Source organism: Escherichia sp. 20412-1 (assembly GCF_003027595.1).
GTDB lineage: Bacteria > Pseudomonadota > Gammaproteobacteria > Enterobacterales > Enterobacteriaceae > Escherichia > Escherichia marmotae.
The window spans coordinates 1-57181 of record NZ_PYQM01000023.1; the positions used below are offsets into that span (position 1 = coordinate 1).

Below are 57181 nucleotides of genomic sequence, written 5' to 3' on the forward strand. Positions count from 1 at the left end.
GACAACTTGTGAAATTACCGACAAGAAGGGAAAGGGCCTTCCCGAGAGTGGTAAAGGAGAGGCCCTGGAAATACCCCACAGCCCCGAAAAAGAGCCAGTCAGTTGCTTAACTGACTGGCATTACACCTCCTGAGGAGGTGGTCTTTTACATTCTGCTGGCAGATTCGTGTCGATGCGATGCTGACGCATCGTATCCACCCTACAGAATTTATTTAAACTACAATCCATTCCGGAAACATTTATTGCCGCTGTTGTTTATATATTCTGCCGCTTCGTTATTCATCATTCCATATATATATCTGGCTAACATTTATCAATGTGATAGATTCCTCTCCCGCATTTATTGGAATGCGTAGCAACTTATTCTAAATATTCTTATATAAGCATCTGTGATAATGAAAACGCATAGAAACATCAATTTATTATTGATGTTGGTATTACTCGTGGCTGTCGGTCAGATGGCACAAACTATTTATATTCCAGCTATTGCCGATATGGCGCGCGATCTCAACGTCCGTGAAGGGGCGGTGCAGAGCGTAATGGGCGCGTATCTGCTGACCTACGGTGTCTCACAACTGTTTTATGGCCCAATTTCCGACCGTGTGGGTCGCCGCCCGGTGATCCTCGTCGGAATGTCCATTTTTATGTTAGCAACGCTGGTGGCGGTCACCACCTCCAGCCTGACGGTATTAATTACTGCCAGCGCAATGCAGGGAATGGGAACCGGTGTCGGTGGTGTGATGGCGCGTACATTACCGCGTGATCTGTATGAACGGACACAGCTACGTCACGCTAATAGCATGTTAAATATGGGTATTCTCGTCAGCCCTTTGCTTGCGCCATTAATTGGCGGTCTGCTGAATACCATGTGGAACTGGCGGGCCTGTTACCTGTTTTTGCTGGTGCTCTGTGCCGGTGTGACGTTCAGTATGGCGCGCTGGATGCCGGAAACGCGCCCTGTCGATGCGCCACGCACGCGCCTACTGACCAGTTATAAAACTCTTTTCGGTAACGGCGGTTTTAACTGCTATTTACTGATGCTTATTGGCGGTCTGGCAGGAATTGCCGCTTTCGAAGCCTGTTCTGGTGTGTTGATGGGCGCAGTATTAGGGCTGAGCAGTATGACGGTCAGTATTTTATTTATTCTGCCAATCCCGGCGGCATTTTTCGGCGCATGGTTTGCCGGACGCCCGAATAAACGGTTCTCTTCGTTAATGTGGCAGTCAGTTATCTGTTGCCTGCTGGCAGGACTGATGATGTGGATCCCTGGCTGGTTTGGCGTGATGAATGTCTGGACACTACTCGTTCCCGCCGCGCTGTTCTTTTTTGGTGCCGGAATGCTATTTCCGCTGGCCACCAGCGGCGCGATGGAGCCGTTTCCATTCCTGGCAGGTACTGCTGGCGCACTGGTTGGCGGCCTGCAAAACATTGGTTCCGGCGTACTGGCGTCGCTCTCTGCGATGCTGCCGCAAACCGGCCAGGGAAGTCTGGGGCTGTTGATGACCTTAATGGGGTTATTGATTGTGCTTTGCTGGCTGCCGCTGGCAACGCGGATATCACACCAGGGGCAGGCCGTTTAAGCTCACATCACCGCAGCATCGTCATCAACTCCATGGGAGAACGATGCTGCTTTATCAAGTCGCGCATCACCCGCATGTACGGTGCCGAGTGGGAATAAAAAGCTTGATAGCCAGCACAAAGCACGTCGTCCGGCTGATCATCCCATGCTTGTGGGCAAAGACGATGCCAGTCACATCCCTGACAGCCTCGCCGGGGTTGCAGTTTTTCGCTCCTGCACCATTTTTGCAGGGTGGCGTCGAAAAGCTCAATTGATATACGACTGATATCTGCCCGCACCCAACACTCGAACAGGGCAATTAAAAATTGCCCCCACAGCTCCTCTGTCATCGAAGCTGCCGTCAGCTCGCCCCGGTCATCAAATACAATGTGGGGAATAAGTTGCACGGAGCGGATGCCTCGCTGTTTGAAATTTTGATAAAAATCGGCAGGTTGCAGAGCGTCTTTATACTCTATAACCAATTTGTGCCTGTCCTCTTCAGCATTTCTAACCTGACTTCCTGTCATGTGATTCTCTCAATTAATACGATAATTTGATGTATATGCGTTACAGCAAACAGTATTGCAAGAGATAACACCGCGAGGGAGATCATAAATTTGTCACGGATTACGTAAAATTGGGAAAAATCGCTATTAGTGACATCCATTAAATTGCGATTGCGGGTATAGCGCCAGAGGATCAATGCCACAAAGGAAAGGATGCCAATAGAAATCCAGAACAATGTGCCTGACTGATGCCAGTTGTGTTTGATTGCCAACGCCATCAACGCACCGTAACCCAGCATGGTGCGAAACCATGCCAGCGATGTGCGTTCCGGCTGAAGACCCGGGTCGGCAATCCGTCTGGCTTTGCGGCTATCCGGCATACAGTACCAGTCCCATAACGATCACCGCCACAATCATCAATATTAAGCTAATGATTAATAAGCTGTTGGTGTAGGGTAAATCTTCTTTCAGACGCATCGCCTTTTCGTTACGTAGCCAGCGCAGGTAACCATACATCGCTAACCCGCCGGAAAACAGACACAACAACAATGCCAGCAGTTCGCGAATGACCGGCGTGGCGAAATCCGGTGCAAGCTGATCCAGTCCAACACCTGCCGCCAGAAAACCCAGCGCAGTTCGGATCCACGCCAGAAAGGTACGCTCATTAGCCAGAGAAAAACGGTAATCGGGCGCTTCTCCGAGTCGGGAAATTTTCACTATGGCTCCTTAGTCGTTTCGCAATAGCGATGTCTTATTCGTCTATTTTTAGGAATGTCGTCCGGCGCTTTCCTGATATGCTTGCCATCCGCTACAAGGAGGTCAGATGGGTATCATAGCGCAAAATAAAATCAGTTCACTGGGTATGCTGTTCGGTGCTATCGCTTTAATAATGGGCATTATCCACTTTTCATTCGGCCCTTTTTCCACGCCGCCGCCAACGCTGGAAAGCGTTATTGCAGAAAAAACGGCGGAAATTAAAAGAGGTCTTCTCGCCGGAATAAAAGGCGAAAAAATCACCACAACGCAGAAAAAAGAGGACGTTGATGTCGATAAAATCCTCGATCACGGCGGTATCGCCCTGGCCATTGCCGCGCTACTCTGCGCGTTTGTTGCCGGTATGCGTAAAGAAAATCGCTGGAGCATTCGCGGTGCACTGTTTTTTGGTAGCGGGACGCTGGCTTTCCATACCTTGCTTTTTGGTATCGGCATCATCTGTGGAATTGTGCTGATATTCCTGATCTTTTCTTTCCTGACCGGTGGTTCACTGGTTTAAGTAACTCAGTAATGTTCAGAAACGCCTGTGAATACCGGGTGGAGTACCATTTACGGCGACTCCACCCGGAAAAGGGTTAACCTATGCCCCAGAAAAGCACCGCAAGTAACTGTGGTGTGATGATGCGCAGAAACATGACTAATGGATACACCGTGGCGTAAGAGAGAGCCGCTGCACCACTGGTTGGATGAAGATTATTGGCAAACGCCAGCGCCGGTGGATCGGTCATTGAACCCGCCAACATCCCACACATAGTGAGATAATTCATTTTGGCTAACATCCGCGCCAGAATGCCGGCTGTGATCAGCGGAATCGCGGTAATCAATGCACCATAGCCTATCCAACTTAGCCCTTCGCCATTAACCAATGTATGGATAAAATCGCCGCCGGATTTCAGACCAACAACTGAAAGGAACAGTACGATACCCAGTTCGCGCAGTGCCAGGTTGGCACTTGGCGGCATAAACCAGTACAGCTTACCGATACTGCCGATACGTCCAAGGATCAGCGCCATAATCAGCGGACCACCCGCCAGCCCCAGCTTCAACGCCGCCGGGAATCCTGGCACGAACACCGGAATGGAGCCTAACAACACGCCAAGACCGATACCAATAAACACGGGTAACATCTGAACCTGTTGCAGTTTTTGCTGCGCATTACCTAATACATTGGCAACGGCATCAATAGCCGACGGGCGTCCAACCAGGTTGAGGATATCGCCAAATTGCAGGCTAATATCGCCACTGGCGACCAGTTCAACCCCGGCACGATTCAGTCGCGAAATGACGACATCATAGCGCTCCTTAAAATGCAGGTCGCGAATACGCTTGCCGAGCACATTTTCATTGGTGACCACCACGCGTTCGACACGCAAATCGGTGCCTTTCGTCGACAGCGAAGTATCCACTTCCTGACCAATCACCAGTTGTGCATTATGTAAATCCGCAGGCTGCCCCACCAGATGCAGTAAATCTCCCAACTGAATAATGGTCTCTGGCGAAGGTACTTTTAGGGTTTCTTCTCGTTTCAATCGCGAGCAGATAACTTTATCGCCATTGAGAATCGGCACATCTTTAATGGCTAAATTATGCAAATTAGGATTCTCAACACGGATATTAATCGTCCTGATTAGCGCACCGCCGTTGGTTCGTGTCGACTCGTGCTGCAGGGCTTCCGTCTCAACATTGACGCGAAAAATAACCCGCAGTATCCACATGGTGAACAAAATCCCGCAAATGCCGAATGGATACGCCATCGCATAGCTCATCCCCATCTGATCAACCATCTCCATCGGTGTGCCGAGGTCGCGTAAGATCTGCTGACCTGCGCCCAGCGCTGGCGTATTGGTGACCGCGCCGGAGAAAATCCCCAGCACCACGGGAAGTGGGATATCGAACAATTTATGCAGGATGGCGGTGACCAGGCCACCGATGATGACAACCAAAACGGCAAACAAATTAAGGCGTAATCCGGAGACACGCAACGAGGCAAAGAATCCCGGCCCCACTTGAATGCCGATAGTGTAAACGAACAGGATCAGACCAAATTCCTGGATAACATGCAGCATGTCGCTACTTAATGTCATCCCAGCCTGTGAAACAAAATGGCCGACGATGATCCCACCGAACAGTACGCCGCCAATGCCCAATCCAACGCCGCGAAACTTGACGTTGCCGATAAACAAACCGACGACCGCCACCAAAGCCAGAATACTGACTGTTAATGCTATATCACTCATCGTCCATTTCTCTTGAGATAACATTTTAATTGCTATGGATTATGGCTGAATCGGTGAAGCAGATTTGCCTTATGGCGCACATTATCACGGGAAAGAGAGTGCAGGAACATCTTAAATTGGCGAAAATTAACACATTGTTGAAGATGGTAAATAAAAAAAGCCCCACCAGGCTGGCGGGGCAAAAAGAATAGCTAATTAGCTATTTAACGCGGGACGTTCGCTGATAGCGATACGCTGCGCTGCGATGGGTTCAGGCTCATTACGAATTAAATCAATATGCAGCAAACCATTTACGAAGGTTGCACCAGAGACTTCCATATTTTCTGCCAGCGTAAAACTCAGGCTAAAAGGCTGATTCATAAGACCTTGATGCAGCCATTTTTTCTCTTCTTTGGGCTGCTCCGGCGTGCCTTTTACGCTCAGGCGAGTACCTTCCAGTTGAATATCTAAATCTTCCTGACGGAAGCCCGCCAGCGCAAGAGTAATGCGGTAGTGGTTATCGTCGCTTTTCTCAATGTTGTACGGCGGGAAGCTCTGGCTTTCACCGGCGTTTTGCAGTGCGTTGGCCAGTTTGTCAAAACCGATCCATTGACGCATCAGTGGGGATAAATCGAAGTTACGCATAGTCATTTCTCCTTCTAAGAAGCGAGTAAGTACCTGCAAATCCGAGGATTCGCATATGCTCCCTGACGGCGAGCATGAAGTTGCCAGGCCGCGCCAGGCGGCCTTAGAGAATTAGTTGATTTCGATACGGCGCGGTTTTTTCGCTTCCGGAATCACGCGTTCGAGATCGATATACAGCAGACCGTTCACCAGGTTAGCGCCACGAACATGAATGTTTTCTGCTAACTGGAATTTGCGTTCGAAGTTGCGTTCAGCGATGCCCTGGTACAGATAGGTGCGCTCTTTTTGTTCGTCGGCGTGAGCACCTTTCACCACCAGCAGATTGTCCTGGGCAGTAATTTCCAGTTCACTCTCAGCAAAACCAGCTACAGCGATAGCAATGCGATAATGGTTTTCGTCTACCAGTTCAACGTTATACGGAGGGTAGCCACCATTACTCTGGCTCTGGTTGTTTTCTAAGTGGTTAAACAAACGGTCAAATCCAATTGCAGAACGATAAAGCGGGGATAAATCAAAGTTACGCATAATCAATAGCTCCTGAAATCAGCGAGAATGTAAGACCTTCCACAATGGACAGGTCGGATAGCCAGAACACCCATCAGGCGCGTTCTCATCGGCTACGGTATAAAAATGGGTCTGGATATGCACTTTTCAAGTCTTTCCAACGGACTTTTTTTTGCAGTTTATGGTCTATTGCATAGACTGAGGGGCAGCACGAAACGTTAAAGTGCGATAGCCGCCACAGTGCGACATGATGATGATGTTATTTTCAGCAAGGGATCGCTATAACACATCATGCCAACACCAACGATCAACTGATGAATTTATTATGATAAGAAATGTGTTGTTAGCACTCTTAATGTGCAGCGGGATGGCGTTAATGACAGGATGTTCCAGCGTGATGTCCCATACAGGGGGCAAAGAGGGAACATACCCTGGCACCCGTGCCAGCGCCACCATGATTGGTGACAATGAAACCAACTGGGGCACTAAGTCACTGGTGATTCTTGATATGCCGTTTACCGCTGTTATGGACACGCTTTTACTGCCGTGGGATGCATTCCGCAAAGACAGTTCAGTGCGCTCACGCGTGGAAAAAAGTGAAGCCGACGCGCAGGCCATCAATGCCGTCATTCCACCAGCCAGAATGCCAACGAACTGAATTAGTGGCCAGTTTCGGTGACCCACAACTGGCCAGCTTCCATCCACGCCAGCCATTGACCATCTGGCGAGAAGACCACGGCGTCTGCCGAAGGTTGGTTGGCGTGATTTTCGGTTAAATACTCAACTTCACCGCTTTGCGCATGTGCACAGGCAATACGATTATCCAGCACAAAACCCAGCCATTCTCCTGACGGATGCCAGTTAAACGCTGACTGAATATCCGTTTTGTTATCGGTTAACTGGCGCGGTTCGCCGCCCTGTGGGGAGATAAGCCACAATTGCACAATACCGTTATCGTCACGCATTAAAAACGCGATTTGCGTCCCCTGTGGGTTACAACGCACCCAATGGCGTGGAACGTTGACTAACCCTGGGTAAGTACGATGGTGAGTAAAGGTTAAACGTCGCTGCACGACACCACGCGGCGGCGCTGGCAGGGTTGATTCCGTGCCGCTTAACGGCTTCTCACCAGCCGCTTTCCAGCCGTTTTCATTTTGTGGCAGCTCTACAATAAACAGCTCCGGTACTTTCTCGCCGTTCAGCGAAAGTGTGTCGCCAATAAATGCCAGCGCGTGGTTTCCGACCCATCCCTCTTCATAAGCGCGATTGATTTCATCACTGCCCGGCTGCGGCGTGGGCGTGGTTTTACTTACCAGCACGCACCAGTGGCTGCCGCTGTATTCGCGCGGATGCTGTTTGTGTACGTTAACCGGGCCAAACGGTGCCGCAACCCCGACGTTTCGCAAATCCAGCGCCGGGCGGCATTCATGTAGTACATGGTCGTTATAGGTAAAACTCACCATTTCACCGTTCGGGCTAAAGACATGTACATGACTGCCGCCACGTAGCGCCCCAGGAGTGTACGGAACGGTAATATCCATGGCATCGAGATTGCTCATCTTTCCGCCTTCAACAATCACGCCGCGGCGGTGATGGAAATCGTAATGCCATGTTTCATCAGGATTTTCTGGGCCGTGGATGAAGACATATTTCTCCAGCTTCGGATGAACGGTCACCACGCCAACGTGTGCACCCTGTGACGCCTGGTAAATAACTTCAACCTCGCCGGTATGGATATTCACACGCTCAATTGTCTCGCCGGTAAACGACGCGCCAGAAGGCCGCACGTCAAATACCAGCCACTGGCTATCGGGTGTCCAGGTGTTGGTATTGGTGAGCAGGTGGTTTCGTGAAGCGTTGGTGAGTTGTTTCATGGCGTGATCCTGATACAAAACGGTTTCCGTCATCATACTTCACAAGGACTTCACTTTCAGACAATAGTCTTTTGCCATCGTGATGAATGTGAGTAAAAAGATGGAACATTTTGACGTAGCGATTATCGGCCTCGGCCCGGCGGGTTCCGCACTGGCGCGGCAGTTAGCAGGAAAAATGCAGGTGATTGCACTGGATAAAAAGCACCAGTGCGGTACAGAAGGTTTCAGCAAACCTTGCGGTGGTCTGCTGGCACCGGACGCGCAGCGTTCTTTTATTCGCGACGGGCTAACGCTCCCTGTCGATGTGATCGCCAACCCACAGATTTTCAGCGTCAAAACCGTCGACGTCACAGCATCGCTCAAGCGTAACTACCAGCGAAGCTATATCAATATTAATCGTCATGCCTTCGACTTGTGGATGAAATCGCTGATCCCTACCAGCGTTGAGGTTTACCACGACAGCCTGTGCCGGAAAATCTGGCGTGAGGATGATAAATGGCATGTTATTTTTCGCGCCGATGGCTGGGAGCAACACATTACTGCCCGCTATCTGGTCGGTGCTGATGGTGCAAACTCGATGGTGCGGCGACATCTCTACCCGGATCATCAGATTCGTAAATATGTCGCTATCCAGCAGTGGTTCACAGAGAAACATCCGACGCCGTTCTACTCCTGTATCTTTGATAATGCGATAACTGACTGTTACTCATGGAGTATCAGCAAAGACGGTTATTTTATTTTTGGCGGTGCCTATCCGATGAAAGACGGCCAGGCGCGTTTTGCGGCGCTGAAAGAGAAAATGAACGCCTTTCAGTTCCAGTTTGGCAAAGCGGTGAAAAGTGAAAAATGCACCGTGTTGTTTCCCTCACGCTGGCAGGATTTTGTCTGCGGTAAGGACAATGCTTTTCTTATTGGCGAAGCGGCGGGATTTATCAGTGCCAGCTCGCTGGAGGGGATTAGCTATGCGCTGGATAGCGCGGAAATACTGCGTTCGGTGCTACTGAAGCAGCCGGAGAAAATCAATGCCGCTTACTGGCACGCCACCCGCAAACTGCGTTTAAAACTCTACGGCAAGATCCTGAAAAGCCGATGCCTGACCGCACCGGCCTTAAGAAAGTGGATTATGCGCAGTGGCATTGCACATATTCCACAGTTGAGAGATTACCCAACGCGCTTCACATCGCCTACCAGCAGGATGTAAGAGAGCGCGCCAATCAACGCGACGGCGGAGATATAAACCAGTGCAGGTGCAAAACCGTAACTCTGCGCCAGGTAACCCACCACCAGCGGAACGGTGATACCCCCCAAACCACCGGCGAAGTTAAACACCCCGCCGGTTAAACCAATCAGGCGCATCGGTGCCAAAGAAGAGACCAGCGACCAGGTAATCGAAGCAAAACCGTTACCGAAGAATGCCAGCGCCATCAGACACATAATCATCATCGGGTCATTGGTATAGTTAGCACCCATAATGCAGGTGGAGATCAACAAGCCGCAGATTATTGGTGTTTTACGCGCAAAGCCCAGCGAAAAGCCCTTCCGCACCAGCAGATCCGCTACCCATCCTGAGAGCAGTACACCGACAAACGCAGCGAGAAATGGCACCGTGGTCATAAAGCCCGCTTTCAACGCCGTTATCCCTTTTTCCTGGGTTAAATAGTTCGGGAACCAGGTTAAGAAGAACCACAGCGTAGACGCCACCGCAAATTGCCCGAGATAGACGCCGATCAGTTTACGATGGAACACCAGTTTCCAGTCTTTTGCCGTTAACGGCTGACGCGCCTCTTTTTTCACCGGCGCATCGCCATCCACCAGACCGCCACCATCACGAATGTAATCCAGCTCAGCTTTGCTGATGCCTTTGGTCAGGCGCGGCGGCTGGTAAACTTTAAACCAAATCAGCGACCAGATAATGCCGATACCGCCGGTGACAATGAACACCCAGTGCCAGCTCAACATCTCCTGAATCCAGATCAGCAGCGGAGTCAGAAACGCCAGACCGACAAACTGACCAGAGGTATAAAAACCAACGGCAGAAGCACGTTCATGTTCCGGGAACCAACTGGTCACCATACGGTTATTGGTCGGGAAAGCGGGCGCTTCGAAAATACCGGTTATCGCCCGCAGACCAATTAATGACATTAAGCCCGTGGCAAATCCCTGGAATAATGTCGCCACCGACCAGCCAAATATCGCAATAAAATAAGTCACACGTGAACCCACGCGATCTAAAAACCAACCGCCGGGGATCTGACATAAGGTATAAAGCCAGGCGAAGGCCGAAAATACATAGCCCATTTCGGCTTTAGTAATACCGAACTCTTCCTGAATATGGGCGGAAGCCACGGCCAGGTTGGCGCGATCGACATAACAAATCACTACCGTAATAAAAATCATCACCAACGTCAGATAACGCCGACGCCCCGGCTTTGCTGCATTTACGGGAATATCCATAGCGAGCTATCTCCTGATTTTGGGCATAGCGAGGCCGCTCACCATGCCCTGTAAGTTACAGAGGGTTATATTTTTGTATTGCTGTTTTAGTGCCCGATGAGGGGCTTACGTGGCAGGAATTACCACTCTGCTACGCTGTTATCTTCATGACGCCAGAGCGGATTACGCCAGTCCGGGGCATTTTTACTGAACTCAATGACTTTGGCTTCGTCGATTTCCACGCCTAAGCCCGGTTTCGTTAGCGGTTTAAAGAAGCCGCCGACCATGCTGAAGTCCTCTTTGTTTTTCACAAAGTCGAGTAACTCCGCGCCTTTGTTGTAATGAATGCCCATACTTTGTTCCTGAAGTACGGCGTTATAGGAGACAAAGTCGATATGCAGGCAAGCAGCCAGTGCAATGGGGCCGAGCGGACAGTGCGGCGCAAGAGTCACGTCATAGGCTTCCGCCATTCCGGCAATTTTGTAGCATTCGGTAATACCGCCCGCGTGGGAGAGATCCGGTTGCAGGATCGAAATTCCCCCCGCCTCCAGCACGCGTTTAAAATCGAAGCGCGAGAACATGCGCTCCCCCGCTGCCAGAGGAATGTGAGTTTGCGCCGCCAGTTTGGGGTAGTATTCGGCTTGTTCCGCCAGCACCGGCTCTTCAATAAATAGCGGGCGATACGGTTCCAGTTCTTTAATCAGCACTTTCGCCATCGGCGCGCTGACGCGACCGTGAAAATCAAGGCCAAACTCAATCTGATTACCAAAGGCTTCACGAATTTGTGCCACGGTGTTGACCGCCGCATCTACCGCGCGGGAGTTATCAATCAGACCCAGTTCTTCACAACCGTTCAGTTTGAAAGTATCGAAGCCGATTTCACGCAGGGTTTTAATGCCGTCGATAACATCCGCCGGACGATCGCCGCCGACCCAACTGTAGGCTTTGATTTTGTCGCGGACCAGGCCACCCATTAGTTGCCAGACGGGCGCATTCAGCACTTTGCCTTTGATATCCCATAACGCCTGGTCGATCCCGGCGATGGCGCTCATCAGAATGGGGCCGCCACGATAAAAACCGGCGCGATACATCACTTGCCATAAGTCGTTGATGCGCGATGGATCCTGACCAATCAGATAGTCACCCAGCTCGTGAACTGCCGCTTCCACCGTGCGGGCGCGGCCCTCGATCACCGGTTCGCCCCAACCGACCACGCCTTCATCGGTTTCAATTTTCAGGAACATCCAGCGGGGAGGTAAACGATACGTGGTAATTTTGGTAATTTTCATTGCACTGCCTCTCGATACGCCTTAACAAATGCTGCTGCCTGCTGCGCGGTACGTTCCACGGACTGTCCGGCGCGATAGAGATCGCTACCTAAGCCCGCTCCAGCACAACCAGCGTCTATCCACTGCGCCAGGTTTTCTGGCGTCACGCCGCCAACGGCAAAGACCGCGATGTCCTGCGGTAATACCGCTTTTAATGCTTTGATGTATTGCGGGCCAAAAGCCGATGACGGAAATATTTTCAGTGCCTGCGCGCCTGCTTCGAGCGCGCTAAAGGCTTCGGTCGCCGTCGCACAACCGGGGCAAACGGTCATGCCGTAACCCACCGCACGACGAATGACCTCACTATGGATATTGGGCGTAACGATGAGCTGGCAGCCCATCCTGGCGAGCGTATCAACCTGCTCAGGTTTCAGTACCGTACCTGCGCCAATCAACGCTTTGTCGCCGTATGCTTCAACGACTGCGGGAATGCTTTGCTCCCATTGGGGAGAATTCAGCGGGATTTCAACCGCGTCGAACCCGGCGTCAATCACCGCGCCAACATGCGCCAGCGCCTCGTCAGGCGTAATGCCGCGCAAAATGGCGATCAGTGGGAGTTTAGTTTGCCACTGCATGAGCAATGCTCCTTATACCAGCCAGAAATGCCGTGTCGCCCGCCACCGCCGTTACGTCGCAACCCATAGCCTGAAAGGCTTGTTGGTAACGCACGGTCAGCGATGTTCCGGCGACAAGGGTGATAGCCTGTTGATGAGCCACGTCGTCGCGCATACTGCCGACCTCAGCACCAATCAACAAACCAGAGAGAAATTCGCTGACCTGTTCGCGGGGAAGCGTTCCCAGCACATGCGAGGCGCGAACTTCAAAAAGTTGCGGCAATACGGCGGGAGCATTAAGGCCGCGTTCAAGACCGGCCGCGAAGGCATCGGCAGAGTTTTCCTGCGGCGGCAAACCAGCCCCAATCAATGACTGATTTAGCAGTAAATGGTGCAATTCACCGGTCATCACGGTGCGAAAATCGTTGATTTGCTGGCTATCGGCTTGCACCCATTTGCAATGCGTACCGGGCATAACATAAAGAGAGGAAGGAGCAAGAGCACGCGCGCCAAGCAATTGTGTTTCTTCGCCGCGCATCACATTGTGGTTATCATCATGAGAGACGCATAATCCGGGAATAATCCAGATATTGTCGCCAACAGACGTTAACTGTTCACCAATAGATGAGAAACAGGCAGGAACGGATAAATAAGGAGCGACTTTCCAGCCAACATTGCTGCCGACCATTCCTGCCATCACCACTGGCGTATTCTCTTCACGCCAGCCTGCTATCACTTCTGCTAACACCGCAGCCGGAGATTTTCCGTTCAGGCGCGTGACGCCTGCTTCTGATTGCCTGCTGTCCAGGCAGTTGTCGCTCTGATAAAGCCAGGCGCGCAGATTGGTCGATCCCCAGTCAATTGCGATGTAGCGAGCTGTCATGTGATTTCCTTTAATCTTCGTGTCGAGCTGGCGATCATGGTAAGCGCCGCCTGCTCTGCCGCATCGCCGTCCTGATGCCGTATCGCATCGAACAGCGCCTTATGTTCCTGAAGCGTTTGCGGCATGTTGGCCTCATCGCCCATCCAGGTTCGTTCAAAAACTGCCCGCTGCAGTGAACTAATCGCGATGCTAAGTTGCTGTAACACCGGGTTATGTACCGACTGAAGTACCGCCTCGTGGTAGCGAATATCAGCTTCGTTAAATGCCTCGCGATCCTGATTGTTAGCAATCATCTCGTTCAGCGCCGATTCAATCTGCGCCAGATCGCTGGAGGTCGCGCGCTCTGCCGCCCAACGGGCAATCGCCGGTTCCACCAGATTTCGCACTTCGCTCATTGCACTGATAAGCCGTGGGTCGTAGTCGTTTTCCAACACCCATTGCAGTACGTCAGTGTCGAGGTAATTCCACTGATTACGCGGTGCCACAAATGCGCCGCGATAACGCTTCATTTCAATCAGCCGCTTCGCCATCAGCGAGCGGAACACTTCACGAATGATGTTGCGCGAGGTTTCAAACTCCTCACAGAGTTCCGCCTCAGCCGGAAGCGGCGAGCCAGGTACATATTTACCGTGAACGATCTGTTTACCCAGTGTAATGACAATGCGATCGGTTTTATTGAGAGTCATGGAGAGTCCTTGTGCTCTGTATGTTCTGCTCTACTTTACCCCGATCGATGCATAACGCGGCAACTTTGTAGTACCAGCATGATGATATTCGCGTTTACTGTGCGTGTAATGTAGTACAAACACGTATTGTTGTACTACAATTTAGATCACAAAAAGAACAATACATAAGAAAATGGCATCCATCAGGCACAAATCTGAAAAGGGTTGTCAGGGAGTAAACAGGCGGGGAAATAAAGGTATGCTTCCAACGGCTTAGCATTCTTGTTTAAAGGATTAATCATGCAATTGAATTTTCAGGGATTTATTAAAGCAGCCTGTTTATGTTCTTTAGCATTCGCGTTGACCGGATGTCTAACCGCTGGACTGGTTTTCAATACCGCAAGCTCTCCACATGCCCAGCAATGGCGCTCAGACACGATTAAGGGTCTATCGCTGGCAGAGGATAGTAACGGTACGAAAGGCTATGTTTTTGTTGGAGAGTCGCTGGACTACCTGTTGACCAACGGCGGCGATGAGGTGGTTAAAATGCTGAACGACCCGGTAATTCATGGCGAAAGAATCACCGTTTCCGATAACGCGAAATTTATTTTAAGCAGCGGTGATACGAATTTTTCTGGTGCCATAACGCTCTATTACGACTGGGATAATGAGGAAGATAAAGCACTGGCGACACAATATGGCTTTGTGTGTGATACCCAGCGTTGTACATGGATGCTGGACGGCCTGAAAGGCTCTATCCACCAGAAAAATAAAAAAGCGGATTACTCAAACGTGATGGTTTTCCATCAACCCTTTACAGTGGGATTTTATAAGTACAAAACAACAGATGGCGTCCCGCGCGGCCTCGCTAACGCGTTGCTGCCAGTCACTCTTACGCTGGATATAGTAACATCACCACTCCAGTTCCTGATTTTATGCACGACCAGAAATTGTTAATCGCTGCGGGCAAACGCGTTTATGCAGTTTGCCCGCCCACTGATTAATTCAGCACATACTTTTCAATAGCAAACGCCACGCCATCTTCAAGGTTGGATTTGGTGACAAAGTTCGCCACTTCTTTCACCGAAGGAATAGCGTTATCCATCGCCACACCGACGCCTGCGAACTCAATCATTGCGATGTCGTTTTCCTGATCACCAATCGCCATAATTTCTTCCGGTTTAATGCCCAGCACATCCGCCAGCGATTTCACACCGGTACCTTTATTGACGCGTTTGTCGAGGATTTCGAGGAAGTACGGCGCGCTTTTCAGTACGGTATATTTCTCTTTCACTTCCTGCGGAATACGCGCGATGGCCTGGTCGAGGATGGCGGGTTCATCAATCATCATCACTTTCAGGAGCTGTATATTGGGGTCCATTTTTTCCGCTTCGCAGAATACCAGCGGAATGGTGGCCACAAACGACTCATGTACCGTGTAATAGCTGATATCACGGTTAGCGGTGTACAGCGTGGTGCGGTCCAGCGCGTGGAAATGGGAACCGACTTCGCGAGAGAGTTTTTCCAGGAAACGATAGTCGTCATAGCTCAATGCTGTTTGCGCCACGGTGCTGCCATCAGCGGCCTTCTGCACCAGTGCGCCGTTATAAGTAATACAGTAGTCGCCCGGCTGTTCCATATGCAGCTCTTTCAGGTAGCTGTGAACACCTGCATAAGGACGACCTGTCGTCAGCACGACATTCACCCCGCGGGCGCGAGCTGCGGCAATCGCATTTTTAACGGCGGGTGAAATGGTGTGATCGGGCAGCAGAAGGGTGCCATCCATATCGATAGCAATGAGTTTGATAGCCATGAGTTCCCCAGGTAGATTGATTCCTGACCCATGCTAACGCGATTCCGCTCAAAAATCAGTACAACACCCGAGGGAAAAGGGGGATGCAACGCGCCTTGCGTGCTCCCCTTTTGCTTAGCGGAAGAGTTTCCCTTTCAGCAACTCCATGCCTGCGGAAAGCAGATCGTTATTGGCTTGCGGTGAAACTTCGCCCTGCGGAGATAGCGCATCAATAATCTTCGGCAATTGTTCCGCCAGCATGTTGGAAGCAGCACTGGTATCTACGCCGAGTTTTTGCCCGAGATCGGCTACTGCATTCGTACCCAGTGCCGATTCCAGTTGTTCGCCGCTAACCGGTTGATTGCCCTGTTGATTACTCAACCAGGTTGAGAGAATGGCACCTAAGCCGCCACTTTGCAGTTTCTCCAGCAGCACCTGGATGCCGCCCTGCTCTTCAACCCAGCTCAGAATGGCCTGATATTTCCCCGCATCGCCTTTCAGAAAGGCACCGACAACTTCATCGAAAAGTCCCATGATAATCACCTGTAAAGCGTTACGTGTTGACTCAGAAAGTATAGTTCTGCGGGATGATAGTTGCGGATTACAGGAGTAAAAAGGGCGGAGATCATCTCCGCCCTTTTCTTATAGCTTCTTGCCGGATGCGGCGTAACCGCCTTATCCGGCCTACAAAATCATGAAAATTCAATATATTGCATGAGTATTGTAGGCCTGATAAGCGTAGCGCATCAGGCACGCTCGCATTGCTAATGCCATTAAATATCGATATTCGCCGCTTTCAGAGCGTTCTCTTCGATAAACGCACGACGCGGTTCAACGGCATCACCCATCAGAGTTGTGAACAACTGGTCGGCAGCAATCGCATCTTTAACGGTAACGCGCAGCATACGACGGCTTTCCGGATCCATAGTGGTTTCCCACAACTGCTCCGGGTTCATTTCGCCCAGACCTTTATAACGCTGGATGGAGAGGCCACGACGGGACTCTTTCACCAGCCAGTCCAGCGCCTGCTCGAAGCTGGCTACCGGCTGACGACGCTCACCACGTTCGATAAACGCATCTTCTTCCAGCAAGCCACGCAGTTTCTCGCCCAGCGTGCAGATACGACGATATTCGCCACCGGTGATGAACTCGTGATCCAGCGGGTAGTCAGTATCCACGCCGTGGGTACGCACGCGAACAATCGGCTCGAACAGGTTTTTCTCGGCATTGGTGTGGACATCAAACTTCCACTGGCTGCCATGCTGCTCTTTATCGTTCAGTTCTGTCACCAGCGCATTCACCCAACGGGTAACAACCTGCTCGTCAGAGAGATCCGCTTCCGTCAGCGTCGGCTGATAGATAAGCTCTTTCAGCATCGCCTTCGGATAACGACGTTCCATACGAACGATCATTTTCTGCGCCGCATTGTACTCAGACACCAGCTTTTCTAACGCTTCGCCAGCTAAAGCTGGTGCACTGGCGTTGGTATGCAAAGAAGCACCATCCAGCGCGATGGAGATTTGGTACTGATCCATCGCCTCATCGTCTTTAATGTACTGTTCCTGCTTGCCTTTCTTCACTTTGTACAGCGGCGGCTGGGCAATGTAGACGTGACCGCGTTCAATGATTTCCGGCATCTGACGATAGAAGAAGGTCAACAGCAACGTACGAATGTGCGAGCCGTCGACGTCCGCATCGGTCATGATGATAATGCTGTGATAACGCAGTTTGTCCGGGTTGTACTCGTCACGACCGATACCGCAGCCAAGCGCGGTGATGAGCGTTGCCACTTCCTGGGAAGCCAGCATCTTATCGAAACGGGCTTTCTCGACGTTGAGGATTTTACCCTTCAACGGCAGAATCGCCTGGTTTTTGCGGTTACGCCCCTGCTTCGCAGAGCCGCCCGCGGAGTCCCCTTCCACAAGGTACAGTTCAGAAAGCGCCGGATCGCGTTCCTGGCAGTCCGCCAGTTTGCCCGGCAGGCCGGCTAAGTCCAGTGCACCTTTACGACGCGTCATTTCACGCGCACGACGTGCCGCTTCACGGGCGCGGGCAGCATCGATAATTTTACCAACCACGATTTTCGCATCGGTTGGGTTTTCCAGCAGGTATTCTGCCAGCAGTTCGTTCATCTGCTGTTCTACCGCCGATTTCACCTCAGAAGAAACCAGTTTGTCTTTAGTCTGGGAGGAGAATTTCGGATCTGGTACTTTCACGGACACAACCGCAATCAGGCCTTCACGCGCATCGTCGCCGGTGGCGCTGACTTTGGCTTTTTTGCTGTAACCTTCTTTGTCCATGTAGGCGTTCAGAGTACGGGTCATCGCCGCACGGAAGCCCGCCAGGTGAGTACCGCCATCACGCTGCGGAATGTTGTTGGTAAAGCAGTAGATGTTTTCCTGGAAGCCATCGTTCCACTGCAATGCCACTTCAACGCCGATACCGTCTTTTTCGGTGGAGAAGTAGAAGATGTTCGGGTGGATCGGCGTTTTGTTCTTGTTCAGATACTCAACGAACGCCTTGATACCGCCTTCATAGTGGAAGTGGTCTTCTTTGCCGTCACGTTTGTCTTTCAGGCGAATGGAAACGCCGGAGTTAAGGAAGGATAACTCTCGCAGGCGTTTCGCCAGAATTTCATATTCAAACTCGGTTACATTGGTGAAGGTTTCGAGGCTCGGCCAGAAACGTACCATAGTGCCGGTTTTATCGGTATCGCCGGTAACCGCCAGCGGTGCCTGCGGTACACCGTGCACGTAGATCTGACGGTGAATTTTACCTTCACGCTGGATAACCAGCTCCAGTTTTTGCGACAGGGCGTTTACTACCGAAACACCAACGCCGTGCAGACCGCCGGACACTTTATAGGAGTTATCGTCAAATTTACCGCCTGCGTGCAGCACGGTCATGATCACTTCTGCCGCCGATACACCCTCTTCCGGGTGAATACCGGTCGGAATGCCACGCCCGTCATCCTGTACAGAGACGGAATTATCAGCATGAATAGTGACGATAATTTCTTTACAGTGACCCGCGAGCGCTTCGTCGATAGCGTTATCTACCACCTCGAATACCATGTGGTGCAGACCGGTGCCGTCATCCGTGTCGCCGATATACATACCAGGGCGCTTACGCACCGCATCCAGCCCTTTCAGGACTTTGATACTGGAGGAGTCATAAGAATTCGACATCAACGTTTCTCGCTCATTTATACTTGGGTTAATCCGTTATTTTACCCTTTTCCACGGTAAACATCTTCGAATTTTCGTCCGACATGTCTATAACGTGTTCAGCACTGATCGCGCTGACAAAGACCTGTGATCGCGTCGCTTTTAAGCGGCTGGCAAGCAGCCCGCGACGCTCATCATCAAGCTCAGAGGCAAAATCATCTATCAGGTAGAGACACCGCCGCCCGCTTTCACGGGTGAGGAACTCTCCTTGCGCCAGACGTAAGGCGCACATCAGCAGCTTAAGCTGCCCACGCGATAAGGTATCTTCCACCGGCGCACCGTCGGCGCGAATGCGTAAGTCCGCTTTATGCGGGCCGTGCGCAGTGTAGGTTAGCTGGCGATCGCGTTCAAAATTACGTTCCAGCACCTCAGCGTACTCTGTCTCTTTCTCCCAGCCGCGCTGGAAAGAGAAAGTCAGAGAAAACTCAGGGAGAAATTGCTTACAGGTATCGGCCATATCGGCGGCGATACCGGCGCTGTACTGGGCGCGCCAGGCGCTGATTTGCTCCGCCAGCGGGATCAGTTCTTTATCCCACGGGCGGAGCTGTTCGTAACGTGACACCTGCCTCAGCGCCGCATTACGCTGCTTGAGCAATCGCTTGAGATTGCTCCAGGCGGTGAAAAATCCGGGTTCGTTGTGAAAGCATCCCCAGTCGAGGAATGCTCTTCTGTATTTGGGGCCACCGTTGAGTAAAGTAAACCCCTCAGGCGTTATCAACTGCATCGGCATCAGGTGCGCCAGTTCCGCAACTTTATGCCCGTCAGTACCGTCAATACGGACTTTACTGTCGCCCTGTTTGTCTTTGGTTAAGCCAATCGCCGTCTCGCGCTCTGCGCCCTGTAAACGCCCGTGAAGAACAAACGCCTCCTGCTCGTGGCGAATGACGCGACCAATCTGCAAACTGCGAAACGCCCGGCCGTGGCCGAGCGTATAGATAGCTTCCAGCACGCTGGTTTTGCCACTGCCGTTGGCACCCACCAGAAAGTTAAAGCCGGGAGATAAAGCGAGATCCGCGGTTTCGATATTGCGGAAATCGCGGATCAACAAGCGGGTGAGGGACATTACAGTCTCATTGGCATGACAACATAAGCCGCACTCTGGCTGGCCGCATCTTCAATCTGCACGCTGGAAACTGAATCGGTCAGCATCATGCGCACGTTTTCACATTTCAGCGCGTTCAGAACATCCAGCACATAGCTGACGTTAAAGCCGATTTCCATCTCCGCGCCGCTGTAGGTGACGTCGAGGATCTCTTCCGCTTCTTCCTGTTCCGGGTTGTTGGCGGTGATCTTCAGTTGATTTTCACTGACATACAGACGCACGCCACGGAATTTCTCGTTAGAGAGAATTGCCGCACGAGCAAACGCCTGCTTGAGCAGATCGCAGCCTGCTTCCAGATGTTTGTCCGGGTTCTTCGGCAGAACGCGACGGTAATCCGGGAATCGACCATCCACCAGTTTGGAGGTAAAAATAAAGTCACCTACGTGGGCGCGAATGTTGTTGCTGCCAATCTGCACGCGCAGCGGATTGTCGCCGCCGTCGAGCATACGCATCAGTTCAATCACGCCTTTACGCGGCACGATCACCGAATGGCTCGGCAAAGACTGACCAATTGGCATTGAACAGACCGCCAGGCGGTGGCCGTCAGTCGCCACGGTGCGCAGTTCTTCACCTTCGGTTTCGAACAGCATACCATTTAAGTAATAGCGAACGTCCTGATGCGCCATCGAAAACTGGGTCGCTTCAATCAGACGTTTCATCGTTGCCTGCGGCAGGGTAAATTCAACTTCGCTCTGCCAGTCATCAAGATTCGGGAAATCCGCCGCTGGCAGAGTAGAAAGCGAAAAACGGCTGCGCCCGGAGCGCACCAGCATCCGCTCACCTTCCAGTTGCACAGCAATTTCCGCGCCTTCAGGCAGACCACGGCAGATATCAAAGAATTTGCGCGCCGGAACGGTCGTCGCCCCTGGTTCGTGCGGCTGAATCAGCGCAACACGAGCCACCATTTCCATCTCGAGATCAGTACCGGTCAGCGACAACGTACCGTCAGCAACCTGTAACAGCAGATTACCGAGAATCGGTAGCGTAGGACGACCACCTAACGGACCGCTCACCTGTTGTAGCGGTTTTAATAAATGCTCACGTTCTACGGTAAATTTCATAGGTTTACGATGACAATGTTCTGATTAAATTTGAAAAATCTTCTTTGATATCATGGCTCTCTTCACGCAACTGCTCGATCTTACGGCAGGCATGAAGCACCGTTGTATGGTCACGACCGCCAAACGCATCACCGATCTCCGGCAGACTGTGGTTAGTCAGCTCTTTCGCCAACGCCATCGCCATCTGGCGCGGACGTGCCACCGAGCGAGATCGACGCTTGGAAAGGAGATCTGCGACTTTGATCTTGTAGTACTCCGCCACCGTCTTCTGAATATTGTCGATGGTGACCAGTTTTTCCTGCAATGCCAGCAAATCGCGCAACGCTTCGCGCACGAAGTCAATGGTGATCGCCCGTCCGGTAAAGTTGGCGTTAGCAATAACACGGTTCAGCGCCCCTTCCAGCTCACGCACATTAGAGCGTAGACGCTTGGCGATAAAGAATGCCACTTCACCCGGCAGACGAATGTCATTTTCGTCTGCCTTTTTCATCAGGATCGCCACACGGGTTTCCAGCTCTGGCGGTTCGATCGCCACAGTCAACCCCCAGCCGAAGCGGGATTTCAAACGATCCTCAACGCCGTTGATCTCTTTCGGATAACGATCCGAAGTAAGAATGATCTGTTGATTACCTTCCAGCAAGGCGTTAAAGGTGTGGAAAAACTCTTCCTGGGATCGTTCTTTATTAGCAAAAAACTGAATATCGTCGATCAGCAGCGCGTCAACAGAACGGTAGTAGCGTTTAAAGTCTTCGATCGCGTTGTTTTGCAGGGCTTTTACCATGTCCTGAACAAAGCGTTCGGAGTGCATATAAACCACTTTGGCATTCGGCTTGCGCGCCATAATGCCATTGCCCACCGCATGTAGCAGGTGAGTTTTACCCAGCCCCGTGCCGCCATAAAGGAACAGCGGGTTATAGGCACCGCCAGGGTTGTCTGCCACCTGACGAGCCGCCGCGCGCGCCAGTTGGTTAGATTTACCTTCGACGAAGTTATCAAATGTATGTTTAACGTTAACGTTGGAACGATAGGTCGGTTCTGCCGGAGCCGGAACGTTATCCCAACCTGAGCGCGTAGAAGGCGCAGCACGTTGCGGTTGCACCTGAGCAGCCTGAGCCGGTGCAACTGTATTGCTGGCAGGGACTTTCAGCGTTTGTGTCACGGGCTTTGTGCCCACTTCAAAACGCAACTGTGGGGCATCCGCTCCGCAGAAACTGGTTAGCAGTCCATTGATATTATTGAGGTACTTGTCCCGTACCCAATCGAGGACAAAACGGTTTGGCGCGTACAAGGCCAGCGTGTTATCGCTCAGTTCCGCCTGCAATGGGCGTATCCACATACTGAATTCTGTGGCTGGTAACTCATCCTGCAATCGGGCAAGACATTGCTGCCAAAGCGAAAGTGACACGGCGGACTCCACTCGAACAAAAGTCGATTATGACTAAGGCTGAAACATTCATGATTGTTGACGCACGTCGAAAAGACCCTGCATAAGGGTGACGCACGAACCGCTGTCTGCGGTTATATGCCCGATCAAGATCCTGCAAAACGATCGGGACCGCGGATCATAGCCTAAACTGCGCAAGAGATCTTCTGTTTCTCACAGATTTTCCCGATTTATCCACAGGATGATCCAGAACCCGCTAAGTGTAAACGATCCAGACACCCGGCGGGCACGATTTAAGCCGCATATTGGAAAATTTAATGACCATAGACAAAATTAGGCTTAATCGATCTAATAAAGATCCTGGACGATCCTTGCGCTTTATCCGGTAGCCCGTATAATCCTCCACCCGGCGCGTAATGCTGGTTTTCACCGGTATATAGTTGTACTTTTTCCCTGTGAAAAGGTGCGGAAAAGCGCGGTAAATAAGGAAAGAGAATTGACTCCGGAGTGTACAATTATTACAATCCGGCCTCTTTAATCACCCATGGCTTCGGTGTCCATCGTTCGGTTTTCGGGCGGATATCCAATAAAGCCATTGAATTTATTCAAGTTTAGGTAGAAATCGCCATGAAACGCACTTTTCAACCGTCTGTACTGAAGCGCAACCGTTCTCACGGCTTCCGTGCTCGTATGGCTACTAAAAATGGTCGTCAGGTACTGGCACGTCGTCGTGCTAAAGGCCGTGCTCGTCTGACCGTTTCTAAGTAATAAAGCTAACCCCTGAGTGGTTAAGCTCGCATTTCCCAGGGAGTTACGCTTGTTAACTCCCAGTCAATTCACATTCGTCTTCCAGCAGCCACAACGGGCTGGCACGCCGCAAATCACCATCCTCGGCCGCCTGAATTCGCTGGGGCATCCCCGTATCGGTCTTACAGTCGCCAAGAAAAACGTTCGACGAGCGCATGAACGCAATCGGATTAAACGTCTGACGCGTGAAAGCTTCCGTCTACGCCAACATGAACTCCCGGCTATGGATTTCGTGGTGGTGGCGAAAAAAGGGGTTGCCGACCTCGATAACCGTGCTCTCTCGGAAGCGTTGGAAAAATTATGGCGCCGCCACTGTCGCCTGGCTCGCGGGTCCTGATAGCCCTCATTCGGGTCTACCAACGCCTGATTAGTCCGCTACTCGGGCCGCATTGTCGTTTCACTCCAACTTGTTCAAGCTACGGAATTGAGGCATTGCGCAGGTTTGGAGTGATAAAAGGCAGTTGGTTGACGGTGAAACGCGTATTAAAATGCCACCCTTTACACCCTGGTGGTGACGATCCCGTCCCGCCCGGACCATTTGATACCAGAGAACACTAACGATGGATTCGCAACGCAATCTTTTAGTCATCGCTTTGCTGTTCGTGTCTTTCATGATCTGGCAAGCCTGGGAGCAGGATAAAAACCCGCAACCTCAGGCTCAACAGACCACGCAGACAACGACCACCGCAGCGGGTAGCGCCGCCGACCAGGGCGTACCGGCCAGTGGCCAGGGGAAACTGATTTCGGTAAAAACCGACGTGCTTGATCTGACCATCAACACCCGTGGTGGTGATGTTGAGCAGGCTCTGCTGCCGGCTTACCCGAAAGAGCTGAACTCTACCCAGCCGTTCCAGTTGCTGGAAACCTCACCGCAGTTTATTTATCAGGCACAGAGCGGTCTGACCGGTCGTGATGGCCCGGATAATCCGGCTAACGGCCCGCGTCCACTGTATAACGTCGAAAAAGACGCTTATGTGCTGGCCGAAGGTCAAAACGAACTGCAGGTGCCGATGACGTATACCGACGCAGCAGGCAACACGTTTACTAAAACGTTTGTCCTGAAACGTGGTGATTACGCTGTCAACGTCAACTACAACGTGCAGAACGCTGGCGAAAAACCGCTGGAGATCTCCACCTTTGGTCAGTTGAAGCAATCCATCACTCTGCCACCGCATCTCGACACCGGAAGCAGCAACTTCGCACTGCACACTTTCCGTGGCGCGGCGTACTCCACGCCTGACGAAAAATACGAGAAATACAAGTTCGATACTATTGCCGACAACGAAAACCTGAACATCTCTTCGAAAGGTGGTTGGGTCGCGATGCTGCAACAGTATTTCGCGACGGCATGGATCCCGCATAACGACGGCACCAACAACTTCTATACCGCTAATCTGAGTAACGGCATCGCCGCTATCGGCTATAAGTCTCAGCCGGTACTGGTTCAGCCTGGTCAGACTGGCGCGATGAACAGCACCCTGTGGGTTGGCCCGGAAATCCAGGACAAAATGGCGGCAGTTGCTCCGCATCTGGATCTGACCGTTGATTACGGTTGGTTGTGGTTCATCTCTCAGCCGCTGTTCAAATTGCTGAAATGGATCCATAGCTTTGTGGGTAACTGGGGCTTCTCCATTATCATCATCACCTTTATCGTTCGTGGCATCATGTACCCGCTGACCAAAGCGCAGTACACCTCCATGGCGAAGATGCGTATGCTGCAGCCTAAGATTCAGGCCATGCGTGAGCGTCTGGGCGATGACAAACAGCGTATCAGCCAGGAAATGATGGCGCTGTACAAAGCTGAGAAGGTTAACCCGCTGGGCGGCTGCTTCCCGCTGCTGATCCAGATGCCAATCTTCCTGGCGTTGTACTACATGCTGATGGGTTCCGTTGAACTGCGTCAGGCACCGTTTGCACTGTGGATCCATGACCTGTCTGCACAGGACCCATACTACATCCTGCCGATCCTGATGGGCGTAACGATGTTCTTCATTCAGAAGATGTCACCGACCACCGTGACCGACCCGATGCAGCAGAAGATCATGACCTTTATGCCGGTCATCTTCACCGTGTTCTTCCTGTGGTTCCCGTCAGGTCTGGTGCTGTACTATATCGTCAGCAACCTGGTAACCATTATCCAGCAGCAGTTGATTTACCGTGGTCTGGAAAAACGTGGCCTGCATAGCCGCGAGAAGAAAAAATCCTGATTCGGTGAGTTTTCGCTAAAATAAGGGCGGTCAGTTGACCGCCTTTTTTCTTTTCGTAGGGCGGATAAGCACAGCGCATCCGCCAAACAAAGCAACAGGAACATCATGAGCGATAATGACACTATCGTAGCCCAGGCCACGCCTCCAGGACGTGGCGGTGTGGGTATCCTGCGCATCTCCGGCCTCAAAGCGCGCGAGGTTGCCGAAACCGTGCTGGGTAAGTTACCCAAACCGCGCTACGCCGATTATCTTCCGTTTAAAGACGCCGACGGCAGCGTGCTGGATCAGGGCATCGCGCTATGGTTCCCCGGCCCGAACTCGTTCACCGGCGAAGATGTGCTGGAGCTGCAAGGTCATGGCGGTCCGGTGATCCTCGACCTGCTGTTAAAACGTATCCTGACCATTCCAGGCCTGCGGATTGCCCGCCCAGGTGAGTTTTCAGAGCGCGCATTTCTCAACGATAAACTTGATTTAGCCCAGGCCGAAGCGATTGCGGATCTTATCGACGCCAGCTCCGAACAGGCGGCTCGCTCGGCGCTTAACTCACTGCAAGGCGCATTCTCTGCACGAGTTAATCATCTGGTAGAAGCCCTCACCCACTTGCGCATTTACGTCGAAGCGGCGATTGATTTCCCCGATGAAGAGATCGATTTCCTCTCCGACGGCAAAATTGAAGCCCAGCTTAATGACGTGATTGCCGATCTCGACGCGGTACGCGCCGAAGCACGTCAGGGCAGCCTGCTGCGTGAAGGCATGAAAGTGGTGATTGCCGGGCGTCCTAACGCCGGTAAATCGAGCCTGCTAAACGCTCTGGCGGGCCGTGAAGCCGCTATCGTTACCGATATCGCCGGAACCACGCGTGACGTACTGCGTGAGCATATCCACATTGATGGGATGCCGCTGCATATCATCGATACCGCCGGGTTACGCGAAGCCAGCGACGAAGTCGAACGCATTGGTATCGAGCGCGCATGGCAGGAAATTGAACAGGCCGACCGCGTGCTGTTTATGGTCGATGGCACCACGACAGACGCCGTAGATCCGGCAGAAATCTGGCCGGAATTTATTGCCCGTCTGCCTGCCAAACTGCCGATCACCGTGGTGCGCAATAAAGCCGATATTACTGGCGAAACGCTGGGGATGAGTGAAGTTAACGGCCATGCATTGATTCGCCTCTCAGCACGCACTGGCGAAGGTGTGGACGTTCTGCGTAACCATCTCAAACAGAGCATGGGCTTTGATACCAATATGGAAGGTGGTTTCCTGGCGCGTCGCCGTCACTTACAGGCGCTGGAGCAAGCGGCGGAGCATCTGCAGCAGGGTAAAGCGCAACTGCTGGGCGCATGGGCGGGTGAATTACTGGCGGAAGAACTGCGTCTGGCGCAGCAGAACTTAAGCGAGATCACAGGAGAGTTTACTTCTGACGATCTGCTGGGACGGATTTTCTCCAGCTTCTGTATTGGTAAGTAACCCGCAATTACGAAGCCGCATTCTGATTGTCAGATGCGGCTTCGCTTTCTTGTTGGCACTCTTATTATTAATCAACCCTTTTTATAAAAATTAAACTTCTCACATAATTTATTCTCTTAAAAAGAGCATTTAATATTGCTTCACGACCGTTTGTGATTCGATTCACATTTAAACAATTTCAGAATAGACAAAAATCTTGAGTATTATACTGTAGCGTCGTGTCTTTCGAGGATAAGTGCATTATGAATACCTTACATATATGTGTGACCTCAAAGTGGTTTAATATTGACAACAAGATTGTCGATCACCGCCCTTAATTTTCCCTTCTGTCGCCATCACCAGAGTCAAACCGATTAGATTCAATGTGATCTATGAGTTTGCTATATCTTTATTTTCCTTTTTATCTACGTTATTTCCGTCTTAATTGCTTTATTAAGCTAATAATTGTAGATGTATATATTTTGGAAATTAATAGATATTGCAAATGTAATATTCACAGGGATCATTGCAATTAAAATAAATGAAGGATTATGTAATGGAAAACTTTAAACATCTCCCTGAACCGTTCCGCATTCGTGTTATTGAACCCGTAAAACGTACTACCCGCGCTTATCGTGAAGAAGCGATTATTAAATCCGGTATGAACCCGTTTCTGCTGGATAGCGAAGATGTGTTTATCGATTTACTGACCGACAGCGGCACCGGAGCGGTGACGCAGAGTATGCAGGCAGCGATGATGCGCGGCGACGAAGCCTACAGCGGCAGTCGTAGCTACTATGCATTAGCTGAGTCAGTAAAAAATATCTTTGGTTATCAATACACCATTCCAACGCACCAGGGCCGAGGTGCAGAGCAAATCTATATTCCGGTACTGATTAAAAAGCGTGAGCAGGAAAAAGGCCTGGATCGCAGCAAAATGGTGGCGTTCTCTAACTATTTCTTCGACACCACTCAGGGCCATAGCCAGATTAACGGCTGTACCGTACGCAACGTCTATATCAAAGAAGCCTTCGATACTGGCGTGCGTTATGACTTTAAAGGTAACTTTGACCTTGAAGGATTAGAACGCGGTATTGAAGAAGTTGGCCCGAATAATGTGCCATATATCGTCGCGACCATCACCAGTAACTCCGCAGGCGGCCAGCCGGTTTCACTGGCGAACATGAAAGCGATGTACAGCATTGCGAAGAAATATGACATTCCAGTGGTAATGGACTCCGCACGCTTTGCCGAAAACGCCTATTTTATCAAACAGCGCGAAGCGGAATATAAAGACTGGACTATCGAGCAGATCACCCGTGAAACCTACAAATATGCCGATATGCTGGCGATGTCCGCCAAGAAAGATGCGATGGTGCCAATGGGTGGCCTGCTGTGCGTGAAAGATGACAGCTTCTTCGATGTCTACACCGAGTGCAGAACTCTTTGCGTAGTGCAGGAAGGTTTCCCGACCTACGGCGGTCTGGAAGGCGGCGCAATGGAACGTCTGGCTGTAGGTCTGTATGACGGCATGAATCTGGATTGGCTGGCCTATCGTATTGCGCAGGTGCAGTATCTGGTCGATGGCCTGGAAGAGATTGGCGTAGTGTGTCAGCAGGCGGGCGGTCACGCGGCATTCGTGGATGCCGGTAAACTGTTGCCGCATATCCCTGCAGACCAGTTTCCGGCACAGGCGCTGGCCTGCGAGCTGTATAAAGTCGCGGGGATTCGTGCGGTAGAAATTGGGTCTTTCCTGTTAGGTCGCGATCCGAAAACCGGTAAACAATTACCATGTCCGGCTGAGCTGCTGCGTTTAACCATTCCACGCGCAACTTATACGCAAACACATATGGACTTCATTATTGAAGCCTTCAAACATGTGAAAGAGAACGCGGCAAATATTAAAGGGTTAACCTTTACATACGAACCCAAAGTATTACGTCACTTCACCGCAAAACTGAAAGAAGTTTAATTAATATACTCAGAGTGGCTATAAGGATGTTAGCCACTCTTATTCTCTACATCCTCAATAACAAAAATAGCCTTCCTCTAAAGGTGGCATCATGACTGAACAATCAGAAAAAAAACACTCTGCATTTTGGGGTGTCATGGTTATAGCGGGTACAGTAATTGGTGGAGGTATGTTTGCTTTACCTGTTGATCTAGCTGGTGCCTGGTTTTTTTGGGGCGCATTTATCCTCATCATTGCCTGGTTTTCAATGCTACATTCTGGGTTATTGTTATTAGAAGCAAATTTAAATTATCCCGTCGGCTCCAGTTTTAATACCATCACCAAAGATTTAATCGGTAACACCTGGAACATTATTAGTGGTATTACGGTTGCTTTCGTTCTCTATATTCTCACCTACGCCTATATCTCCGCTAACGGCGCAATCATTAGCGAAACGATATCGATGAATTTCGGCTATCACGCTAATCCTCGCATTGTTGGGATCTGCACGGCCATTTTCGTCGCCAGCGTACTGTGGATAAGTTCGTTAGCCGCCAGTCGTATTACCTCGTTGTTTCTCGGCCTGAAAATTATCTCCTTTGTGATTGTGTTTGGTTCTTTCTTCTTCCAGGTCGATTATTCCATTCTGCGCGATGCCACCAGCACGACTTCGGGGACGTCTTACTTCCCGTATATCTTTATGGCTTTGCCGGTATGCCTGGCGTCATTTGGTTTCCACGGCAATATTCCCAGCCTGATTATTTGCTATGGCAAACGCAAAGATAAGCTAATCAAAAGCGTGATCTTCGGTTCGCTGCTGGCGTTGGTGATTTATCTCTTCTGGCTGTATTGCACAATGGGGAATATTCCGCGAGAAAGCTTTAAGGCGATTATCTCTTCGGGCGGCAATGTTGATTCGCTGGTAAAATCGTTCCTCGGCACCAAACAGCATGGCATTATCGAGTTTTGCCTGCTGGTGTTCTCAAACTTAGCTGTTGCCAGTTCATTCTTTGGCGTCACGCTGGGGCTGTTCGATTATCTGGCGGATCTGTTTAAGATTGATAACTCCCACGCCGGACGTTGCAAAACCGTGCTGTTAACCTTCCTGCCACCCGCTTTGTTGTATCTGGTCTTCCCTAATGGCTTTATTTACGGGATCGGCGGTGCCGGGTTGTGCGCCACCATCTGGGCGGTGATTATCCCCGCGGTACTGGCTATCAAAGCCCGCAAGAAATTTCCCAACCAGATATTCACAGTTTGGGGCGGTAATCTTATTCCGGCGATTGTTATTCTCTTTGGCATAACCGTGATTTTGTGCTGGTTTGGTAACGTCTTTAATGTGTTACCCAAATTTGGTTAAGCACTTCAAAAAGCCAGCGGTCATTCGCTGGCTTTTTGCCTGTCAGGAAATCACTCATGTCCAAATGGCAACTCGCCTGATTCTCTTTCACCACGTATGCTTTGCGTCACCTTACCGTCAGGACGCTAGCCCATGTCCCGTTTTTTGATTTGTAGTTTTGCTCTGGTTTTACTTTATCCCGCAGGTATTGATATGTATCTGGTCGGCTTGCCACGCATTGCCGCCGATCTCAATGCCAGCGAAGCGCAGTTGCATATAGCTTTCTCGGTTTATCTGGCGGGGATGGCGGCAGCAATGCTGTTTGCCGGTAAAGTGGCCGATCGTTCAGGAAGAAAACCTGTCGCCATTCCCGGCGCGGCGCTATTTATTATCGCCTCTGTGCTCTGTTCACTGTCTGAAACCAGCACGCTATTTCTTGTCGGACGCTTTATGCAAGGGCTGGGCGCTGGCTGCTGTTATGTCGTCGCATTCGCGATTTTACGCGACACGCTGGATGATCGACGCAGAGCAAAAGTGCTGTCATTGCTCAATGGTATTACCTGCATCATTCCGGTGTTAGCTCCGGTACTCGGGCACCTGATTATGCTCAAATTTCCGTGGCAGAGCCTGTTCTGGACAATGGCGATGATGGGCATCACTGTACTCATGTTGTCTTTGTTTATTTTAAAAGAAACACGCCCTGCTGCACCTGCTGCTTCGGACAGACCACGAGAGAATACCGAGTCGCTGCTTAATCGTTTTTTCCTTAGCCGTGTGCTTATCACCACTCTCAGCGTTTCCGTGATTCTTACCTTCGTGAATACGTCGCCTGTATTGATGATGGAAATTATGGGCTTCGAACGTGGTGAATACGCCACCATTATGGCGTTAACCGCAGGCGTCAGCATGACCGTTTCGTTTTCCACGCCGTTTGCATTGGGAATTTTTAAGCCGCGCACACTGATGATCACCTCGCAAATGTTATTCCTGGCGGCGGGTATCATCCTTGCAGTTTCGCCTTCCCATGCGGTTTTGCTGTTTGGCATCACGCTGATTTGCGCCGGTTTCTCAGTGGGCTTCGGCGTGGCAATGAGCCAGGCATTAGGCCCATTTTCATTACGCGCAGGCGTGGCCAGCTCGACGTTAGGCATTGCACAGGTTTGTGGCTCGTCACTGTGGATTTGGCTGGCAGCAGTAATTGGCATCAGCGCCTGGAATATGCTGATCGGGATTCTGATTGCCTGTAGCATAGTAAGCCTGTTGCTGATTATGCTCGTCGCACCTGGACGCCCTGTTGCCGCTCATGAAGAAATCCATCACCACGCTTGATCTCAATTTACTGCTCTGCCTGCAATTACTGATGCAGGAGCGCAGCGTGACCAAAGCGGCGAAGCGGATGAACGTAACACCTTCGGCAGTGAGTAAATCGCTGGCAAAGCTTCGGACATGGTTTGATGATCCGCTCTTTGTGAACTCCCCGTTGGGTCTGACGCCCACACCGCTGATGGTCAGCATGGAGCAAAATCTGGCGGAGTGGATGCAAATGAGTAATCAACTGCTGGACAAACCGCATCATGAAACGCCGCGCGGCCTGAAATTTGAGCTGGCGGCGGAGTCGCCGCTGATGATGATCATGTTTAATGCGCTATCGAAACAGATCTACCAGCGTTACCCCCAGGCGACTATTAAATTACGTAACTGGGATTACGATTCGCTGGATGCCATTACTCGTGGTGAAGTGGATATCGGTTTTTCCGGGCGTGAAAGTCATCCACGCTCCCGGGAACTGCTAAGTTCACTGCCGTTATCCATTGATTATGAAGTGCTATTTAGCGATTTACCCTGCGTCTGGCTGCGTAAAGATCATCCGGTGCTGAATGAAGCGTGGAACCTGGACTCGTTTCTGCGTTATCCGCATATCAGCATTTGCTGGGAACAGAGCGATACCTGGGCGCTGGACAATGTATTGCAAGAATCAGGACGCGAACGCACGATTGCTATGAGTCTACCGGAATTTGAGCAGGCGCTATTTATGGCGGCGCAGCCTGACAATCTGCTACTGGCGACCGCGCCACGCTACTGTCAGTACTACAACCAGCTCCACCAGCTTCCGCTGGTTGCTCTCCCTCTCCCGTTTGATGAAATCCAGCAAAAAAAGCTGGAAGTACCGTTTACTCTGCTGTGGCACAAACGGAATAGCCATAACCCGAAGATTGTCTGGTTACGAGAAACCATTAAAAATCTTTACGCCTCGATGGCATAATCAAGTTGTATGAAATACGACCATATCTCGCGTTAAAATGTAAAATATATGTAATAAGTTTATCCGAATCGAACTTTTCGCCGCTTTAGTCTGTCCATAGTTCCAGTAAATGATTACTCTTGTATTCATAATGGACCATTAAGCATGGAGCGAAAAATGGCGACTCACTTTGCCCGAGGAACGTTAACGGAAGGACATCTGATATCTGTTCGCCTACCCTCGCAGTGTCATCAAGAAACCCAAAATATTCCCCCTCATCGTCAAAGCCGTTTCCTGGCGTCCAGAGGTTTACTCGCAGAACTGATGTTCATGCTGTATGGCATTAGTGAATTGCCGGAAATCGTCACCCAGGCTAAAGGAAAGCCAGTTTTCCGCGATAAAAGTTTGCCATCATTTTCAATATCCTATGCCGGAAATATCGTCGGTGTGGCGTTAACAACCGAAGGCGAATGCGGCCTCGATATGGAACTCCAGCGCGCGACACGCGGGTTTCATAGCCCCCATGCACCCGATAACCCTATTTTTTCCAGCAATGAATCGTTATGGATCAGCAAACAGAACGATCCTAACGAAGCACGAGCGCAACTCATTACTTTGCGTCGAAGCGTGCTAAAACTTACCGGCGATGTACTGAATGACGACCCGCGCGATCTGCAATTGATGCCCATTGCGGGACGCCTGAAATGTGCCCATCTCAATCATGTAGAAGTATTATGCGACGCAGAGGACGTGCTGGTGTGGTCCGTGGCAGTCACTCCGGCAATTGAAAAGCTCAATGTCTGGGAGTTTGATGGCAAACAAGGCTGGAAAAGCCTGCCTGATATTCACAACCGTGCCAACAACCCCACCAGCCGGATGATGCGTTTTGCCCAGCTTTCTACCGTGAAGTCTTTTTCGCCAAATTAATAAACAACCACAGGAGTCATCATGTCTGAAAAATTGAAGGTGGTTACGTTATTGGGGAGCCTGCGTAAAGGTTCATTTAATGGCATGGTTGCACGTACGCTGCCGAAAATTGCCCCGGCAGATATGGAAGTCAACGCGTTGCCTTCCATTGCCGATATTCCCCTGTATGACGCAGATGTTCAGCAGGAAGAAGGCTTTCCCGCGACAGTTGAAGCTCTGGCGGAACAGATCCGTCAGGCTGACGGTGTGGTGATTGTCACGCCGGAATATAACTACTCGGTGCCGGGTGGGCTGAAAAATGCCATCGACTGGCTATCTCGCCTGCCGGATCAACCGTTGGCCGGTAAACCGGTGCTGATTCAGACCAGTTCAATGGGTGTGATTGGCGGCGCACGTTGTCAGTATCACCTGCGCCAGATTCTGGTCTTCCTCGATGCGATGGTAATGAACAAACCTGAGTTTATGGGCGGCGTGATTCAGAACAAAGTCGATCCGCAAACCAGAGAGGTGATTGATCAGGGAACGCTGGATCACCTGGCCGGGCAGTTAACTGCGTTTGGCGAGTTTATTCAGCGGGTGAAAATCTAAATAAAAAAACCCGCCAGCAATAACGCATGGCGGGTTTTTTAACGTGCTATCGATTTTAATGAGCGTCAATAAACACAATTTTCAGGATAAACAGCAGTGCAACGATGACTACGCACGGGCTTAGATCACGCAGACGTCCTGTGCCGATCTTCATCACGCAGTAGGAGATAAAGCCCAGCGCGATACCTTCGGTAATCGAGAAACTGAACGGCATCATCACAGCGGTAATAAACGCCGGAACGGATTCAGTCAGATCCTGCCATTTCACGCGTGCTAAACTGGAAGTCATCAGTACGCCAACGTAAATCAGCGCACCAGCAGCAGCATAGCCAGGCACCATTCCCGCCAGCGGCGACAAGAAGATAACCAGCAGGAACAGCAAACCAACAACCACTGCCGTCAGACCGGTACGACCGCCAACGGAAACACCAGAAGAAGATTCAATATACGCCGTGACAGAAGATGTACCGATAAACGAACCGGTAACAGAAGAGATACTGTCGACATACAGCGCCTGCTTCATGCGCGGGAATTTACCCTTTTCATCAGCCAGACCCGCCTTATCGGTCACGCCAATCAGGGTGCCGGAGGAGTCAAACAGGTTGACCAGCATGAAAGAGAAAATTACGCCTGCCAGGCCGAGGTTAAACGACCCGGCCAAATCCACGTGCCCCACCACCGTCATTACGCTCGGCGGCGCAGAGACGATGCCGTTGTAGTGCACATCACCCAGCATCCAGCCCAGAAGCGTCGTCACCACGATGGAAACCAGCACCGCCGCGTGAATGTTGCGCGAGGCCAGAATAGCAATGATGAAGAAGCCGAGGATACCCAGCAGTACGCTGTGAGATGTCAGGTTACCGATACTCACCAGCGTTTCCGGGTTAGCAACAATCACCCCCGCGTTTTTCAGCCCCATCATACCAATGAACAGACCGATACCGCTGGTAATGCCCACACGCAGACTTACTGGAATGTTGGCAATCATCCAGTAGCGAACGCGGAAAATAGTCAGTAGCAGCAGACCAATCGCGCCCCAGAAAATTGCGCCCATCCCGACTTGCCACGGCAAGCCCATCGCCTGCACCACTACAAAAGCGAAGAACGCGTTCAGGCCCATAGCGGGAGCCAGCGCGACTGGCAGGTTAGCAAACAGCCCCATCAGAATACTGCCGAACGCAGCAATCAGACAGGTGGTGACGAAGACGGCGCTGGTGTCCATGCCAGCTACGCCAAGAATTTGCGGGTTAACAAAAACGATGTAAACCATCGTCAGGAAAGTGGTAAAACCGGCGATCACTTCGGTCCGTGCCGTCGTGCCATGTTCGCGCAGTTTAAACACGCGTTCCAGCATCCCTTGGCCAGAAGCCTGGGTTGTGTGTTGTTGACTCATTATCTATTTCCGAACAAGGAGGGAAAATCCGTCGCTATCCTATACCAAAATGAGACAATATGGACGGCTGAAGATAACTTTTTTTAATTGTATTTGCTTATACGGCAACGATTGCGTCACTCAAATCTGCATGACGAAAACGTTAAACTAACGATAAAGGAAAGACATGTCCCAGATAGAAGCGGTATTTTTCGACTGCGACGGTACGCTGGTCGACAGCGAGGTTATTTGCTCTCGTGCCTATGTCACGATGTTCAAAGAGTTTGGCATTAACGTTGACCTTGAAGAGATTTTTACCCGCTTTAAAGGCGTAAAACTCTACGAAATCATCGACATCATTAGCAAAGAACAGGGCGTAGAAATAGTCCGTGCCGATGCCGAACACGTTTATCGTGCAGAGGTGGCGCGTCTGTTTGATAGCGAACTGGAGGTGATTGCGGGAGCAAACGCCTTACTGGAAAGCGTGAAAGTGCCGATGTGCGTCGTCTCTAACGGTCCGGTCAACAAAATGCAGCATTCACTCGGCAAGCTCAACATGCTGCACTATTTCCCGGAAAAACTGTTCAGCGGTTACGACATTCAGCGTTGGAAACCCGATCCGGCATTAATGTTCCACGCCGCAAAAGCAATGAATGTGAACGTTGAAAACTGCATTCTGGTCGATGACTCCAGCGCAGGAGCACAGTCAGGAATCGATGCCGGTATGGAAGTGTTTTACTTCTGCGCTGACCCGCACAATAAGCCGATTGTTCATCCGAAAGTCACTACCTTTACCCATCTTTCGCAGTTGCCGGAACTGTGGAAGGCGCGTGGCTGGGATATTACACGGTAAATAAAGAAACCCGGTGATATGTTCACCGGGCAGATTACATATTCACATTTTGCCGGATGCGGCGTAAACGCCTTATCCGTCCTACAGTTAGCGTTACTTTTTCGGTTCTTTTTCTGCCAGCAGTTTATCCAGCTCATCACCGCCTACGTGGCGGAAATCTTGCCCCTTCACGTAGTAGAAGATGTATTCGCAGATATTCTGGCAGCGGTCACCAATACGTTCGATGGAGCGTGCACAGAACAGCGCGGTAAGTACGCTCGGAATGGTGCGCGAATCTTCCATCATGTAGGTCATCAGTTGACGAACAATACCTTCGTACTCCTGATCAACTTTTTTATCTTCACGATAGATTCGCACGGCTTCGTCAATGTCCATGCGCGCGAACGCGTCCAGCACGTCGTGCAGCATTTGGATGGTGTGACGCCCCAGCGACTCCAGACTGACTAACAATGGCTGATGCTGCTGGGAGAATTTCTCCAGCGCAGTACGGCAGATTTTGTCCGCCACATCACCAATACGCTCCAGCTCAGCGATAGTTTTACTGATCACCATCACCAGACGCAGGTCGCTCGCCGTCGGCTGACGTTTGGCAATAATGCGCACGCAGGCTTCATCGATCGCCACTTCCATCATGTTGACGTTTTTGTCGCCTTCGATCACGCGCTTCGCCAGATCGCTGTCCTGGTTGTGCATCGCAGTGATGGCATCGGTAAGCTGTTGCTCCACCATCCCGCCCATGGTCATCACCTGCGTGCGGATGCTTTCCAGTTCGGCGTTGAACTGGCCGGAAATATGTTTATTAAGATTGAGACTGTCCATAACGCACTCCTGAATCAACCGTAACGACCGGTGATGTAGTCTTCTGTTTGTTTCTTCGCTGGCTTGGTGAACAGATCGTCCGTGTTGCTGAACTCAATCAATTCGCCCAGGTACATAAACGCCGTGTGGTCAGAACAACGCGCAGCCTGCTGCATGTTGTGAGTTACGATCACTACGGTGTAATCCTGCTTCAATTCGGTGATCAGCTCTTCAATACGCCCGGTGGAGATAGGGTCGAGTGCCGAACACGGTTCATCGAGCAACAACACCTCCGGGCGAATAGCGATACCACGCGCAATGCACAGACGTTGTTGCTGACCACCAGAGAGAGAGTAACCACTCTGGTGTAATTTATCTTTGGTTTCGTTCCACAATGCGGCCTTGGTCAATGCCCACTGTACACGCTCGTCCATGTCGGCACGGGAGAGTTTCTCAAACAGACGGACACCAAAGGCAATGTTGTCGTAAATGGACATCGGGAACGGCGTCGGTTTCTGGAACACCATGCCCACTTTCGCACGCAGCAGGGCGATATCCTGAGTGTTGGTCAGGATGTTGTCGCCATCAAGCAGAATTTCACCTTCCGCACGCTGCTCCGGATACAGTTCAAACATTTTGTTGAAGGTACGCAGCAGCGTCGATTTACCGCAGCCAGACGGCCCGATAAACGCCGTAACCTGGTTTTTAGCGATATCCAGGTTGATGTTTTTCAGGGCATGGAATTTGCCGTAGTAGAAGTTCAAATTACGAACCTGAATTTTACTCGGGGCAGTTTCAACCATACTCATTGCAATCTTTTCCTCATCGTGCCTGATGCACTTCGCTAATCAGGCTTACCGTAGGCCGGATAAGGCGTTCACGCCGCATCCGGCAAAGTGTTAACCGTGTTTATTCTTGGCAAAAACAACGCGCGCCAGAATGTTCAGCAGCAGTACGCACAGGGTAATGATCAACACACCAGCCCAGGCCAGTTGCTGCCATTCCGCAAACGGGCTCATCGCGAACTTAAAGATCGTTACCGGCAGGTTAGCGATCGGCTGCATCATGTCCGTGCTCCAGAACTGGTTGGAGAGCGCGGTAAACAGCAGCGGCGCGGTTTCACCCGCAATACGAGCAATCGCCAGCAGAATACCGGTCATAATCCCGGAGACCGACGCTTTCAGAGTAATCGCGGAGATCATCTTCCACTTCGGCGTCCCCAGCGCATAAGCCGCTTCACGCAGGCTGTCCGGCACCAGTTTCAGCATGTTCTCGGTGGTGCGGATAACAATCGGCACCTGCAACAGTGCCAGGGCAATCACGCCAGCCCAACCGGAGAAGTGCTCCATCTGAGCCACCACGATGGTATAAACAAACAGACCAACAACAATCGACGGCGCGGAGAGCAGAATGTCGTTAATGAAGCGAATAACTTCAGCCAGCCAGGATTTACGTCCATATTCCGCCAGATAAATCCCCGCCATAATCCCCAGCGGCGTACCGAATACCGTGGCCCACAAAATTAACAGGCCGCTACCCGCCAGGGCGTTCGCCAGGCCACCACCTTCTGTATTTGGCGGCGGCGTCATTTCGGTGAACAGCGCCAGAGACATACCGTCGATACCGCGGGTGATGGTGGACATTAAAATCCAGATCAGCCAGAACAGACCGAAAGCCATCGTCGCCATTGATAGCGTCAGCGCAATACGGTTTTTGAGGCGGCGACGCGCCTGCATTTTGCGGCGGGATTCTGCCAGCGCCGCGGTAGTTTGTGTTTCAACCATAGCCATTAGCGTGCCCCCTCATTCTTAGCCAGGCGCATAATCATAAACTTCGATGCGGCCAGGACGATGAAGGTAATCACAAACAGGATCAGGCCGAGTTCCATCAGTGCAGCCACGTGCAGACCGGATTCTGCTTCCGCAAATTCGTTCGCCAACGCGGAAGTAATACTGTTACCTGGCATATACAGCGAGGCGCTGTCGAGCTGGTAGGTGTTACCGATGATAAAGGTCACCGCCATCGTTTCACCGAGCGCGCGCCCCAGACCCAGCATAATGCCGCCGATCACACCATTTTTGGTGAACGGAAGAACGATACGCCAGATAACTTCCCAGGTGGTGCAGCCGATACCGTAGGCTGACTCTTTCATCATCACCGGGGTTTGTTCGAAGACATCGCGCATTACCGCCGCAATGTACGGAATGATCATAATGGCGAGGATCACGCCCGCCGCGAGGATACCGATACCAAATGCCGGGCCGGAGAACAGCGCGCCAACAATCGGGATATTCGACATGATATTGCCGACTGGTTCCTGGAAGTAGACGGCAAACAGCGGTGCAAAAATAAACAGCCCCCACATGCCGTAAACGATACTTGGAATGGCTGCCAGCAGTTCAATGGCGATACCCAGCGGGCGCTTCAGCCAGCCTGGCGCAAGCTCTGTCAGGAACAGGGCAATCCCGAAACTCACCGGGACGGCGATCAGCAGCGCGATAAACGAAGTCACCAGCGTACCGTAGATCGGCACCAGCGCCCCGTAAATATCGTTCGGCGCATCCCACTCTTTGGTCCACAGGAAAGCCAGACCAAATTTCTGAATGCTCGGCCAGGAGGAGATGATCAGAGAGACAATAATGCCACCCAACATCAATAGCACAATCAGCGCCGCCAGTTTTACCAGCACGCTGAAAATTATGTCGCCCTTTTTACCCGGTGGGTTAAAAGCAGGCTTGGTTGCAGCCATAAGTTACTCTTCAGTTAAACGCGTTTACAAAGTCATTTTGTAATGCCGGATACGGTGTAAAACGCCTTATCCGGCCTGGAGTTTTATTAGTACAGTGGCTTACCGCTACTGTCTTTAATATTGGTCTTCCACGCAGCGCGAACCTGTTCAACTACGCTATCCGGCAGGCTGGCGTAATCCAGGTCGTTGGCCTGTTTAGCTCCGGTTTTGTATGCCCAGTCGAAGAACTTCAGCACTTCTGCACCTTGCTCTGGTTTCTTCTGATCTTTGTGAACCAGAATGAACGTGGTAGAGGTGATCGGCCACGCATCTTCGCCTTTCTGGTTGGTCAGATCCTGAGCGAATGTTTTGCTCCAGTCTGCGCCTTTTGCCGCATTTGCGAAGTTCTCTTCGGTCGGCGCAACAGGTTTACCATCAGCGGAGATCAGTTTGGTGTAGGCGAGGTTGTTTTGCTTCGCGTAAGCATATTCAACGTAGCCAATTGCCCCTGGCAGACGCTGAACAAATGCGGCAATACCGTCGTTACCTTTACCACCCAGACCGATCGGCCATTTTACGGTAGAGCCAGTACCAACGCTGTTTTTCCACTCTTCATTTACTTTCGCCAGGTAGCTGGTGAAAACGAAAGAAGTCCCGGAGCCATCTGCGCGGCGCACCACGGCGATGTTCTGTGAAGGCAGTTTCAGACCCGGATTCAGTTTGACGATCGCTTCGTCATCCCACTTTTTAATTTTGCCCAGGTAGATGTCACCGAGGGTTTTACCATCCAGCACCAGTTCGCCAGATTTAAGACCCGGCAGGTTAACTGCCAGCACGACGCCGCCAATCACGGTCGGAAATTGGAACAGTCCTTCCTGAGCCAGTTTTTCGTCAGACAGCGGTGCGTCAGAAGCACCGAAATCAACGGTGTTAGCGATAATCTGTTTTACGCCACCAGAAGAACCAATCCCCTGGTAGTTAACTTTATTACCGGTTTCTTTCTGGTAAGTGTCAGCCCATTTGGCATACACCGGCGCAGGGAAGGTTGCACCTGCACCTGTCAGGCTTGCTTCTGCAAACACAGAGAAAGCACTCATCGATAAGGTCGCGGCGACAACAGTTGCGACGGTGGTACGCATAACTTTCATAATGTCTCCTGGGAGGATTCATAAAGCATTGTTTGTTGGCTACAAGAAGCAAAATAGGACAAACAGGTGACAGTTATATGTAAGGTTTATGACAGTTTTATGACAGAGAAAGAAAGTCTTCACTCTTATTTAAATAACCATTTAAATTCAGTATGTTACAAATATTAATAAAGAAGAGATAACAGAAAATTTTCACTCTGTGACAGTGAAAAAATAGCCGAAGATGACGATTTGTCACATGACGTGGGCTGGATGTTTGATTAAAAACATAACAGGAAAAAATGCCCTGCGAAAGCAGGGCATCTGTGTATTACTCAACCGTAACCGATTTTGCCAGGTTACGCGGCTGGTCAACGTCGGTGCCTTTGATCAGCGCGACGTGGTACGCCAATAGTTGCAGCGGAACGGTATAGAAGATCGGAGCAATCACTTCTTCCACATGCGGCATCTCGATGATGTGCATGTTATCGCTGCTCACAAATCCTGCATCCTGATCGGCAAAGACGTACAACTGACCGCCACGCGCACGAACTTCTTCGATGTTGGATTTTAGTTTTTCCAGCAGTTCGTTGTTCGGTGCAACGACGATAACCGGCATATCAGCGTCAATCAGCGCCAGCGGGCCGTGTTTCAGTTCGCCCGCAGCATAGGCTTCGGCGTGAATGTAGGAGATCTCTTTCAGCTTCAATGCGCCTTCCAGCGCGATGGGGTACTGATCGCCACGACCCAGGAACAACGCGTGGTGTTTATCAGAAAAATCTTCCGCCAGAGCTTCAATACGTTTGTCCTGAGACAGCATCTGCTCGATACGGCTCGGCAGCGCCTGCAGACCATGCACGATGTCATGTTCAATGGAGGCATCCAGGCCTTTCAGGCGGGACAGTTTTGCCACCAGCATCAACAGCACAGTTAACTGAGTGGTGAATGCTTTGGTGGACGCCACGCCAATTTCAGTACCTGCGTTGGTCATCAGCGCCAAATCGGATTCACGAACCAGAGAAGAGCCTGCAACGTTACAGATCGCCAGCGAGCCGAGATATCCCAGCTCTTTCGACAGGCGCAGGCCAGCCAGTGTATCCGCGGTTTCTCCCGACTGCGACAGGGTGATCATCAGACTGTTACGGCGAACAGCAGATTTGCGATAGCGGAATTCAGAGGCGATTTCGACGTCGCACGGAATACCAGCCAGCGATTCAAACCAGTAACGGGAAACCATACCTGAATTGTACGAAGTACCACAGGCGAGGATCTGAATATGCTCAACCTTCGACAGCAGTTCATCTGCGTTCGGCCCCAGTTCACTTAGATCCACCTGACCGTGGCTGATACGCCCGGCAAGAGTGTTTTTGATCGCGTTCGGCTGTTCGTAGATCTCTTTCTGCATGTAATGACGGTAAATGCCTTTATCGCCCGCATCATATTGCAGATTGGATTCGATATCCTGGCGTTTAACTTCCGCGCCAGATTTATCGAAGATGTTTACTGAACGGCGAGTGATTTCCGCAATATCACCCTCTTCAAGGAAGATAAAGCGACGGGTCACCGGCAGCAGTGCCAGTTGGTCAGAAGCGATAAAGTTTTCGCCCATGCCAAGGCCGATAACCAGCGGACTACCGGAACGAGCCGCCAGCAGGGTATCCGGGTGACGGGTATCCATAATTACCGTACCGTAAGCGCCACGCAGTTGCGGGATAGCACGCAGAACAGCTTCACGCAGGGTGCCGCCCTGTTTCAGTTCCCAGTTAACCAAATGCGCAATCACTTCGGTGTCGGTTTCAGAAACGAAGGTATAGCCACGCGCTTTTAACTCTTCACGCAGTGGTTCATGGTTTTCGATGATGCCGTTATGCACCACCACAATGTGTTCAGAAACATGCGGATGCGCATTCACTTCTGAAGGTTCACCGTGGGTCGCCCAACGGGTATGAGCAATACCCGTTCCGCCATGCAGAGGATGTTCTTCCGCTGCCTGGGCCAGCATTTGCACTTTACCGAGACGACGCAGACGGGTCATATTACCGTCCGCATCGACTACTGCCAGGCCAGCAGAGTCATAACCGCGGTATTCCAGACGACGTAAACCTTCAAGAAGGATTTCAGCTACATCACGTTGCGCGATCGCGCCAACAATTCCACACATAGTTTTTAATTCCGATTGATATCGTTGTCGGTCAACCTGTATGCCCGTTTTTCCGGGCGCCCCGAGCCTTGTAGAGAGTGGGGTTATTTTTATAGTTACTGCTTGCGGGCGGGAGATTATGTTATCTCTTCATCCCAGGAGGCCGGATTACCCGGCCAGAATTACTTTTTCTTTACTGGACGACGCCAACCTTCTTTTTGCGACTGCGGCACGCGGCTAATTGCCAGAGCGTTTTCGCCAACATTGCGCGTTACGGTAGTACCCGCAGCAATAGTCGCGCCTTTACCAACCGTTACCGGTGCAACAAGTTGGGTGTCAGAGCCGACAAACACATCGTCGCCAATAATGGTTTTAAATTTATTCGCACCATCATAGTTGCAGGTAATGGTTCCTGCACCGATGTTAACGTTATCACCGATTTCCGCATCGCCCAGATAAGTCAGATGACCGGCTTTTGAACCTTTACCCAGACGCGCTTTTTTCATCTCAACAAAGTTACCGACATGTGCACCTTCAAGCAGCTCTGCCCCCGGGCGCAGACGGGCAAACGGGCCAATGGTACAGGCCGCTGCCAGATTCGCGTCTTCCACCACTGTATATGGGCTGATTTCGCAATCATCACCAATCACGCTGTTTTTAATCACGCAACCAGTGCCAATTTTCACGCGATTGCCGAGAGTAACATTACCCTCGATGATAACGTTAGTATCAATTTCAACATCACGCCCGTGAGTAAGCGTTCCGCGCAGATCAAAACGGGCCGGATCGCGTAGCATAACCCCTGCCAACAGCAGTTTTTCAGCCTGTTCGGACTGATAAACGCGCTCCAGACGGGAGAGTTGCAGGCGGTTATTCACGCCTTCAACTTCGCTTAAGCGTTGCGGATGTACAGCGACGATTTCACGCCCTTCCTGATACGCCAGCGCAATAATATCGGTGATGTAGTATTCGCCCTGAGCGTTATTGTTAGTCAGCTTCGCCAGCCAGCGTTTCATATCTGCGCCGTTGGCGATCAGAATGCCGGTGTTGATTTCCTGAATCTGACGCTGCTCATCGGTGGCATCTTTATGTTCAACAATGCCAGTAACTTTGCCGTTTTCACGGGTGATACGACCATAACCGGTCGGGTCATCCAGTTTCACCGTCAACAGGCCAATGCCGCCCTGCGGTTTAGCATCACGCAGACGCTGGAGTGTTTCGACAGAGATCAGCGGTACGTCGCCGTAAAGCATTAAAATGTCTTCATCATCGGCAAAGAAAGGCGCAGCCTGCTGCATCGCATGACCAGTACCCAGTTGCTCTGCCTGAAGTACCCAGTTCAGGTTGTCATCTTTCAGCGCCTGTTTAAGCAGATCGCCACCGTGACCATACACCAGATGAACGTGTGCTGCGCCTAATTCATTCGCAGCATCAATGACATGCTGAACCATCGCTTTCCCGGCAAGGGTATGCAGCACTTTCGGAAGATCGGAATACATGCGAGTGCCTTTGCCCGCGGCAAGGATCACTACGCTCATAGCATTATTCAACATACGCGTCCTGACTGTAATTTGAGAACGAATTTAAACCGCTTCACCTTGAAAAAACTACATTTTTTTCATCGTGAAATGGACAGAGGATAAATTGTTCAATAACGGATTATCCTCGCTGGCGAAAGCACCATTTTCGACCATCGTCACGCCTTTTGTCTGCATAAAAGTAAGGCATCACCTTCATTTAAGCGTCAGCCTGATGTTTTTGCTCTTATTTCGATCAATGAATAAACAAGAAAACCAACGAAGGATTTCGCTGAGTTATAAAGACGGTTTAATTGCGGGATATAAAAACATAGCAGAACAAATCTCGCGGCGACGCGCGAAAAAAAAGCCAGCCTGTTTCCAGACTGGCTTTTGTGCTTTTCAAGCCGGTGTTACATCGCTTTTTTAGTCAACTCGATAACGCGCAACTGCGCGATCGCTTTGGCCAGTTCCGCAGACGCCTGAGCGTAATCTACGTCGCCGTGAGAGCTGCTAATGTGCTCTTCAGCCTTACGTTTCGCTTCCATGGCTCGCGCTTCGTCGAGATCCTGGCCGCGAATTGCGGTGTCGGCCAGAACGGTCACGTTGCCAGGCTGCACTTCAAGAATGCCGCCAGACAGATAGATAAACTCTTCGTGACCGTGCTGTTTCACGATGCGAATCATACCAGGCTTAATGGCGGTGAGCAGCGGTGCGTGGCCCGGGTAAATTCCCAGTTCACCTTCGCTACCCGTTACCTGGATTTTCTCGACCAGACCAGAGAACATTTGTTGCTCTGCGCTGACGACGTCCAGGTGGTAAGTCATTGCCATATCACCCTCCGATTAAGGCGTTAAAGTTTTTTGGCTTTTTCCACAGCTTCTTCGATGGAACCGACCATGTAGAACGCCTGCTCCGGCAGGTGATCGTATTCGCCTTCCATGATGCCTTTAAAGCCACGGATGGTGTCTTTCAGGGAGACGTATTTACCCGGAGAACCGGTGAATACTTCTGCCACGAAGAACGGCTGGGACAGGAAGCGCTGGATCTTACGAGCGCGCGCTACCACCAGTTTATCTTCTTCAGACAGTTCATCCATACCCAGGATGGCGATGATGTCTTTCAGTTCCTGATAACGTTGCAGGATGGACTGTACGCCACGCGCGGTGTCGTAGTGTTCCTGACCAACTACCAGCGGGTCCAACTGACGGCTGGTGGAGTCCAGCGGGTCAACGGCCGGGTAGATACCCAGAGACGCGATCTGACGGCTCAGTACCACGGTTGCGTCAAGGTGCGCAAAGGTGGTGGCCGGTGATGGGTCAGTCAAGTCATCCGCAGGTACGTATACCGCCTGAACGGAGGTGATAGAACCTGTTTTGGTGGAGGTGATACGTTCCTGCAGAACACCCATCTCTTCCGCCAGGGTCGGCTGATAACCTACCGCTGAAGGCATACGGCCAAGCAGTGCGGATACTTCCGTACCGGCCAGGGTGTAACGATAGATGTTGTCAACGAACAGCAGAACGTCACGACCTTCGTCACGGAATTTCTCCGCCATGGTCAGGCCGGTCAGTGCAACGCGCAGACGGTTTCCCGGCGGCTCGTTCATCTGGCCATACACCAGGGATACTTTATCGATAACGTTGGAGTCGGTCATTTCGTGGTAGAAGTCGTTACCCTCACGAGTACGTTCACCTACGCCCGCAAACACAGAGTAACCGGAGTGCTCGATCGCGATGTTACGAATAAGCTCCATCATGTTTACGGTTTTACCAACACCCGCACCACCGAACAGACCAACTTTACCGCCCTTCGCGAACGGACACATCAGGTCGATAACTTTGATACCGGTTTCCAGCAGTTCCTGAGAGTTTGACAGCTCTTCGTAGGAAGGTGCTGCGCGGTGAATCGCCCAACGCTCTTCTTCACCGATCTCGCCTTTCATGTCGACCGGTTCGCCCAGTACGTTCATGATACGGCCCAGAGTCGCTTTACCTACAGGGACTTCGATCGGGTGTTCGAGGTCTTTTACATCCAGACCGCGACGCAGACCGTCGGAGGAACCCATTGCGATGGTACGCACGATACCGCCGCCGAGCTGCTGCTGAACTTCCAGCACCAGACGCTCATTACCATTTTGCACCTCAAGAGCATCGTACACGCGCGGTACGGCATCCTGAGGGAATTCGACGTCAACTACGGCGCCGATTACCTGGACAATCTTTCCAGTAGCCATCTTAAATCCTCTACGAAATAACCTGTTTAAACCGCGGCGGCCCCCGAGACGATCTCGGTGAGTTCCTGAGTAATGCTGGCCTGACGAGCTTTGTTGTATACCAACTGCAGCTCTTTAATCAGGCTGCCGCCATTGTCGGTCGCGGCTTTCATCGCCACCATACGGGCGGCCTGCTCGCTGGCCAGGTTTTCAACCACGCCCTGATAAACCTGAGATTCGACATAACGACGCAGCAGGGTATCCAGCAACGCCTTCGGATCGGGTTCGTACAGGTAATCCCAGGATTTATGTTTCAGATCATCATCATCTGACGCCGGTAACGGCAGCAGTTGGCTGATAGTCGGAACCTGAGACATGGTGTTAATAAATTTGTTGCTGACAATGTAAAGCTTGTCCAGACGGCCTTCGTCGTAGGCCTGCAACATCACTTTTACCGGACCGATCAGTTCGGACAGGGAAGGGTTATCCCCCATACCTGTAACCTGGGCAACAACATTGCCGCCCACGGAGTTGAAGAACGACACACCTTTCGAGCCGATCATTGCGAGGTCGCATTGAACGCCTTTGTCGGTCCAGGTCTTCATTTCCGCCAGCAGTTTTTTGAACAGGTTAATGTTCAAACCACCGCACAAACCACGGTCGGTCGACACCACCAGGTAGCCCACGCGTTTAACGTCGCGATCTTCCAGGTATGGGTGCTTATATTCCAGATTACCGTGTGCAAGGTGACCAATCACTTTGCGCATGGTTTCTGCATAAGGACGGCTGGCCGCCATGCGATCCTGCGATTTACGCATTTTGGAAGCGGCGACCATCTCCATCGCTTTAGTGATCTTTTGCGTGTTCTGGACGCTTGCGATCTTACTACGTATCTCTTTTGCGCCGGCCATGAGCTTCTCCTCAATGCCTTGCGGCCTGCCCTAAGGCAAGCCGCCAGACGTTACCAGGATTGGGTTGCTTTGAAGGAATCGAGGATGCCTTTCAGCTTGCCTTCGATTTCGTCGTTGTAGCCACCGGTCTGGTTGATCTCTTGCATCAACGGAGCGTGATCACGGTCGACGTAAGCCAGCAGAGCGGCTTCGAAGCTGCCGATTTTCGACAGTTCAACATCCGCCAGGTAACCACGTTCTGCTGCGAACAGAACCAGAGACTGCTGCGCAACGGACATCGGCGCATACTGTTTCTGTTTCAGCAGTTCGGTCACTTTCTGACCGTGGTCAAGCTGCTTACGCGTTGCATCGTCAAGGTCGGATGCAAACTGAGAGAACGCTGCCAGTTCACGATACTGCGCCAGAGCGGTACGGATACCACCGGACAGTTTTTTCATGATCTTGGTCTGTGCTGCACCACCAACACGGGATACGGAGATACCCGGGTTAACCGCAGGACGAATACCGGCGTTGAACAGGTTGGTTTCCAGGAAGATCTGACCATCGGTAATAGAGATTACGTTGGTCGGAACGAACGCAGAAACGTCACCAGCCTGAGTTTCGATAATCGGCAGCGCGGTCAGAGAACCGGTTTTCCCTTTCACTTCACCTTTGGTGAAAGCTTCAACGTATTCGGCGTTAACACGCGCAGCACGCTCCAGCAGACGAGAGTGGAGGTAGAATACGTCACCCGGGAATGCTTCACGTCCTGGCGGACGACGGAGCAGCAGGGAGATCTGACGGTAAGCAACAGCCTGTTTAGACAGGTCATCGTAAATGATCAGCGCATCTTCACCACGGTCACGGAAGTATTCGCCCATTGCGCAACCCGCATACGGTGCCAGGTATTGCAGTGCAGCGGATTCAGACGCGGTTGCTACCACAACGATGGTGTTAGCCAGTGCGCCGTGCTCTTCCAGTTTACGTACCACGTTAGAAATGGTGGACGCTTTCTGACCGATAGCAACATAGATACATTTGATACCGGAATCGCGCTGGTTGATGATGGCATCGATAGCCAGTGCGGTTTTACCGGTCTGACGGTCACCGATGATCAATTCACGCTGACCACGACCAATTGGGATCATGGAGTCAACAGCTTTATAACCAGTCTGTACCGGCTGATCTACGGACTGACGTTCGATAACGCCCGGAGCGATAGCTTCTACAGCAGAGAAGCCGTCGTGATCCAGCGGACCTTTACCGTCGATTGGCGCACCCAGAGTGTTAACCACACGGCCCAGCAGGCCACGGCCAACCGGAACTTCCAGGATACGGCCAGTACACTTAACTTTCATGCCTTCGGCAAGGTCAGCGTACGGACCCATAACAACCGCACCTACAGAGTCGCGCTCGAGGTTCAGTGCGATAGCGTAACGGTTACCCGGCAGGGAGATCATTTCACCCTGCATACAATCGGCCAGGCCGTGGATGCGGATAACACCGTCACTTACAGAAACAATAGTACCTTCGTTGTGAGCTTCACTCACAACATTGAACTGAGCAATGCGCTGCTTGATCAGTTCGCTGATTTCGGTGGAATTCAGTTGCATGCTCCAGTCCCCTTAAGACTGCAAGACGTCTGCAAGGCGCTCAAGACGACCGCGTACGCTGCCATCAATGACCATATCACCCGCTCGGATGATAACGCCTGCCATTACAGACTTATCGATTTTGCAATTCAGCTTAACTTTGCGTGACAGACGTTTTTCCATCGCAGCAGAAATTTTCGCGAGCTGTTGTTCACTCAGCGCGGCAGCGGAAATGACGTCTACCTCAGCGGTAGCCTCACTCACAGCACGCAGGTGAATAAACTGCTCCAGAACATCCGGGAGCGCGTTAAGACGACCATTTTCAGCCATAACCCGAATCAGGTTCTGACCGTTTTCGTCCAGTTGCTCACCACAAACTGCGATAAACGACCCGGCGAGCGTTTCTGGTGCCAGTGCACCAGACAGAAGCTCTGCCATCTGTTCGTTTTTGGTTACCTCGGCGGCAAACGCCAGCATGTCCTGCCAGCGTTCTACACTTTGGTGTTCGACGGCAAAGTCAAAAGCTGCTTTGGCGTAGGGGCGAGCTACCGTAATAAATTCAGACATCAGCCCCTCCCTCCTTACAGTTCAGCGACAAGTTTATCCACGATGTCGCTGTTAGCAGCTTCATCCACGGAACGTTCGATGATCTTCTCGGCGCCAGCAACAGCCAGGATAGCAACTTGCTTACGCAGCTCTTCACGGGCACGTTTACGCTCGGCTTCAATTTCCGCCTGCGCCTGAGCCACGATTTTAGTACGTTCCTGTTCTGCCTCAGCTTTAGCTTCGTCCAGAATCTGAGAGCGACGTTTGTTCGCCTGCTCGATGATTACCTGGGCTTCCGCTTTCGCTTTTTTCAGCTGGTCGGTCGCGCTGGCCTTTGCAAGGTCAAGGTCCTTGTGTGCTCGTTCTGCGGAAGCAAGACCGTCAGCAATTTCTTTTTGACGTTTTTCGATGGCAGCCATTAATGGCGGCCATACGTACTTCATGCAGAACAGAACGAACAGGACAAACGCGATGGCCTGGCCGAGGATTGTTGCGTTAAGATTCACAGCACAATGCCTCTATTTAGTTAACGTTCTGATATTGCTCTTTAAATAAAAGCAACGCTTACTACGCGACAGCGAACATCACGTACAGACCCAGACCTACAGCGATCATCGGGATAGCATCCACCAGACCCATAACGATAAAGAACTGAGTACGCAGCAGTGGAATCAGATCCGGTTGACGCGCTGCGCCTTCCAGGAATTTACCCCCGAGGATGCCGATACCGATCGCAGCACCGATTGCCGCCAGACCCATCATCACAGCGGCAGCCATGTACAGCAGATCCATATTCAGGTTTTCCATGACAGTCTCCAGTTTGTTTCAGTTAAAACGTAGTAGTGTTGGTAAATTAATGTTCTTCAGACGCCATCGACAGATAGACGATCGTCAGAACCATGAAGATGAAGGCTTGCAGCGTAATAATCAGGATGTGGAAAATGGCCCACGGCACATTCAGGATCCACTGTGACCACCACGGCAACAGACCAGCAATCAGAATGAAAATCAGCTCACCCGCGTACATGTTACCGAACAGTCGCAAACCGAGTGAAACAGGTTTGGACAGCAGGCTTACCCCTTCAAGGATTAAGTTGACAGGAATGAACGCCCAGTGATTGAACGGCTGCAGCGTCAACTCTTTCGTGAAGCCGCCGATGCCTTTCATTTTGATGCTGTAGAACAGAATCAGGATAAATACGCCCAGTGCCATAGACAGCGTTACGTTCACGTCAGCAGACGGAACCACACGCAGAGCAGGCAGCCCCAGTACATGTTCAGCAATGTACGGCAGCAGATCGATAGGCAGTAAGTCCATCAGGTTCATCAGGAACACCCAGACAAAAATCGTCAGGGCCAGCGGAGCAATCAGCTTACTTTTGCCATGGTACATGTCTTTCACGCTACCATTAACAAAGCCGATTACCAGCTCAATCGCGGTCTGAAACTTACCTGGTACGCCGCTGGTTGCCTTTTTGGCTACGCTACGGAATAAAACCAGGAACAACAGACCCAGCACCACCGAGAAGAACATGGAGTCAATATTAATTGTCCAGAAGGTGGCTGGGGGGTTATGCGGATCCACCAGCGAGAATGTACGCAGGTCCAGCTGAAGGTTATTCAGGTGGTGTCCTATGTAATCCTGCGGCGTCATATTTTCTGAAGCCATGATGCCTTTTACCCTTTGTTGTTAATTACAGCCGGCGCCAGTATCTGAACCACCAGCACCAAAACCCACGTAACGATCAGCGGCAAGAATACCGCCTTTAAAACCGCCAACGCCACCACCAGTAACACCAACATTGCCAGAACTTTGAAAGCTTCGCCTAAAGCGAATGTCCAGGCTACCCGGCCTTTCGCTGGTGTATGCGCCTGGTGACGCCAGGCAAATATCATAAACAAAACGTTAGGCAGAAAGACTGCCAGGCCCCCGCTTAACGCAGAGACGCCCCAGAAGGGGTCTTTGAGGCTGAACAGCAATCCACTTGCTATCACCACCAGTAACTGAACGAGCAGAAGCTTCCGAGCAACGTTTCGACTCAAGAGCGACACAGACATCACGTTTTTCACTCCTGCTCCCTTCGAGGTATGCCGCGTGTCGTATAAAACTTTCTTTAAGGCTTAGAGTCAAGCATCAAAAAGCGGTCAAATTATACGGTGCGCCCCCGTGATTTCAAACAATAAGTAGCCAAAAGGTGAATAAATGTTTAAATATTTTTCCAGTGCATACAATTGCGACTTTTCTGCTAACCATGTCGGATCATGAAAAACTGTAAATAACGCGTAAACACTGGTGATAAAGCGTGCTTCAGATCACATATCGCGCATGTTCGCGCACAGCATATTTATTTACTTGGCAAATGATGCCATTGCAAGCTTCTGATATTTCAGTCTAAAAACAGATACTGTTTTCATAAATGACATTTACACAACAAAAACCAGCCATTGACATTCTTAATAATATTTTAACAGCAAGTTATGCTTCTTAGCGCCGATTTTTAGCCGGCTGATATTTTCACTAATGACTTATTTTCTGCTTATCAAAAAAAGCCACGTTACAGTATTGAATCAAAATCGTGAACGTGGCGTTAAATGTAACCAGTTATATCAGTAAAAAACCCGGTTGTTGTTAACAGTCAAACCGATTAATTTTTTATGATTTTTTTGATAAAAATTAAATTTTATTTGCTTTAATCACCACCAGATGACGTTCGCCATCCAGAGCCGGAACCTGAAGTTTAACCACTGATTCAACCTGATATTCTGCTGGTAGCAGGGCCATTTCATCTTCTGGCATTTGGCCTTTCAGCGCATAAAAACGACCTTGTTCACCAGGAAGATGATGGCACCAGCTCACCATATCGTTCAGAGAGGCAAAAGCACGGCTAATCACACCATCAAACGGTGGCTCTGACGGAAACTCTTCTACCCTACTCTGTACTGGCTCAATGTTCTCCAGTTTTAACTCATGTTGCACCTGACGAAGGAAGCGCACGCGTTTACCGAGGCTATCCAGCAACGTGAAGTGGGCCTCAGGACGCACAATAGAGAGTGGAATACCTGGCAGACCCGGTCCTGTACCGACATCGATAAAACGTTCACCTTGCAGATACGGTGCCACGACAATGCTGTCGAGAATATGGCGTACCAGCATCTCATTAGGATCGCGGACCGAAGTCAGGTTGTACGCCTTATTCCATTTATGCAGCATATTTACGTAGGCAATAAGCTGATTTTTCTGGTGATCGGTAAGCGAAATTCCTGCGTCTTTCAGCAGTGAAGAGAGTTTGTTGAGCACGGTGATTACCTGTTCTTGATGCGTTATGCGCTACGACGCAGCATACCTTGTTTTTTCAGCCACACCAGCAGAATGGAGATGGCCGCAGGCGTGACGCCAGAAATACGCGAAGCCTGACCAATAGAGGCCGGTTTGTGATCGTTGAGTTTAGCGATCACTTCGTTAGACAGACCGGATACCTGGCGGTAATCCAGTGTCGCAGGCAGCAGTGTGTTCTCGTTACGCTGCTGTTTTTCGATCTCATCCTGTTGGCGCGCAATATAACCCTCATATTTAACCTGAATCTCAACCTGTTCCGCCGCCTGCTCGTCTGTCAACGCAGGGGCAAACGGCGTCAGCGAGGTTAATTTTTCATAGGTCATTTCCGGACGACGCAACAGATCTTCACCACTGGCTTCACGGGAAAGCGGCGCAGTCAGGTGAGCATTCACTTCGGCAGCAGCTTCCGCCGACGGGGTTACCCAAGTGGATTTCAGACGCTGACGCTCACGCTCGATATTTTCGAGTTTCTCGTTAAAGCGCGCCCAACGTTCATCGTCAACCAACCCCAGCTCACGTCCGATTTCAGTCAGACGCAGGTCGGCGTTATCTTCGCGCAGCATCAGACGATATTCCGCACGAGAGGTAAACATACGATACGGTTCTTTAGTACCCAGTGTGCAGAGGTCATCTACCAGTACACCGAGGTACGCCTGGGAGCGCGCCGGTGCCCAGCCTTCTTTGTCTGCAGACAGGCGAGCGGCGTTAAGACCGGCCAGCAAACCTTGCGCCGCCGCTTCTTCGTAACCTGTAGTGCCATTAATTTGACCGGCAAAGAACAGCCCCTGGATAAACTTGCTCTCCAGCGTAGGTTTCAGGTCACGCGGATCGAAGAAGTCATATTCAATGGCATAACCCGGACGCACGATCTTCGCGTTTTCCATCCCCTGCATGGAGCGGACGATTTGCATCTGCACATCGAACGGCAGGCTGGTGGAGATACCGTTCGGATAAATTTCGTTAGACGTTAACCCTTCTGGCTCCAGGAAGATCTGATGCTGGTTTCTGTCAGCAAAGCGCATGACTTTGTCTTCGATCGACGGACAGTAGCGTGGGCCGACACCTTCGATCACTCCGGCATACATCGGACTGCGATCGAGGTTACTGCGGATCACGTCATGCGTTTTTTCGTTGGTATGGGTGATGTAGCACGGCACCTGCTGTGGATGCTGGGCCGCATTGCCCATAAACGAGAACACCGGCATCGGGTTATCGCCATGCTGTTGTGCAAGGACGCTAAAGTCGATGGTACGCGCATCAATACGCGGCGGTGTCCCGGTTTTCAGACGACCAACACGCAGCGGAAGTTCACGTAAACGGCGCGAGAGCGGAATGGATGGAGGATCGCCAGCACGACCACCGCTGTAATTATCCAGACCGATATGAATCTTACCGTCAAGGAAAGTCCCGACAGTAAGAACGACAGCTTTGGCACGGAATTTCAGGCCCATTTGGGTAACAGCGCCGACCACGCGATCGTTTTCGACAATAAGATCTTCAACCGCCTGCTGGAAGATCATCAGGTTCGGTTGATTCTCCAAAGCAGTACGTACCGCTTGACGATAGAGCACGCGATCCGCCTGTGCCCGGGTAGCCCGAACCGCTGGCCCCTTGCTGGCGTTTAGTATCCTAAACTGAATACCTGCATGGTCGATCGCTTTTGCCATCAGACCGCCGAGTGCATCCACTTCTTTTACCAGATGTCCCTTCCCAATACCGCCGATCGCCGGGTTGCAGCTCATCTGCCCCAGAGTGTCGATATTGTGTGTCAAAAGCAGAGTCTGTTGACCCATACGCGCCGCGGCCATCGCTGCCTCGGTGCCTGCATGACCCCCGCCAATGATGATGACGTCAAAAGGATCCGGATAAAACATGGTGATTGCCTCGCATAACGCGGTATGAAAATGGATTGAAGCCCGGGCCGTGGATTCTACTCAACTTTGACGGCTTGAGAAAGACCTGGGATCCTGAGTATTAAAAAGAAGATCTTTTTATTTAGAGATCTGTTCTATTGTGATCTCTTATTAGGATCGACCTGGTCTGTGGATAACAAGGATCTGGCTTTTAAGATCAATGACCTGCTGAGGATCATTAGCTGTGAATGATCGGTGATCCTAGTCAGTATAAGCTGGGATCAGAATGCGGAGTTATACACAACTCAAAAACTGAACAACAGTTGTTATTTGGATAACTACCGGTTGATCCAAGCTTCCTACCAGAGTTATCCACAGTAGATCGCACGATCTGTATAGTTATTTGAGTAAATTAACCCACGTTCCCAGCCATTCTTCTGCCGGATCTTCCGGAATGTCATGATCAAGGATGTTGATCTTCAGTGTTTCGCCAATCTGTTTCGCACCGGAATTTTTGAGTTCAGCATCGAGTTTATCGATAGCACCACAAAAAGTGTCGTATTCACGACTACCAATGCCGATTGCGCCAAAGCGTACCGCAGAAAGATCGGTTTTTTGTTCCAGCAATGCTTCATAGAAAGGAGAGAGGTTGTCCGGAATGTCTCCGGCACCGTGGGTAGAACTGATAACCAGCCAGATCCCAGAGGTAGATAACTCTTCTAACAACGGGCCGTGCAGCGTTTCGGTGGTAAAACCTGCCTCTTCCAGCTTTTCAGCCAGGTGTTCTGCCACATATTCGGCACCACCGAGGGTGCTGCCGCTGATAAGAGTAATATCTGCCATAAACCGCCACCTTTTTTAAGAGTGGCGTATTGTATGCTGTGAACGCTTTGGGATCTACCTGTGGAAAAGTATGGGATTAAAAAAGTCGATCATGGCTTGATAGTACGCATGATCGGGTTCTGCAGTACGATCAGAGTTTCAGTGGACTGAATTTCATCAATTGTTTGGATCTTGTTGATAAGTACATGCTGGAGAGCGTCGATCGAGCGGCACATTACCTTAATAAAAATGCTGTAGTGGCCGGTGGTGTAATAGGCTTCAGTTACTTCATCAAGGCTTTCCAGTTTTGCCAGCGCGGAAGGATAGTCTTTGGCGCTCTTCAATATAATGCCGATAAAGCAGCCTACGTCATAACCGAGCTGTTTCGGGCTAACATCAATCCGAGCACCAGTAATAATCCCTGCCTGCTTCATTTTCTCTACGCGAACGTGGATCGTTCCCGGACTGACGCCAAATTGTTTCGCCAGTTCGGCGTAAGCGGTACGCGCATTGCCCATTAATGCTTCCAGAATGCCGCGGTCCAGATTGTCGATTTGATAATTTTCCATAGATTTTTCTTATGAATATTAATGATTCAGTCTATTTTAGCCTTAATTTTTAATGAATCAAAAGTAAGCAAGGCTTTTTATTGAATGATTATTGCATGTGTGCCGGTTTTTGTTGCTTAATCATAAGCAACAGGACGCAGGAGTATAAAAAATGAAAACCGCTTACATTGCCAAACAACGTCAAATTAGCTTCGTGAAATCTCACTTTTCTCGTCAACTGGAAGAACGCTTAGGGCTGATTGAAGTCCAGGCGCCAATCCTTAGCCGTGTGGGGGATGGCACGCAGGATAACTTGTCGGGCTGTGAAAAAGCGGTGCAGGTAAAAGTGAAAGCGCTGCCTGACGCCCAGTTCGAAGTGGTTCATTCACTGGCGAAGTGGAAACGTCAGACATTAGGGCAACACGACTTCAGCGTGGGCGAAGGGCTTTACACGCACATGAAAGCCCTTCGCCCCGATGAAGACCGTCTTTCCCCGTTGCACTCGGTCTATGTTGATCAGTGGGATTGGGAACGCGTAATGGGCGACGGTGAGCGCCAATTCTCCACTCTGAAAAGCACGGTAGAGGCGATCTGGGCGGGAATTAAAGCGACCGAAGCCGCAGTTAGCAAAGAGTTTGGCCTGGCACCGTTCCTGCCGGATCAGATCCACTTTGTACATAGTCAGGAATTACTGTCCCGTTATCCGGATCTTGATGCCAAAGGGCGTGAGCGGGCGATTGCGAAAGATCTTGGCGCGGTATTCCTCGTCGGAATTGGCGGCAAGTTAAGCGATGGCCACCGCCACGACGTGCGCGCACCGGATTATG

59 protein-coding genes, 1 pseudogene and 1 other annotated feature (1 of these 61 cut by a window edge) are annotated in these 57181 nt (G+C 51.0%); of the genes and pseudogenes, 21 read left to right on the forward strand and 39 right to left on the reverse strand.

Translation table 11 applies throughout. The features are described from left to right. Both C7B16_RS25330 and emrD read left to right on the forward strand, forming a co-directional pair. Positions 1-110, forward strand: a 110-nt coding sequence (locus C7B16_RS25330; protein WP_224465868.1) for a hypothetical protein, incomplete at its 5' end; no start/stop codon positions are given. A 285-nt stretch (positions 111-395) separates the two neighbouring features. Next, on the forward strand, positions 396-1580 hold the full coding sequence (gene emrD / locus C7B16_RS15520) for a multidrug efflux MFS transporter EmrD (protein WP_001517436.1): 1185 nt from the start codon (positions 396-398) through the stop codon (positions 1578-1580). Between the two features lie 7 nt (positions 1581-1587). Here emrD and C7B16_RS15525 read toward each other — a convergent pair whose 3' ends face one another. The 3 genes from C7B16_RS15525 to C7B16_RS15535 are packed head-to-tail and all read right to left on the reverse strand — an operon-like array spanning position 1588 to position 2781. After that, on the reverse strand, positions 1588-2085 hold the full coding sequence (locus C7B16_RS15525) for a radical SAM protein (protein ID WP_107179881.1): 498 nt from the start codon (positions 2083-2085) through the stop codon (positions 1588-1590). After that, positions 2082-2444 (reverse strand): DUF202 domain-containing protein, encoded by a 363-nt coding sequence (locus C7B16_RS15530; RefSeq protein ID WP_001113441.1) that lies wholly within the window; start codon positions 2442-2444, stop codon positions 2082-2084. The genes C7B16_RS15525 and C7B16_RS15530 overlap by 4 nt, the downstream gene beginning before the upstream one ends. Continuing rightward, on the reverse strand, positions 2434-2781 hold the full coding sequence (locus C7B16_RS15535) for a YidH family protein (RefSeq protein WP_000703955.1): 348 nt from the start codon (positions 2779-2781) through the stop codon (positions 2434-2436). Before C7B16_RS15535 ends, C7B16_RS15530 begins: the two co-directional genes overlap by 11 nt. A 106-nt stretch (positions 2782-2887) precedes the next feature. On the opposite strand from C7B16_RS15535, the gene yidI reads away from it, so the two are divergent. Both yidI and C7B16_RS24820 read left to right on the forward strand, forming a co-directional pair. After that, positions 2888-3337 carry a protein YidI gene (yidI, locus tag C7B16_RS15540; protein WP_000511286.1) on the forward strand — a complete coding sequence of 150 codons (450 nt, stop codon included), beginning with the start codon at positions 2888-2890 and terminating at the stop codon, positions 3335-3337. Then, positions 3334-3417, forward strand: a pseudogene (locus C7B16_RS24820) (GntR family transcriptional regulator); the annotation flags it as partial. The gene yidI and the pseudogene C7B16_RS24820, both read left to right, overlap by 4 nt. Here C7B16_RS24820 and C7B16_RS15545 read toward each other — a convergent pair. From C7B16_RS15545 to ibpA, 3 genes are all read right to left on the reverse strand, one after another. Further along, positions 3414-5075, reverse strand: coding sequence for a putative transporter (locus C7B16_RS15545; protein ID WP_001279777.1), 1662 nt, complete (start codon positions 5073-5075; stop codon positions 3414-3416). The pseudogene C7B16_RS24820 and the gene C7B16_RS15545 overlap by 4 nt on opposite strands. 195 nt (positions 5076-5270) lie before the next feature. Then, complete coding sequence (gene ibpB / locus C7B16_RS15550) at positions 5271-5699, reverse strand: small heat shock chaperone IbpB (protein WP_001243426.1); 429 nt, start codon at positions 5697-5699, stop codon at positions 5271-5273. Between the two features lie 111 nt (positions 5700-5810). Further along, positions 5811-6224, reverse strand: coding sequence for a small heat shock chaperone IbpA (gene ibpA / locus C7B16_RS15555; RefSeq protein WP_001243437.1), 414 nt, complete (start codon positions 6222-6224; stop codon positions 5811-5813). Next, positions 6218-6290, reverse strand: a sequence feature (ROSE (Repression Of Heat Shock gene Expression) occurs in the 5'-region of heat shock genes and acts as an RNA thermometer to modulate expression.). Its footprint overlaps the gene before it by 7 nt. A 238-nt stretch (positions 6291-6528) precedes the next feature. Between ibpA and C7B16_RS15560 the strand changes: the two genes are divergently transcribed. Then, positions 6529-6861 (forward strand): YceK/YidQ family lipoprotein, encoded by a 333-nt coding sequence (locus tag C7B16_RS15560; RefSeq protein WP_010377863.1) that lies wholly within the window; start codon positions 6529-6531, stop codon positions 6859-6861. 1 nt (position 6862) lies between these two features. Here the strand turns inward: C7B16_RS15560 and C7B16_RS15565 are convergent, their stop codons facing one another. Then, on the reverse strand, positions 6863-8077 hold the full coding sequence (locus C7B16_RS15565; protein WP_219906384.1) for a DUF3748 domain-containing protein: 1215 nt from the start codon (positions 8075-8077) through the stop codon (positions 6863-6865). A 100-nt stretch (positions 8078-8177) separates the two neighbouring features. Here C7B16_RS15565 and cbrA point away from each other — a divergent pair, with 100 nt between their 5' ends. Then, positions 8178-9278, forward strand: a complete 1101-nt coding sequence (gene cbrA, locus C7B16_RS15570) for a colicin M resistance lipid reductase CbrA (RefSeq protein WP_107179888.1) — start codon at positions 8178-8180, stop codon at positions 9276-9278. On the opposite strand, the gene C7B16_RS15575 is transcribed toward cbrA, so the two are convergent. The 5 genes from C7B16_RS15575 to dgoR form a co-directional block, all read right to left on the reverse strand. Then, complete coding sequence (locus tag C7B16_RS15575) at positions 9239-10531, reverse strand: MFS transporter (protein WP_105268088.1); 1293 nt, start codon at positions 10529-10531, stop codon at positions 9239-9241. The two genes, cbrA and C7B16_RS15575, sit on opposite strands and share 40 nt — an antisense overlap. Before the next feature lie 119 nt (positions 10532-10650). Continuing rightward, positions 10651-11799: a galactonate dehydratase gene (dgoD, locus tag C7B16_RS15580; protein WP_000705001.1), complete on the reverse strand. Its 1149-nt coding sequence runs from the start codon at positions 11797-11799 to the stop codon at positions 10651-10653. Next, complete coding sequence (gene dgoA, locus C7B16_RS15585; protein WP_001198729.1) at positions 11796-12413, reverse strand: 2-dehydro-3-deoxy-6-phosphogalactonate aldolase; 618 nt, start codon at positions 12411-12413, stop codon at positions 11796-11798. The genes dgoD and dgoA overlap by 4 nt, the downstream gene beginning before the upstream one ends. Beyond that, the gene (gene dgoK / locus C7B16_RS15590) at positions 12397-13275 is read right to left on the reverse strand and encodes a 2-dehydro-3-deoxygalactonokinase (RefSeq protein WP_016249429.1); all 879 of its coding nucleotides are present in this window, start codon (positions 13273-13275) and stop codon (positions 12397-12399) included. Before dgoK ends, dgoA begins: the two co-directional genes overlap by 17 nt. Next, on the reverse strand, positions 13272-13961 hold the full coding sequence (gene dgoR, locus C7B16_RS15595; protein ID WP_001517430.1) for a D-galactonate utilization transcriptional regulator DgoR: 690 nt from the start codon (positions 13959-13961) through the stop codon (positions 13272-13274). Before dgoR ends, dgoK begins: the two co-directional genes overlap by 4 nt. A 279-nt stretch (positions 13962-14240) precedes the next feature. Here dgoR and C7B16_RS15600 point away from each other — a divergent pair, with 279 nt between their 5' ends. Beyond that, positions 14241-14897 (forward strand): hypothetical protein, encoded by a 657-nt coding sequence (locus C7B16_RS15600; protein ID WP_016249431.1) that lies wholly within the window; start codon positions 14241-14243, stop codon positions 14895-14897. A 43-nt stretch (positions 14898-14940) separates the two neighbouring features. Here the strand turns inward: C7B16_RS15600 and yidA are convergent, their stop codons facing one another. The 6 genes from yidA to dnaA form a co-directional block, all read right to left on the reverse strand. After that, positions 14941-15753 carry a sugar-phosphatase gene (gene yidA / locus C7B16_RS15605; RefSeq protein ID WP_038355406.1) on the reverse strand — a complete coding sequence of 271 codons (813 nt, stop codon included), beginning with the start codon at positions 15751-15753 and terminating at the stop codon, positions 14941-14943. Positions 15754-15867: 114 nt separating this feature from the next. Further along, positions 15868-16266, reverse strand: coding sequence for a YidB family protein (locus tag C7B16_RS15610; protein ID WP_000522197.1), 399 nt, complete (start codon positions 16264-16266; stop codon positions 15868-15870). A 239-nt stretch (positions 16267-16505) separates the two neighbouring features. Beyond that, entirely contained in the window at positions 16506-18920 is a 2415-nt protein-coding gene (gene gyrB / locus C7B16_RS15615; RefSeq protein ID WP_000072079.1) for a DNA topoisomerase (ATP-hydrolyzing) subunit B, read from the reverse strand. Positions 18921-18948: 28 nt separating this feature from the next. Next, positions 18949-20022, reverse strand: a complete 1074-nt coding sequence (recF, locus tag C7B16_RS15620; RefSeq protein ID WP_105224716.1) for a DNA replication/repair protein RecF — start codon at positions 20020-20022, stop codon at positions 18949-18951. Further along, positions 20022-21122 (reverse strand): DNA polymerase III subunit beta, encoded by a 1101-nt coding sequence (gene dnaN, locus C7B16_RS15625; RefSeq protein ID WP_000673456.1) that lies wholly within the window; start codon positions 21120-21122, stop codon positions 20022-20024. Before dnaN ends, recF begins: the two co-directional genes overlap by 1 nt. A 4-nt stretch (positions 21123-21126) precedes the next feature. Continuing rightward, entirely contained in the window at positions 21127-22527 is a 1401-nt protein-coding gene (gene dnaA / locus C7B16_RS15630) for a chromosomal replication initiator protein DnaA (protein WP_016249432.1), read from the reverse strand. Positions 22528-23133: 606 nt separating this feature from the next. On the opposite strand from dnaA, the gene rpmH reads away from it, so the two are divergent. The 12 genes from rpmH to yieF all read left to right on the forward strand — a co-directional run bounded on the left by rpmH (position 23134) and on the right by yieF (position 34016). Continuing rightward, positions 23134-23274: a 50S ribosomal protein L34 gene (gene rpmH / locus C7B16_RS15640; RefSeq protein WP_000831330.1), complete on the forward strand. Its 141-nt coding sequence runs from the start codon at positions 23134-23136 to the stop codon at positions 23272-23274. A gap of 16 nt (positions 23275-23290) precedes the next feature. Beyond that, entirely contained in the window at positions 23291-23650 is a 360-nt protein-coding gene (rnpA, locus tag C7B16_RS15645; protein WP_000239730.1) for a ribonuclease P protein component, read from the forward strand. Beyond that, positions 23614-23871 (forward strand): membrane protein insertion efficiency factor YidD, encoded by a 258-nt coding sequence (yidD, locus tag C7B16_RS15650; protein ID WP_001307474.1) that lies wholly within the window; start codon positions 23614-23616, stop codon positions 23869-23871. The genes rnpA and yidD overlap by 37 nt, the downstream gene beginning before the upstream one ends. Positions 23872-23873: 2 nt before the next feature. Then, the gene (gene yidC, locus C7B16_RS15655; protein WP_107179883.1) at positions 23874-25520 is read left to right on the forward strand and encodes a membrane protein insertase YidC; all 1647 of its coding nucleotides are present in this window, start codon (positions 23874-23876) and stop codon (positions 25518-25520) included. 105 nt (positions 25521-25625) lie between these two features. Then, complete coding sequence (gene mnmE, locus C7B16_RS15660; RefSeq protein ID WP_001282361.1) at positions 25626-26990, forward strand: tRNA uridine-5-carboxymethylaminomethyl(34) synthesis GTPase MnmE; 1365 nt, start codon at positions 25626-25628, stop codon at positions 26988-26990. Between the two features lie 242 nt (positions 26991-27232). After that, positions 27233-27307, forward strand: coding sequence for a tryptophanase leader peptide (gene tnaC, locus C7B16_RS15665; protein ID WP_010377944.1), 75 nt, complete (start codon positions 27233-27235; stop codon positions 27305-27307). Positions 27308-27525: 218 nt separating this feature from the next. Continuing rightward, a complete protein-coding gene (tnaA, locus tag C7B16_RS15670; RefSeq protein WP_001517426.1) occupies positions 27526-28941 on the forward strand; it encodes a tryptophanase in 1416 nt (471 codons plus the stop codon). A 91-nt stretch (positions 28942-29032) separates the two neighbouring features. Then, on the forward strand, positions 29033-30280 hold the full coding sequence (tnaB, locus tag C7B16_RS15675) for a low affinity tryptophan permease TnaB (RefSeq protein WP_001517425.1): 1248 nt from the start codon (positions 29033-29035) through the stop codon (positions 30278-30280). Positions 30281-30412: 132 nt separating this feature from the next. Beyond that, the gene (mdtL, locus tag C7B16_RS15680) at positions 30413-31588 is read left to right on the forward strand and encodes a multidrug efflux MFS transporter MdtL (RefSeq protein ID WP_107179884.1); all 1176 of its coding nucleotides are present in this window, start codon (positions 30413-30415) and stop codon (positions 31586-31588) included. After that, positions 31563-32522 (forward strand): HTH-type transcriptional regulator YidZ, encoded by a 960-nt coding sequence (gene yidZ, locus C7B16_RS15685; RefSeq protein WP_001517424.1) that lies wholly within the window; start codon positions 31563-31565, stop codon positions 32520-32522. Before mdtL ends, yidZ begins: the two co-directional genes overlap by 26 nt. A 156-nt stretch (positions 32523-32678) precedes the next feature. Then, positions 32679-33428 (forward strand): 4'-phosphopantetheinyl transferase family protein, encoded by a 750-nt coding sequence (locus C7B16_RS15690; protein WP_001517423.1) that lies wholly within the window; start codon positions 32679-32681, stop codon positions 33426-33428. Between the two features lie 21 nt (positions 33429-33449). Then, complete coding sequence (gene yieF / locus C7B16_RS15695; protein ID WP_016262704.1) at positions 33450-34016, forward strand: class I chromate reductase YieF; 567 nt, start codon at positions 33450-33452, stop codon at positions 34014-34016. Positions 34017-34071: 55 nt separating this feature from the next. Here yieF and adeP read toward each other — a convergent pair whose 3' ends face one another. Continuing rightward, complete coding sequence (gene adeP, locus C7B16_RS15700) at positions 34072-35409, reverse strand: adenine permease AdeP (RefSeq protein WP_010377951.1); 1338 nt, start codon at positions 35407-35409, stop codon at positions 34072-34074. A 166-nt stretch (positions 35410-35575) separates the two neighbouring features. Here adeP and yieH point away from each other — a divergent pair, with 166 nt between their 5' ends. Beyond that, positions 35576-36241 (forward strand): 6-phosphogluconate phosphatase, encoded by a 666-nt coding sequence (gene yieH / locus C7B16_RS15705; RefSeq protein ID WP_000078042.1) that lies wholly within the window; start codon positions 35576-35578, stop codon positions 36239-36241. Positions 36242-36334: 93 nt separating this feature from the next. Here yieH and phoU read toward each other — a convergent pair whose 3' ends face one another. From phoU to asnC, 20 genes are all read right to left on the reverse strand, one after another. After that, on the reverse strand, positions 36335-37060 hold the full coding sequence (gene phoU / locus C7B16_RS15710) for a phosphate signaling complex protein PhoU (protein WP_000377803.1): 726 nt from the start codon (positions 37058-37060) through the stop codon (positions 36335-36337). A gap of 14 nt (positions 37061-37074) precedes the next feature. Next, positions 37075-37848, reverse strand: a complete 774-nt coding sequence (pstB, locus tag C7B16_RS15715; RefSeq protein ID WP_000063126.1) for a phosphate ABC transporter ATP-binding protein PstB — start codon at positions 37846-37848, stop codon at positions 37075-37077. Positions 37849-37938: 90 nt separating this feature from the next. Then, positions 37939-38829: a phosphate ABC transporter permease PstA gene (gene pstA, locus C7B16_RS15720; protein WP_001252002.1), complete on the reverse strand. Its 891-nt coding sequence runs from the start codon at positions 38827-38829 to the stop codon at positions 37939-37941. Then, positions 38829-39788: a phosphate ABC transporter permease PstC gene (gene pstC / locus C7B16_RS15725; protein WP_000741620.1), complete on the reverse strand. Its 960-nt coding sequence runs from the start codon at positions 39786-39788 to the stop codon at positions 38829-38831. The genes pstA and pstC overlap by 1 nt, the downstream gene beginning before the upstream one ends. An 86-nt stretch (positions 39789-39874) precedes the next feature. Continuing rightward, positions 39875-40915, reverse strand: coding sequence for a phosphate ABC transporter substrate-binding protein PstS (gene pstS / locus C7B16_RS15730; RefSeq protein ID WP_000867170.1), 1041 nt, complete (start codon positions 40913-40915; stop codon positions 39875-39877). Positions 40916-41225: 310 nt separating this feature from the next. Then, positions 41226-43055 (reverse strand): glutamine--fructose-6-phosphate transaminase (isomerizing), encoded by a 1830-nt coding sequence (gene glmS / locus C7B16_RS15735; RefSeq protein WP_000334041.1) that lies wholly within the window; start codon positions 43053-43055, stop codon positions 41226-41228. A 161-nt stretch (positions 43056-43216) separates the two neighbouring features. After that, positions 43217-44587, reverse strand: a complete 1371-nt coding sequence (gene glmU, locus C7B16_RS15740) for a bifunctional UDP-N-acetylglucosamine diphosphorylase/glucosamine-1-phosphate N-acetyltransferase GlmU (protein ID WP_000933745.1) — start codon at positions 44585-44587, stop codon at positions 43217-43219. A 377-nt stretch (positions 44588-44964) separates the two neighbouring features. After that, positions 44965-45384 (reverse strand): F0F1 ATP synthase subunit epsilon, encoded by a 420-nt coding sequence (locus tag C7B16_RS15745; protein ID WP_001251965.1) that lies wholly within the window; start codon positions 45382-45384, stop codon positions 44965-44967. A 20-nt stretch (positions 45385-45404) separates the two neighbouring features. Beyond that, positions 45405-46787 (reverse strand): F0F1 ATP synthase subunit beta, encoded by a 1383-nt coding sequence (gene atpD, locus C7B16_RS15750; RefSeq protein ID WP_000190506.1) that lies wholly within the window; start codon positions 46785-46787, stop codon positions 45405-45407. A 26-nt stretch (positions 46788-46813) separates the two neighbouring features. Further along, positions 46814-47677: a F0F1 ATP synthase subunit gamma gene (gene atpG / locus C7B16_RS15755; protein WP_000896498.1), complete on the reverse strand. Its 864-nt coding sequence runs from the start codon at positions 47675-47677 to the stop codon at positions 46814-46816. Between the two features lie 50 nt (positions 47678-47727). Further along, positions 47728-49269 (reverse strand): F0F1 ATP synthase subunit alpha, encoded by a 1542-nt coding sequence (gene atpA / locus C7B16_RS15760; RefSeq protein WP_001176745.1) that lies wholly within the window; start codon positions 49267-49269, stop codon positions 47728-47730. Positions 49270-49281: 12 nt separating this feature from the next. After that, the gene (gene atpH, locus C7B16_RS15765; RefSeq protein ID WP_001288591.1) at positions 49282-49815 is read right to left on the reverse strand and encodes a F0F1 ATP synthase subunit delta; all 534 of its coding nucleotides are present in this window, start codon (positions 49813-49815) and stop codon (positions 49282-49284) included. A gap of 14 nt (positions 49816-49829) precedes the next feature. Then, positions 49830-50300 (reverse strand): F0F1 ATP synthase subunit B, encoded by a 471-nt coding sequence (gene atpF / locus C7B16_RS15770; protein ID WP_001052219.1) that lies wholly within the window; start codon positions 50298-50300, stop codon positions 49830-49832. Between the two features lie 61 nt (positions 50301-50361). Then, positions 50362-50601: a F0F1 ATP synthase subunit C gene (gene atpE / locus C7B16_RS15775; RefSeq protein ID WP_000429386.1), complete on the reverse strand. Its 240-nt coding sequence runs from the start codon at positions 50599-50601 to the stop codon at positions 50362-50364. Between the two features lie 46 nt (positions 50602-50647). Next, positions 50648-51463 carry a F0F1 ATP synthase subunit A gene (atpB, locus tag C7B16_RS15780; protein ID WP_000135618.1) on the reverse strand — a complete coding sequence of 272 codons (816 nt, stop codon included), beginning with the start codon at positions 51461-51463 and terminating at the stop codon, positions 50648-50650. An 8-nt stretch (positions 51464-51471) separates the two neighbouring features. Beyond that, positions 51472-51852 carry a F0F1 ATP synthase subunit I gene (atpI, locus tag C7B16_RS15785; RefSeq protein ID WP_000116664.1) on the reverse strand — a complete coding sequence of 127 codons (381 nt, stop codon included), beginning with the start codon at positions 51850-51852 and terminating at the stop codon, positions 51472-51474. A 616-nt stretch (positions 51853-52468) separates the two neighbouring features. Further along, positions 52469-53092 (reverse strand): 16S rRNA (guanine(527)-N(7))-methyltransferase RsmG, encoded by a 624-nt coding sequence (gene rsmG / locus C7B16_RS15790; RefSeq protein WP_000932858.1) that lies wholly within the window; start codon positions 53090-53092, stop codon positions 52469-52471. Positions 53093-53115: 23 nt separating this feature from the next. Beyond that, a complete protein-coding gene (mnmG, locus tag C7B16_RS15795; RefSeq protein ID WP_001517417.1) occupies positions 53116-55005 on the reverse strand; it encodes a tRNA uridine-5-carboxymethylaminomethyl(34) synthesis enzyme MnmG in 1890 nt (629 codons plus the stop codon). A gap of 378 nt (positions 55006-55383) precedes the next feature. Continuing rightward, a complete protein-coding gene (gene mioC, locus C7B16_RS15800) occupies positions 55384-55827 on the reverse strand; it encodes an FMN-binding protein MioC (RefSeq protein WP_107179885.1) in 444 nt (147 codons plus the stop codon). Between the two features lie 89 nt (positions 55828-55916). Continuing rightward, complete coding sequence (gene asnC / locus C7B16_RS15805; RefSeq protein WP_000433019.1) at positions 55917-56375, reverse strand: transcriptional regulator AsnC; 459 nt, start codon at positions 56373-56375, stop codon at positions 55917-55919. Positions 56376-56526: 151 nt separating this feature from the next. On the opposite strand from asnC, the gene asnA reads away from it, so the two are divergent. Beyond that, positions 56527-57181 carry the 5' portion of an aspartate--ammonia ligase gene (asnA, locus tag C7B16_RS15810; RefSeq protein WP_000845139.1) on the forward strand. Its footprint extends 338 nt past the window's final position, so only the first 655 of its 993 coding nucleotides appear in the window; it begins with the start codon at positions 56527-56529; the stop codon falls past the right edge of the window.

What these genes read in the sequence shown, in the direction of transcription:
- pstA (WP_001252002.1), bottom strand. Translation starts at nt 38,829, where the DNA reads ATGGCTATGGTTGAAACACAAACTACCGCGGCGCTGGCAGAATCCCGC.
- dgoD (WP_000705001.1), bottom strand. Translation starts at nt 11,799, where the DNA reads ATGAAAATTACCAAAATTACCACGTATCGTTTACCTCCCCGCTGGATG.
- emrD (WP_001517436.1), top strand. Translation starts at nt 396, where the DNA reads ATGAAAACGCATAGAAACATCAATTTATTATTGATGTTGGTATTACTC.
- atpI (WP_000116664.1), bottom strand. Translation starts at nt 51,852, where the DNA reads ATGTCTGTGTCGCTCTTGAGTCGAAACGTTGCTCGGAAGCTTCTGCTC.
- C7B16_RS15610 (WP_000522197.1), bottom strand. Translation starts at nt 16,266, where the DNA reads ATGGGACTTTTCGATGAAGTTGTCGGTGCCTTTCTGAAAGGCGATGCG.
- C7B16_RS15690 (WP_001517423.1), top strand. Translation starts at nt 32,679, where the DNA reads ATGGCGACTCACTTTGCCCGAGGAACGTTAACGGAAGGACATCTGATA.
- atpG (WP_000896498.1), bottom strand. Translation starts at nt 47,677, where the DNA reads ATGGCCGGCGCAAAAGAGATACGTAGTAAGATCGCAAGCGTCCAGAAC.
- phoU (WP_000377803.1), bottom strand. Translation starts at nt 37,060, where the DNA reads ATGGACAGTCTCAATCTTAATAAACATATTTCCGGCCAGTTCAACGCC.
- recF (WP_105224716.1), bottom strand. Translation starts at nt 20,022, where the DNA reads ATGTCCCTCACCCGCTTGTTGATCCGCGATTTCCGCAATATCGAAACC.
- ibpB (WP_001243426.1), bottom strand. Translation starts at nt 5,699, where the DNA reads ATGCGTAACTTCGATTTATCCCCACTGATGCGTCAATGGATCGGTTTT.
- yidA (WP_038355406.1), bottom strand. Translation starts at nt 15,753, where the DNA reads ATGGCTATCAAACTCATTGCTATCGATATGGATGGCACCCTTCTGCTG.
- asnC (WP_000433019.1), bottom strand. Translation starts at nt 56,375, where the DNA reads ATGGAAAATTATCAAATCGACAATCTGGACCGCGGCATTCTGGAAGCA.
- mioC (WP_107179885.1), bottom strand. Translation starts at nt 55,827, where the DNA reads ATGGCAGATATTACTCTTATCAGCGGCAGCACCCTCGGTGGTGCCGAA.
- atpE (WP_000429386.1), bottom strand. Translation starts at nt 50,601, where the DNA reads ATGGAAAACCTGAATATGGATCTGCTGTACATGGCTGCCGCTGTGATG.
- C7B16_RS15530 (WP_001113441.1), bottom strand. Translation starts at nt 2,444, where the DNA reads ATGCCGGATAGCCGCAAAGCCAGACGGATTGCCGACCCGGGTCTTCAG.
- glmU (WP_000933745.1), bottom strand. Translation starts at nt 44,587, where the DNA reads ATGTTGAATAATGCTATGAGCGTAGTGATCCTTGCCGCGGGCAAAGGC.
- mnmG (WP_001517417.1), bottom strand. Translation starts at nt 55,005, where the DNA reads ATGTTTTATCCGGATCCTTTTGACGTCATCATCATTGGCGGGGGTCAT.
- ibpA (WP_001243437.1), bottom strand. Translation starts at nt 6,224, where the DNA reads ATGCGTAACTTTGATTTATCCCCGCTTTATCGTTCTGCAATTGGATTT.
- gyrB (WP_000072079.1), bottom strand. Translation starts at nt 18,920, where the DNA reads ATGTCGAATTCTTATGACTCCTCCAGTATCAAAGTCCTGAAAGGGCTG.
- yieH (WP_000078042.1), top strand. Translation starts at nt 35,576, where the DNA reads ATGTCCCAGATAGAAGCGGTATTTTTCGACTGCGACGGTACGCTGGTC.
- rpmH (WP_000831330.1), top strand. Translation starts at nt 23,134, where the DNA reads ATGAAACGCACTTTTCAACCGTCTGTACTGAAGCGCAACCGTTCTCAC.
- dnaN (WP_000673456.1), bottom strand. Translation starts at nt 21,122, where the DNA reads ATGAAATTTACCGTAGAACGTGAGCATTTATTAAAACCGCTACAACAG.
- glmS (WP_000334041.1), bottom strand. Translation starts at nt 43,055, where the DNA reads ATGTGTGGAATTGTTGGCGCGATCGCGCAACGTGATGTAGCTGAAATC.
- adeP (WP_010377951.1), bottom strand. Translation starts at nt 35,409, where the DNA reads ATGAGTCAACAACACACAACCCAGGCTTCTGGCCAAGGGATGCTGGAA.
- dgoR (WP_001517430.1), bottom strand. Translation starts at nt 13,961, where the DNA reads ATGACTCTCAATAAAACCGATCGCATTGTCATTACACTGGGTAAACAG.
- yieF (WP_016262704.1), top strand. Translation starts at nt 33,450, where the DNA reads ATGTCTGAAAAATTGAAGGTGGTTACGTTATTGGGGAGCCTGCGTAAA.
- atpA (WP_001176745.1), bottom strand. Translation starts at nt 49,269, where the DNA reads ATGCAACTGAATTCCACCGAAATCAGCGAACTGATCAAGCAGCGCATT.
- C7B16_RS15745 (WP_001251965.1), bottom strand. Translation starts at nt 45,384, where the DNA reads ATGGCAATGACTTACCACCTGGACGTCGTCAGCGCAGAGCAACAAATG.
- yidZ (WP_001517424.1), top strand. Translation starts at nt 31,563, where the DNA reads ATGAAGAAATCCATCACCACGCTTGATCTCAATTTACTGCTCTGCCTG.
- tnaA (WP_001517426.1), top strand. Translation starts at nt 27,526, where the DNA reads ATGGAAAACTTTAAACATCTCCCTGAACCGTTCCGCATTCGTGTTATT.
- atpH (WP_001288591.1), bottom strand. Translation starts at nt 49,815, where the DNA reads ATGTCTGAATTTATTACGGTAGCTCGCCCCTACGCCAAAGCAGCTTTT.
- pstS (WP_000867170.1), bottom strand. Translation starts at nt 40,915, where the DNA reads ATGAAAGTTATGCGTACCACCGTCGCAACTGTTGTCGCCGCGACCTTA.
- C7B16_RS15525 (WP_107179881.1), bottom strand. Translation starts at nt 2,085, where the DNA reads ATGACAGGAAGTCAGGTTAGAAATGCTGAAGAGGACAGGCACAAATTG.
- mnmE (WP_001282361.1), top strand. Translation starts at nt 25,626, where the DNA reads ATGAGCGATAATGACACTATCGTAGCCCAGGCCACGCCTCCAGGACGT.
- C7B16_RS15600 (WP_016249431.1), top strand. Translation starts at nt 14,241, where the DNA reads ATGCAATTGAATTTTCAGGGATTTATTAAAGCAGCCTGTTTATGTTCT.
- pstB (WP_000063126.1), bottom strand. Translation starts at nt 37,848, where the DNA reads ATGAGTATGGTTGAAACTGCCCCGAGTAAAATTCAGGTTCGTAATTTG.
- cbrA (WP_107179888.1), top strand. Translation starts at nt 8,178, where the DNA reads ATGGAACATTTTGACGTAGCGATTATCGGCCTCGGCCCGGCGGGTTCC.
- atpD (WP_000190506.1), bottom strand. Translation starts at nt 46,787, where the DNA reads ATGGCTACTGGAAAGATTGTCCAGGTAATCGGCGCCGTAGTTGACGTC.
- C7B16_RS15560 (WP_010377863.1), top strand. Translation starts at nt 6,529, where the DNA reads ATGATAAGAAATGTGTTGTTAGCACTCTTAATGTGCAGCGGGATGGCG.
- atpB (WP_000135618.1), bottom strand. Translation starts at nt 51,463, where the DNA reads ATGGCTTCAGAAAATATGACGCCGCAGGATTACATAGGACACCACCTG.
- C7B16_RS15565 (WP_219906384.1), bottom strand. Translation starts at nt 8,077, where the DNA reads ATGAAACAACTCACCAACGCTTCACGAAACCACCTGCTCACCAATACC.
- C7B16_RS15545 (WP_001279777.1), bottom strand. Translation starts at nt 5,075, where the DNA reads ATGAGTGATATAGCATTAACAGTCAGTATTCTGGCTTTGGTGGCGGTC.
- dgoK (WP_016249429.1), bottom strand. Translation starts at nt 13,275, where the DNA reads ATGACAGCTCGCTACATCGCAATTGACTGGGGATCGACCAATCTGCGC.
- yidD (WP_001307474.1), top strand. Translation starts at nt 23,614, where the DNA reads ATGGCGCCGCCACTGTCGCCTGGCTCGCGGGTCCTGATAGCCCTCATT.
- tnaB (WP_001517425.1), top strand. Translation starts at nt 29,033, where the DNA reads ATGACTGAACAATCAGAAAAAAAACACTCTGCATTTTGGGGTGTCATG.
- pstC (WP_000741620.1), bottom strand. Translation starts at nt 39,788, where the DNA reads ATGGCTGCAACCAAGCCTGCTTTTAACCCACCGGGTAAAAAGGGCGAC.
- C7B16_RS15575 (WP_105268088.1), bottom strand. Translation starts at nt 10,531, where the DNA reads ATGGATATTCCCGTAAATGCAGCAAAGCCGGGGCGTCGGCGTTATCTG.
- yidI (WP_000511286.1), top strand. Translation starts at nt 2,888, where the DNA reads ATGGGTATCATAGCGCAAAATAAAATCAGTTCACTGGGTATGCTGTTC.
- yidC (WP_107179883.1), top strand. Translation starts at nt 23,874, where the DNA reads ATGGATTCGCAACGCAATCTTTTAGTCATCGCTTTGCTGTTCGTGTCT.
- mdtL (WP_107179884.1), top strand. Translation starts at nt 30,413, where the DNA reads ATGTCCCGTTTTTTGATTTGTAGTTTTGCTCTGGTTTTACTTTATCCC.
- dgoA (WP_001198729.1), bottom strand. Translation starts at nt 12,413, where the DNA reads ATGCAGTGGCAAACTAAACTCCCACTGATCGCCATTTTGCGCGGCATT.